Source organism: Microbacterium sp. NPDC087868, assembly GCF_044900755.1.
In the GTDB taxonomy this organism is placed as follows: Bacteria; Actinomycetota; Actinomycetes; order Actinomycetales; family Microbacteriaceae; genus Microbacterium; species Microbacterium galbinum.
Map to the genome: position 1 here is coordinate 56,529 of NZ_JBJDNO010000005.1, position 43,856 is coordinate 100,384.

Below are 43,856 nucleotides of genomic sequence, written 5' to 3' on the forward strand. Positions count from 1 at the left end.
TCGGCCGCATCATCAATATTTCTTCGATCCACGGGCTCCGGGCCAGCGCGTTCAAGAGCGCCTACGTTGCGGCCAAGCACGGGTTGGAGGGACTGTCGAAGGTCACTGCATTGGAAGGTGCCGACTACGGGATCACCAGCAACTGCATCAACCCGGGCTATGTGCGTACCCCGTTGGTGGAGCGGCAGATTGCCGATCAAGCGAATTCGCATGGCATTGACGAGTCGGATGTCATCCAGAAGATCATGCTTGCCGAATCGGCCATCAAGCGCCTGGTTGAGCCAGAGGAAGTCGCTTCGCTGGCGGCCTGGCTCAGTGCGGATGCCGCGGGCATGGTGACCGGAGCGTCCTACACCATGGATGGCGGCTGGAGCGCGAAATAGGTGCGGCGTGCCCGCATGGCTGCCATGCCTAGGCCGGCGGGAACAGCAGGGTTCCGCCGATCGACACGGCGATGATCAGCAAGGTGGACAGCAGCCCCAGCAGCAATGAACGTCCGCCGGTTTTTACGATGCTGCGCAGGTGGACCCCGAGCCCCAAGGCGAACATGGCCGCGGCAAGCAGGAGCGTCTGCACGCTGGCCGCAACTGAAAGCCACGCCTCGGGCACCAGCCCGGTGGTGCGCAGCAGCATTGCCGCCAGGAACCCGAGCACGAACAGCGGCACCAATGGCGGGTTCTTGCCGCCTTGAACCGACTGGCGCCGCCGCATGAAGACGCCGACGCCGGCAATGATCGGAGCCAGCAGGACCACCCGGGCCAGCTTGACGGTCACCGCCACGGCCAAGGCGCCAGCACCTACCGAACCGCCGGCCGCGACGACTTGTGCGACCTCATGGGTGGACGCACCGATAAGCATGCCGATGCTGCGTTCATCCAGCCCGAGCAGCATGCCCACCGCCGGCATGAGCGGAATCATCAATGTCCCGAAGAGCACTACCAGCCCGATCGCGGTGGCGACCTGATCCTGCTTGGCCTTGACGACGTTCTCCGCACCTGCGACCGCGGCGGCACCGCAGATGGAGAAGCCGGTGGCGATGAGCAGGCGCTGCGGCAGATCCATGCCGAGCTTCTTGCCGATCCACAAGGTGGCCAAGAACGTGATGCCAACCGAGAGGGCCACCACCAGCAGTACCCCGGGGCCCAAGCCGAGGATGGTGCCCAGCGAGAGCTGCAAGCCCAGCAGCACAATGCCCAGGCGCAGCAGCTTCTTGCCGGCAACTGCCGTGCCGGGGGCAAAAGCCTGCGGGACCGGGGCAAGATTGCGCCACAGCGCACCGAGCAGGATAGCCAGCAGCAGGGCGCTCAGGCCATGGATGTAGCGGCTGGCGAACATGCACAAGATGCCGGCGGCAAGGCAGAGGAGCAGTCCCGGAAGAGCCGGAGCGAAACGCGAAGCAGGTTTTCGATGTCCGGACTGGTCACGTTTGGAGGTGGCAGATTCTTCGACGGGACTTGTGGAGTCGTGCATGAAAATAATTGTTCTCCGGCTTGGCGAATTGCGGTATACCACTTCTTGCTATCGCGGACATATGATCATGATATGGAAAGCAGCTCGTCATCTCTCGAAGACATTGCCCGCTGGATTCAACCCTCCTCATTGGAGTTGCTGGTCGGCATAGCCGATCACGGGAGCCTGAGCGCCGGTGCCCGTGCGGCCGGGATGGCGCAGCCAAATGCCACCCGCGCATTGAAAACGTTGGAGCGCCGGCTGGGATACCAGCTTGTGGCACGCAAGACCACCGGATCGCGCTTGACCGCAGAGGGAGTGCTGACCGTCCAATGGGCTCGTGAAGTCCTGGACAGCCTGGAAACCTTCGCCGCTGGCGCGCGCTCGCTGGCTGAAACCGGAGAGGGAGAGCTGGAATTCGGAGCCAGCATGACGGTGGCTGAATTCTTGGCGCCAAATTGGATCGGACTACTGCATCGTGCCCTGCCACGAGTCATCCCTCGAATGAAGATCATGAATTCCCAAGATGTTATTCGTGCAGTGCAGCAGGAGGAATTGGGACTAGGATTCGTGGAAACCCCGCACATTCCTCTGGGCCTGAAAAGCCGGCAGGTACTTCACGATGAAATGCTCGTGGTCACGTCGCCTTCACATGCTTGGGCACAACGGAAGGAACCGCTGAGCCTGCACGAATTGCAAAGCACGGCGCTGATAGAACGCGAGGAAGGCTCCGGCACCCGGGCATTCTTGGATTACATTGCCCATGCCGAACGCCCGAATCCGGTCGCTGTCTTCAACTCGAACGCAACGATTTGCCAGTGCGTGGCGCGCGGAATGGGGCCCGCTGTGCTCAGCCATTTGGCGGTAGAGAGCCAGTTGGAGCAGGGGCTGCTCGTCGAGATCCCGTTTGATGGGCCGGCGCTGTTGCGCGAGCTGCGGGCGATATGGCCTGCGCACCGTGTCTTGAAAGCGACCGAGCAGAAGCTGCTTGAGATTTCCGTGGAATCACGGATTGCGCAGGGCTAGCCGGAGATCCAGGCCCCGGCTTGGAACTGTGCGGACTTGGCCAGGAGGCGGACAGCAAGCTTCCCATCAAGGATGCAAGGGCGGCCATTTGTACCGGGCCGTGAGCTCCCGGTACAAGCCTCCGGACTTAGAGTTTGAAGATCTCGTTGCTGAGCAGGCCCGACAGTCGCTGGACGCCTTCGTCGATGGTCTTCTCGTCAACGGAGCAGAAAGCCAATCGCAGCTTGTTGTCGGCTTGGCCGCTCGGGCTGAATGCCGCGCCTGGGATGAAGATGACCCCGGCCTTCACGCCCTGCTGCAGCAACGCGTAGGTGTCAATGCCTTCAGGCAAGGTCAACCAAACGAAGAAGCCGCCTTCGGGACGAGTATGGGTGACGCCTGCCGGCAGGTACTTGGCCAATGCTTCGAGCATCGCGTCGCGGCGGGAACGGTACAGGTCGTTGTACTTGGTGATCTGCCCCTTCCAATCATGCTCGTTGAGGTAGGCGCTGATGATCATCTGGTTCAAGGTCGGTGGGCACAGGGCTACCGCCTCGCCGGCCAGGTAGAAGCGGCGGAAAAGGTGGGTCGGGACCGCTGCCCAGCCGATGCGCAGGCCGGGCGCGAAGATCTTGGAGAAGGAACCCATGTAGATGACGTTTTCCGGGTCCAGGCTCCGCAGGGTAGGCGCAGGGGTTCCCTCGTAGCGCAGCATTCCGTACGGGTTGTCTTCCAGGATCAGGATGCCGGCTCCGCGGCAGATGTCCACGATTTCCTGGCGGCGTTCGGCCGCCAGAGTGATCCCTGATGGGTTGTTGAAGTTCGGGATGGTGTAGAGGAATTTGATGCGCTCGCCGGCGGCGCGCAATTCGGCGATGCGCGCACGCAAGGCGTCAGGAATCAAGCCATTCGCATCGGTGCCCACGGGGCGGGCGGACACCTGGTAGGCCTCGAAGGTATTCAGGGCCCCGACATAGGTCGGATCTTCGCAGAGCACAGTGTCTCCGGGATTGCAGAAGACCTTGCAGGCCATGTCCTGTGCTGACTGGGAGCCGTTGGTGACCACGACATCTTCGACCCCCACGTTCGTGATGCCTTCAGCTGCCATGACATCGATAATTTGTGCACGCAGTTCAGGAGTGCCAAGTCCGGAGCCGTATTGCAATGCTTCGGGACCCTGCTCGACGATGATGCGCCGGGCCATTTCACCGACCTTTTCCAGCGGGAGCAGCTGCAGGTAGGGGTTGCCTCCGGCCAGGGATACCAGGGAAGGGTCCAAGGAGAGCTCGAATACGTCGCGCACCGCGGACTGCTTGATTCCGGCCGCGCGCTCGGATAGCAAGGATTCGTGCGAAGTGGTCAGCGATTCTGATGCGGTGGTCATGGTTCTCCTCGGCAAGGCTCCCGGGGCGGGGGAGCGGGGTTCCTGCGCTGGGTGCGGCACAAGAATTGTTTTCAAATAGAATACTTTGGTATTCCAGCAGGAAATTCAAGGCTTGGCAAGACCTGCGCTTTCAGCAACGTGGTTCTCTGCTCCAGCGCGAGGCGTTGCGTTCCTCGATACTCAGCTGGCCCAGTGCCGCATTGACGCGGCTATGAAGTGTCTCGGCTAGAATTCGGGGCTTGCTGCCGGGCAGCCAGCACTGCCCGGCCAGGAGGACCAGCAAATCGACGCAGTCCGCCGAGGCCCGGAATTTTCCGGACCGGAACTGGGCAATGGCAGCATCGATGATCATCAGGGACGAATCCAGCGCACTGTCGGCAGCTTGCGTGCTGCGTTGCCCGCTGGAAACCTGGCGCTCCCGCACCACCAGGTTGCGAACCTCGGCGATCTTCCTGGGAATAGAAACCACTGCTCGGTACGCCCGGTTCTGGACGCCCATGAGTTGCAACGGACGCAGGGCAACCACAAGCAAGCCGATAACGACGAACGTCGACAGGCCGGCAAGGCCAAGCTTCGCCAGCAAGATTCCCGCAGTGATGGCTATCCCGGCGATCCCGAGGATCATTGCGAAAAGTGCAAGGCCGCCGAAACGTGGCTTCTTCGGTTCCGGGCCATGAGCCCGGATGCTGATAATCCGGTCGAGCTTCGCGCGGATTTCGGCCACGTTGGGAACACCCAAACTGCCTTGGGAGATCCGCTGGGCGTTTCGCCATAACTGGATGCGCCGGCGGCTGCGCAGGACCTGGAAGATCTGCCAACCGGCCAGCAAGGGAAGGGCGAGGGCGAAAAAGAGCAGCGCTGCGGTACCCAAGGTAATGTCCCCGGCTTGGTACATGCCGTAAGCGCCCAGCCATGCGAACAGGGAATAGCCCGGGACCCGGATGAGCAGGCGATCCCACCAAACGACCTCCTGCGGGGCGCTGGCGGATTCGCTGACTGGTTGGCTCATTTCTCGGTTTCGGTGCGGGAATCCAGCCACTGCTGGATGGCGCTTGGGCGAATGCGGCGATGGGTGCCGCGGTATTCCACTGGAATGATCCCGGCGTCGGCCAGCTTGCGCAGGTAGCTGTTGGAGATTCCGGCCATTTGGGCTGCTTGGGAAGTATTAAGGAGCAGCTCGGGTGTGCCGATGCTGACGGACTCGCCATCTGCAAACCGTGAAAGCACCTCGATCAGCGCCTGGTGCGCTTCTTTGGGCAACTTCAACGCGGTGCCGTTGACGAACACGGTCGTGTCATCCGACTCGTCCAGCGCGCGGCGCAGCCGCGCGGTGGTCTTCTCGTCTAACGCCTCGAACGTGCGGACCCTGCCCAGTGCTGAAGTTGGTGATGCCATGCTTTCATTTTGCCTGAGACCTGCCGATCTTGGCGAGACGCGCGGCTAGGGTCCCGAGCCGACGGTTCTGAAACCTGTGTTGCTGCTAGCAGAATCGGCAGTATTGCTGCTTCGCGCCGAAACCCGGTACCGGTTGCAGTACGAGTCATGGCATAAGTGCGAGCCTCCGCGCATGACCCTGCCTTGACCGATGGTCGGCCCCTGGGGATTGCCCACCGGGCTGTTGCGGTAGTACTTGGGCAGGAACCAGTCTTGGCACCACTCCCAGACGTTGCCTGCCATATCGAACAGGCCCACCGGGTTTGGCGGATAGGTGCCCACCGGGGAAGTGCCCAAATAGCCGTCTTCCAAGGTGTTTGATTCGGGGAAACTGCCCTGCCAGATATTGCACTGGTGCACCGCCCCTGGAGCCAGCTCATTTCCCCAGGCATAGCGTTGCCCGGGGACCAGGCCACGAGCGGCGTACTCCCACTGCGCTTCCGTTGGCAGGGAACGCCTGCTCCATTTGCAATAGGCCTGTGCATCGTTCCAAGAAACCTGCACGACCGGGTGCTCGGGGATATCCTGCCAATTCGACTGGGAGCCGGCGGGGTTGCGCCAGCTGGCACCGCGGACACCGAGCCACCATGGCGCACCTCCGGCTGGGCCGAGCACGTCTTGGCTGGGTGCTGCAAGATAGGCGTGGAAAACCGCGGAGTAGCCCAGCCGCTCGGATTCGCTGCGGTAGCCGGTGGCGTCCGCGAAACGGGCGAATTCGGCGTTGGTGACAAGAGTGGAATCCATGGTAAATGCATCGACCTCGACCCGATGCACGGGCAGTTCGCCATCGGCCGCGTAGCCTTCGTCGAAATGGTCGCCCATCATGAACTCGCCGCCGGGAAGGCTGATAAGGCCAGTGGATCGGGGCGCCGTATCCGTTCCGGATTCCTCGGCAGTGGGCCCTGGGTGGTTTCCGGGCTGCGATCCAGTCCGCTGCGGAGCGCAGCAGGCGCTCATGCTATCTGCTCTGGGTTGGCAGGGATCAGCATGTGCTTGATGCTCGTGCAAAGCTGGTCGATGAGCCGGGCGGAACGTTCCAGATCAGGATCTGAGAGGTGCTGGAGGTTGATCCCGTCGATGCTGGCGATCAGCATCCGCGCTACGGTGTCCAGATCCGTCTTGACCTTGAGTTGGGAACGCTCGGCCGCGTCCCGGAAAACGGCGCTGGTCGAGCAGACCCAAGCGTCGTACATCGACCGGTTGATCCTGTTCGATTTCTCGATCTCTTCTGGATCGGCCAGCCGGGTAGCTCGCAGCAACAGTTCGAAGGTGGTGACCTGCTCGTGCGGGGCGTTGAGCATGCGCCGCCAAACGCGGCGGATGTGCAAGTCCACGGCTTCGGCTAAGCCGACATTCTCCGGGATTGGATCGAGCTCGCGTGCATAGTCCCGGCTCAAGTGGTTGTATACCTCGTCCAGCAGCTCATCCTTGCTGCGGAAGCAGTAGTGCAAGGCCGCCAATGGGGCGCCAGCTTCAGTGGCAATGCGCCGGGTAGTGGCAGCAGCAATTCCTTCAGAAGCGATCACGCGTGCGGCCGCCTCGATGAACTGCCTGCTGCGGTCTTCTACTGATATGCGCGCCATGATTCCCGTCCCGAAAACTACTCTCCATTTGGACTCTAGCCGATAGGCCTAAGCCCTTCGTGGAAGTCAAATAAATTAATTTGCTGCCAAAGCTGGTCAAATGACTAAGTCATACGACATACTACTTGAAGTTGTTGCGCAAGTCACATGCTGGCGCAGTCTTCAAAGGAGAGGGAATCATGGTCGATAACGTTGCCCAGCTGATAGTCCATTCGGGAGTTGTCCCGGATATCGGGCTGTCGGCACAATGCGATGCAGTCGAACGTGTCGGGCGTCCCACGGCCGTGGCCGTTCGCGACGGGCGGATTATCGCCGTGGGCGACGATCAGCTGCTCCAGCTGGCTGGCCCGGAAACTATGGTGATCGATGCGCAGGGCGGAGCCATCCTTCCAGGACTGAACGACGGCCACCTGCATTTCTCGGCCAGCGCGATGATCCGCCACGCACACCTTTCGGTGGCCGGTGCCGCGGACTGGGACGAGGTGGCCGACCTCCTGGAGAATGCCGAACCCGACGCCAGCGGGTGGATCAGGGCCGCGCACTGGGATGAAGCCAGCCTGGGCTCCGACGGAGCGAGTGCCGTCCTCGCGGCCAACAAGCGCTGGCCGGTCGTCGCTTTCGACAAGACCGGGCACCAGGTGATGGTCAATGCCGTGGCTCTTGGGATTCTAGGGCTCCAACGCATCTCAGCACCTGTTCCCGGCGGCGTTATCGGACGGCTGCCCGATGGGTCGCCTAGTGGGCTCTTTGGTGATGCCGCCATGCAACTGGTCAATAACGGGTTGCCGGAATTCGCAGAAGAGCAATTGCGCGAGGCCTTTGCCAAGCACCAGCAGGAGCTGCACGCCTGCGGGATCACTTCGCTCACCGAGCCGGGCCTCGGGCCGGGCGGCAAGACATTGATGGCCGCCAGCTGCAGCACCCAGTCCCTGGAGATTCTGGCGAGCATGGCCCGGGACGGGCAACTGAGCTTGCGCATCAATGCCTTGCTGCTGTTCACCGGCACCGGTGGCGAATCGTTGCAGGCGGTGCGCCGGGGGTTGGCCAGCAAATTGACGACTGCCACCGACGGCATCGACCCGCTGCGCCTGCGCATTGCCGGGGTCAAGGTCTTCGCCGACGGCATCCCGCGCTCGGGTACATCCTGGTTCCACGACGAATACCAGCTGCCTTGCGGGCACGGGCACGGCGCTCTGGTCCTGCAGGGCGAAGACGACGAGCAGAAAGTGGCCGAATTCCGCCAGATCATTGCCGAGATCGATGCGGCTGGTCTGCAAGCGGGTGTGCACGTCACTGGCGATGCTGCCACAGAAGCGCTTATCGAGGCGGTGGAGCATCTCGGCGACGCAGGTCAGGTCCGGGATCGCAGGCACTACATCATTCACGGAGCCTTCCGCGAGCCGGAGCTGCTCCAACGGGTGCAGCGCGCGGGGATGGGGTACAGCACCAATCCCAAGATCCGCGCAGATGCGGGGGCATTGCAACTTGCCTTGCTCGGCCCGGAGCGCTTCGCCCAGCAGCAGCCGCTGGCAACCGCGGCCGAGCTGGGCGTCGCAGCCTCGCTGGCTTCGGATGCACCGGTTACCGATCCGGATTGGCGCAACAGTGTCATCGCGGCCGTTACCCGGGATACGAGTGCAGGTGCTGGCACAGGAGAAGCTGAGCGGATCAATTTGGCCCAGGCGCTGGCTATGATGACCCAGACTCCCTCATGGCAGGACCATGCAGAGAACGACAAGGGGCGCATTGCGGTCGGCCAGCTCGCCGACCTGTGCATCCTGCGAGACCCCTTGTCCGAGGATGTGCGCCAACTACATCAGAATCCCACGACCCACACCATCGTCAATGGCGACATAGTGCATCGGCTCGACTCGCCCAACTGAGAAATATCCGGAGAAAATGACATGAAAAAACGAACTCTGGCAGCAGCCGCCCTGCTCGCCATCACTACCTCCCTGGCTGCCTGCTCCGCTGATAGCGGCAGCGGCAACAACAACGAGAAGCTCACTATCGGCATCATCGGCATTAGTTCCGATGCAGCTATCCAGACCGCGATTGACGAGGGCTACTTCAAAGAAGAAGGCTTGGAAGTAGAAACCACGGTCGTCGCCAATCCGCCTGCCGGAATCGCGGCGGCTCAATCCGGGCAACTGGATGTGGCCTACACTCCGTCCATCCCGCTGCTCAATGCTTTGTCGCAGGGCATCAAGCTGTCGGTCATCGCCGCAGCGGATGGCTACGCTGAAGGCGCCGTTGATTCCATGGAGTCCGATTCGGTGGATGACACCGGGCTGTACATCCAGCCGGACAGCGGCATTTCCCGGGCCCGGGATCTGGCTGGCAAGAAGATCGCCGTGCCGGCGCGCAAGGCTCAGATCGAGGTTACCGTAGCCGACATGGTGGAAAAGGACGGGGGAAACCCAGAGAGCATTAATTGGATGGTGCTGGACCCGGCCAGTTCCCTGCAGTCCCTGCAGCAAGGCCGCGTTGACGCAGCCGGGCTGGTAGCTCCTTTTACCAACAACGCAAAGTCCGAGGGCATGGAGCTGCTAGGTAGCCCGGGAGTCGAGTTCTTCGAAGATGGCGCGGTAGGCCTCTGGGTAGCCGGAGCCGGGCAGGTCAGCGGCGATGGTGAACGCATGGCCGCATTCCAGCGGGCCATCTACAAGGCGAATGCCTACGCCAACGAGAACATGGAAGAAATGAAGTCCAAGGCGGCCGAGATCACCGGCATCGATCTGGAAACCATTAAGAACGGTGCCGATTCCTACTGGCCAACCGAGGTGGACATCGCCGACTTGCAACGCGTCGACGCGAAGCTGGCAAAGCTCGGCTACCTGAAACAGGAGGTGGGTCTCGATGAATCGCTTATCTTCGAATCAGAGTAGCCCGCGCACCGCGGTCTGGCAGCTGGACTACGAATCGGCGCCAATCAAGCTCGGATTGGGGGTGCTCGGCGCGCTGCTTTTACTGGGCCTTTGGCAACTGGCTGCACTACGCGGGACCTTCGGCAGTGGCCTGCCCAGCGTCGGTGCCACAGCCAGCGAGCTGGCCCGCTTGATCGGTGATCCCGAATTTTGGGCAGACACGGCAACAACTATCTGGCTTGCCGCATTAGGCATGGTGATCGCGTTGGCCGCCGGGATCCTGCTCGGGTTGCTGCTGGGCACCGTCGACTGGTTGCGCCATGCCTCCCGAGCAATGACCGAATTCCTCAAGCCCATCCCGCCGATTGTCGTGCTGCCGCTGTGCGTGATGATTTGGGGGCCGACCAGCACCATGGCCCTGGTGCTGGTGATGATTGGCACCGTCTTGGCCACCACTATCCAGGTTGTCGCCGGAGTCAACGACACTGACCCGGTAGCCATGAATACCGCGCGTTCCTTCGGAATGGGCCGCGCCGAGCGGTTGCTGCGGATCACCTTGCCTTCGGCTGCTCCCTATATCGGCACCTCGGTGCGCATCGGAGCTCCGGCAGCGCTGATTATTGTCGTGGTCGCCGGCCTGCTGGGTGGTGCCCCGGGACTTGGCAGTGCCATCTACCAGTCCCAAGCCGCAGGGGACTTCCCTCGGACCTATGCCCTGGTGCTGGTGCTCGGGGTGCTCGGTCTGCTGGCCCAGAACCTGTCCGGCGCGATCGAGCGGCGGGTGCTGCATTGGCACCCCGCGTTCCGGAAGGAAGCGAAATGAATCGCCACCTGTTCAATATCATCTTGTCCATCGCGACGCCGCTGCTGCTGATCCTGGCCTGGTTCAAGCTCTCCAGCCAGTCGACCAGCCCGTTCTTCCCGCCGCTTGGCGAGATTCTGGCCCACTTTGCTGATTTATGGCTCTTCGAGCATTTCGCCAGCGACATCGTCCCGAGCCTGCGCAATTTGGTGCTCGGCTTCCTGTTGGCCGCAGTGCTGGGCGTGGTGCTCGGCTTCGTGCTTGCCACGGTGCCGTTGCTGCGCGCCCTGTTCGAACCCTCGCTGCACCTGTTGCGCGGAATCCCGCCGGTAGCGCTGGTGCCGATCCTGATTACGCTGGTAGGTTTCACCGATCAGATGCGCATTTCGTCGATTGTGATCGCAGCGGTATTCCCGACGCTGATCGCCACGATGGACGGGATCAAGGCAGTGGATTCATCGCTGAAGGATGTATGCACCGTCTACCAGCTGGACCGCAAGGACCGATTGTTCTCCGTCTATCTGCCCTCGGCCGGACCGCAGATCGCCGCAGGCATGCAAGTGAGTTTGCTGGTGGCCTTCATCGTCATGATCGCCTCGGAAATGATGGGCACCGCCCAGGGCATCGGAGCGATGACCCTGCTGGCGCAGCAGACCTTCATGGCCGCCGACATGTGGGCTGGGATCCTGCTGCTCGGGCTAGTCGGCTTCCTGGGCAACATCCTGTTCGACCTCGTCAAGAACCGGGCATTGGCCTGGTATATCGGTTCCAAGAAAATGGAGAAAGTATCGTGAACTCCACCATCCACACCCCAGCGCAAACCGAATCCGCTGAAGCGGCCGTCGCCCGGCTTGAAGTCCAAGGACTGGCAAAGACCTACGGCTCCGGTCCGAAGGCCGTTGAAGTCATCGAGGACCTGACTTTTTCGGTCAATGCCGGTGAAGTCGTTTGCATCGTCGGCCCCTCTGGTGTCGGCAAAACGACCCTGCTCAAATGCTTGGCCGGCCTGCAACCCTCCAGTGGCGGGACTATGAAGATCGACGGGCGCCAGGTTTCCGGCCCGCCACCTGAAATGGCCTTGGTGTTCCAGGATTATTCCCGATCCCTGATGCCTTGGCTGACCGTGGAGAAAAACCTGCAGCTGCCCCTGCGCCACCTGCATCTGCCGGCCGCGGAAATGCGCTCCAGGACCAAGGAGGCGCTGGACGAGGTGGGCCTGTCCCACGCGGCCAAACGATATCCCTGGCAGCTGTCCGGCGGCATGCAGCAGCGCGTAGCCATCGCCCGCGCCCTGGCCTATCGCCCGGAAATCCTGATCATGGACGAGCCTTTCGCCTCGGTGGACGCGCAGACCCGCTTCGAGCTCGAGGACCTGTGCCTGAAAATCCGCGACGAGCTGGGCATGACGATTCTGCTGGTCACACACGATATCGACGAAGCGGTGTACCTCTCCGATCGGATTGTCGCCATCGGGAACAAACCGGCCCGCGTCCTGGAGATTCTGCCGGTTGAACTGCCACAACCCCGTGACCAGATCGGCACCCGGGCCTTGCCGGCCTTCTCCGGCTTGCGCACCGAAGTGCTCTCGCTTATCCGGAAGTCCGCAGCATGAGCCCGGAGCGGGCTGCGCGCCCGAACATCCTGGTGTTCATCGCCGATCAGCTGCGAGCCGACCATCTGGGCGCCTACGGTAACAGTGAAGTGCGCACGCCGAACTTGGATCGTCTGGCGCAGAGCTCCACGGTGTACGAGAACGCGCACGTGGCGAACCCTACCTGCATGCCCAACCGCGCCAGTTTGCTCACCGGACGCTGGCCCAGTGCTCATGGCACGCAGTACAACGGGATCCCAGTGGACCCCGAAGCATCCACTTTCGTACGCCAGCTGGCCCGTTGCGGCTACCGCACGTCGGCCGTGGGCAAGCTGCACCACCAGAGCATGGGCTGGGATTTCGAACCGGAGCAACTTGACCAGATCAAAGCCAGCGCACCCAAGCTGATGGACACGGGCGTCGCGGATGCCTATTCGCGCCGGCGCGAAGCAGGCTGGGACCAATGGGAGAACCGCGCGCGCCATGCAGCTGGCTTCCTGCCCCTGCCCGATGACTATTACGGCTACCAGGATGTCGATCTGGTCATCGGGCACGGAGACGCGCCGGGCGGGCACTGGGAGCACTGGGCCCGCGAACGCGGTGTCGACCCTGACCAGCTGGGGGGACCTGTGGCTGGCAGCAAGGTCTTGGAAAGCTGGGAGCAGGTGTACGCGTCTTCGATTCCCGCTGAGGTGCACCCTACCCGATATATCGGGGACAAGGCCGCCGGCAGGATCCGTCAGGCAGCGGAGCAGGAGGATCCCTTCTTCATGTTCGTATCCTTCCCGGACCCGCACCATCCATTTGCCCCGCCGCATGAATACGCGCACCGTTACGATCCTGCGAGCCTTTCATTGCCGGTGGGCTTCGACCAGGACCACTCGCGCTCGCCGGCGCATATCCGAAAAATGCTCGAGCGCCGTGGCGAGCCCAACGCTGACCCGACTATGTCTTTTGCGGTGACCGAGGAGCAGTACCGTCTGGCGGCCGCGGCGCAATACGGCCTGATCGAATTCATGGACGAGCAGGTCGGACGAGTGCTGGATACCCTGGAAGAAACCGGCCAAGCTGCAAACACCATCGTGGTCTTCACCTCGGATCATGGTGACCTTTTCGGTGATCATGGGTTGATGCTCAAGCATTTCGTCCACTACCGCGCAGTAACTCGCGTGCCTTTGCTGATCCACATGCCTCGACAGGCCACGGAACGGCGTAGCAATCAACTCGTATCCAGTGCCGATTTGGCGCCGACCTTCATGGACCTCGCGCAAGTCCCGGGTTTCAGGGGCATCCAGGGCCAGAGCTTGGTGGAAGAAGGCCAGTTGGGGCTGGGGAAGGAGAATAGAGCCTTGCTGATTGAGGAAGACCAGCCATTTTCACTGGATGGACTTCGCGCTCCTGTGCGCATCCGTTCGGTGGTCACCGCAGAGGGAAGACTAACGAAGTATTTCGGCACCAGCGATTACGAGCTTTATGACCACCGCTGCGATTATGACGAATTAGAAAATCTCGCCGGGTTACAGCAGGGCCAGCAGCTGCTCCAGACTCTGGAAGCCGCGCTCGGCGAACAACTAGTGAATCTAGCTTCAGATCAGGTCAGGCCTGAATTCGCGGCGTAAATAGAAGTGTTCTAAGGGCGGCGGGGTCTGTCGGCGATTGCTGCATGCTCCGCCGTTCATGTTCCATGTCCGGGATAAGCGGTCTTGTCACACGGTGAGCGGTTCCCGTATGGTGGAAAACGTAGGTCTAAAGAAAGTACTGACCAGCCATCTTCCGGCACACCATGACGGATCCTTCAGCCTCACCCGGCGGAGCCCCTCTGGGAATTGTGTACATGGAAGCCTGACGCCCTCCTTAATTGCCTGTGGGTCACGCTCCATTGCGGTCGGATGAATGGTCATGCGCGTTCCTACGCTCTGCCACCAATTTCGTGGGTACTGCGTTTTCGTCAATCAGAACTTTCTTGAAAGAAGAGCTATTCAATGTCTGTTGAATCCACTAAAGACCTGTCCACCATCACCGACGAAGAGATTTTCGACGCCCATCTTGGCGGCAAGCTTTCCGTCTCATCGCAAATGCCGCTGAACACCAAGCGCGACCTGTCCATCGCCTACACTCCGGGTGTAGCCAAGGTATCCCAGGCCATCGCAGACGATCCAGCCAAGCACGCCACCCACACCTGGGCCTCCCGCCTGGTTGCTGTGGTTTCGGACGGCACCGCTGTGCTGGGCCTGGGCAACATCGGCGCCGCTGCCTCGCTTCCGGTCATGGAAGGCAAAAGCGCCCTGTTCAAGGAATTCGGCGGTCTGGATTCGATCCCGCTGGTATTGGACACCACCGACGTCGATGAAATCGTCGAAACCGTCATTCGCCTGCGCCCGAGCTTCGGCGCCGTGAACCTGGAAGACATCTCCGCCCCGCGCTGCTTCGAAATCGAAAAGCGCCTGATCGAGGCGCTGGATATCCCGGTTATGCACGATGACCAGCACGGCACCGCGGTGGTAGTGCTGGCAGCTCTGATCGGCGCTGCCCGCCAGACCAAGCGCGACATCAGCTCGTTGAAGGTCGTCATCTCCGGCGCTGGTTCGGCTGGCGTCGCCGTCACCAATCTGCTGCTTTCGGCCGGCGTGGATGACGTCATCGTGCTCGACTCGCGTGGCACCATCCACCGCGATCGAGACGACCTTAATCCGGTCAAGGCCGACCTGGCCAGCCGCACCAACCGTGAAGATGTCATGGGTGGCCTGGCCGAGGCACTGGACGGCGCGGATGTCGTAGTAGGACTTTCCTCGTCGACCTTCGAAGAAGCTGCCGTGGCGAAGATGAACAAGGACGCCATCATCTTCGCGCTGTCCAACCCGACCCCGGAAATCATGCCGGATGCTGCCGCGAAGTATGCGGCCGTGGTGGCCACTGGCCGCAGCGACTTCCCGAACCAGATCAATAACGTGCTGGCCTTCCCTGGCATCTTCCGCGGCGCCCTGGACTCGGGCGCCAAGAAGATCACCGAGGGCATGAAAGTCGCGGCGGCCCATGCCATTGCCAACCTGGTTGGCGATGATCTGGCAGCGGATTACATCATTCCTTCGGCAACTGATGACCGCGTGATGCCTGCTGTTGCCGCGGCTGTGGCTGCGGAAGCAGAAAAAGCCAAGTAGAAGAAGCTGGCGAAAAAGCACTGCCTGCAACGACTCGTTGCGGGCAGTGCTTTTTTCATGCGCCGGCCTATTCTGAGGCCGTTGTCTCGGGATATCCACAATCGTAGAAAGTTCCTGCCGGGGCGATGAATTCGCGCCATACTTGCTGGCATCAGATCAACCAAGGAGGAATGCGATGAGTAATCCTGAAGGCGTCCATCTCAGTGTCCCCAGCTCGTTGCCCGAAATGCAGCTACTTGGCGTTGTTGCGCTGCGCGAAATATCAGAGAGGGGGTATGCCGTAGTGCTCAGCACTATGGCAAGGCAGCAACAGGTCCTGGGGTACACACTGGGATTGGCGAAACGAGGGCATCCTGAAATCGTCAGTATCGGTGGAGACGAAGATGATGTTTTTGGGCTTCTCACGCATCTGGCATCACAAGTCGTCGAGCATGGACAAGTCTTTTCCGAAGGTACCCACAACACATCGCTATTTAGCGAGCTCATTTTCTCGGAGCCAGAGGCGGAACTGAACACTCTTCCCCTCACCAGTCTGATCCTTGGCGACATCCCGATAAGAACTCTGCATTGCACGGAACCCAGGGACTTCGCCGTGATCCAGCAACAGTCGGCTCACTAGGAACTGCGCCGCATCGTCAAAAGATGAGCAGGCAGAGGAAAGGAACTTGACCATGTGCGATATGTGCAATGGCATGACACGCAAGCAACTGGAAGCCCTGATCGACCAGCGGATCCGCGACTACGGACATGAAGTGATTTTTGTTGAGTCGGACCGGATCAGCCCATCGCTTGCCTACACCGTTGGCCTGAGTCGCATCGGGCACCCAGAATTCCTTGTTCGAGGGCTGGACATGGATGACAGCATTCAGATGCTCAACGGATTTTCTGCGTCCGTGCTGGAATGGAATGAGGTTTTCGCCCACGGGCACACCGGCCGCTGGAAGGACGGAACACTGTTGTACTTCTCCAAGATCAGTACCGGAATCCGCAAGCAGGTGCCATTGGCTTATCAGAGGTACGGAGAAAGCCTGGGGTTGCTAGAAGTCTTACTCGTCGGCCGGGATATCCCTTACGAATATGTAGTTGCCCGGCACAATTAGGCCTTGGCATCCTTTGCCAAGGGCCTAGCTTCGCCGATGGATTGCAGCGGCCTCGTTCTCCGCGCGGACTTTTGCCCGATGTGCTGCGCGCAGGGCCTGATGGCCATCGGATTTGCGCACCTTCAGGTAGAACATTCCAACTACAAGGAACCACAGGGGCGTAGCCAGCAACGCAGCACGCGTATCGGCCTGCGTGGTCAATGCCCACAGGACGAATACGAAGAAGGCTAGGACTATGTACGGGGCTCCCATGCCGCCGGGGACCTTGAACTTGGAGGCATCATGCAGCTGCGGGCGGCGCTTGCGGAAGGCCAAGTAGCTGATAAGGATCATTGACCAGACGAACATGAAGCACAGGGCAGACACCGTTGTGACCAACGTGAAGGCCTGGGCTACGGAGTCACCCGCGTACAACAGCACGACGGCAGCAAGAAGGAAAATGCAGGAGAACAGCAACGCGTTGCGTGGCACCTGCGTGGCAGAAAGCTTGCTGAACTTCCGCGGAGCGTCTCCATCTTGCGACAGGGCGTACAGCATGCGCGATGTCGAATAGATTCCGGAATTTGCACTTGAAGCGGCGGCCGTCAGCACGACGAAGTTGACCAGACCTGCAGCTGCGGCCAAGCCAGCCATCGAGAACATGCCAACGAATGGCGATGCATCAGCGGAGAACTTGTACCAGGGGGTGACGGCCATCAGGACGGTCAAGGCACCGACGTAGAACAGGATCACGCGCAGCGGAATGGAATTGATGGCCTTCGGGAGATTCTTTTCAGGATCCTTGGTTTCAGCCGCAGCCGTACCTACCAATTCAATGCCGACGAAGGCGAAAACGGCGATCTGGAAGCCTGCGACGAAGCCCATGAAACCAGTGGGGAACATGCCGCCGTGCGCCCACAGGTGGACGAAGGAAGCGGTGTCTCCCTCGGAAGAACTGAACCCGGTGGCAATCATTGCCAGGCCGCAAACGATCAACGCCAGGATTGCAACGATTTTCACCAAGGAGAACCAGAACTCGGTTTCGCCAAAAGCCTTGACCGTGGGCAGGTTCAGCCCGACCAATAGCAGGATGCAGCAAAGCGCGGGGAGCCACAACGGGATCTCGGACCACCAGTAGGCGATATACTGGGCAATCGCGACTACGTCCGCAATGCCGGTGACAACCCAGCAGAACCAATAGGTCCAGCCGGTGAAGAAGGCAGCCCAAGGTCCCAAGAGATCGCCGGCAAAATCTGCGAAGGTCTTGTAGTTCAAGTTGCTGAGCAGGATCTCGCCCATGGCACGCATGACGAAAAAGAGCATGAAACCGATGATCATGTATACGAAGATGACGGACGGTCCAGCAGCGGAAATGGTCTTGCCGGAGCCCATGAACAAACCGGTGCCGACTGCTCCGGAGATCGCCATGAGTTGGATGTGCCTGCTGGACAGGCCGCGCTCAAGTTGCGTTCCGTCGGAAACGGTTTTCACTTGCGTGGAATCGTTCGCCACGGCTGCACCTTTCATGAGCAGATCCCTTCGGTTTTTCGAAGGAGACGGCCTGCTCGGAAGAAGAACTAGACCGCTGGAAGAGGTTATCGCAGATATATTGACCAGCTATATTTGGCCGTCACCGTGGACTGCGAGCAAGCTTAACAGTTGTGAAATTGGTTATACGCCACTGGATTCGGGCAGGCAGCCCGCTGCTTCGCGCAGTAGCCAGATGGGCAGAACCTGCACTTGAATGGGGCATTTGGATGCTGCTGGACCGCAGGCTGGCGGCATCTACCCGAAAATAAAGCCGCGGGAAATTGTGCGAAGGAAATCCTCCGGTTCCGGCAAATGGAATTAGCGGGAGGCGGTTGATCTGGAGAATCAGTACCACCGAAGATCAATACCCGTATGTCCCACCTGCAATCGGACTTCGGAAATGGCGGAACGCGGGAGCCGGGAAGCACCACGGGCAACACTGCATCCATGTTCAGCTCTACCGCGCAGAAGATGACCCGGCCCATCTTGGCAATGCGTAACAGGACTGCTCCAGCGCTGCATTCCGCGCCTTTTGGTTCACTTGAAGCAAATACTGTACATGGCCAGTGGAAGCTTGGAGGGCCAAGTGAGTAGTGTAGGACGTATGGCATTCCGAAATCGTCGAGCTGCGGCTCTTCCTGCAAAATTGTCCCGTTCCTGGCTCTTGGTCAATGCGGCCAAGGAGGAAACTTTCGCTCCTTCGCTGGCTTGTGAAGCGGACTCGGTGATTTTTGATATGGAAGCTGCCGTTCCTGACGACCAGAAGATCCAGGCTCGCGATAACGTAGTGCGCGCACTGTCCAATGGCATGACTGCGTGGGTGCGCGTCAACGGCATTGACACTGATTTCTGGGCCGATGACCTTGCCGCGCTGTCGGGAACTCCCGGCCTGCGTGGAATCATGCTGGCCATGACCGAGCAGCCTGAACAGGTTACCTACAGCGCGATGAGGCTGCGCGCGGGCACTCCGGTCCTGGCCTTGATCGAAACCGCTTTGGGTATCGAGAACGCCACGCAGATCGCTTCGGCCCCGGGTACCTTCCGCCTGGCGTTCGGCATCAACGACTTCCGCAAGGACACGGGCGTCTCCGACGACCCGATGGCACTGGCCTACGCACGCGGCCGGCTCGTGATCGCTTCGCGTGTAGGCAAGCTGCCTGGCGCTATCGACGGACCTCCACCGGCAGGTGCCGATGCCGCCAAGGTGACCGAAGAAACCCGCATCACCGCCTCCATGGGCATGACCGGCAAGCTGTCGTTGTCCACCGATCACGTAGATGGCATTAACGCCGCGTTGGCACCCAGCGAAGACGAGCTGTCTTGGGCCATGGAACTGCTCGAAGCGCACGCCGCCGGCGCTTCGGTGGGCGATGGCTCATACCTGCCGCGTCTGGCCCGTGCCCAGAAGATCGCCGACCTGGCCGACTCCTACGGCCTGTGGAACGCCTAAGCCTTTAGCTGTCTTCCAACAGCAAAGAACCCGTTCAGCATCTGGAATCAATCAGATGCTGAACGGGTTCTTTTAGCTTGCGGTGCCTATGCCTCGTGGGCACCGCGGTTGCGAGAGGAACCGACGACGTCGCCAGCCTTCCATTCAGCCCAACCCGGACGATCATTCATGAAGTCCTCGATCTGCGCCTTGTTGGCTTCCAGCTTCGGGTCATGCTTGAGGTACCAGTGGGTTTCGCGAGCCACCATGCCCGAGAGGATCAGTAGGCCGATCAGGTTCGGCAGCGCCATCAGGCCGTTCATCATGTCCGAGAAGTTCCAAACGGCGGTCAGCTCGGTGGTGCAGCCTACGTAGACTACCAGCGAGAAGACGATGCGGAATGGCATCACGAGCTTGCGGCCGAAGAGGCGCTCGATGTTGCGCTCGCCGTAGTAGCTCCAGCCCAAGATAGTGGAGAAGGCGAACATGACCAGTCCGATGGTCACGATCCAGTGGCCCCATTCACCAGGCAGGCCGTGGGTGAATGCCTGGCCGGTCATCAGCGCAGCGGAGATCTGCTCGCCGGTGGATTCATCGATCACCTTCCAGGTGCCGGTGGTGATGATGACCAGGCCGGTGCAGGTAACAACGATGATGGTGTCGATGAAGGTCTGGGTCATGGAGACCAGGCCCTGGCGAACCGGGTGGGTGGTCTGTGCCGACGCGGCAGCGATAGCAGCCGAACCCATGCCAGATTCGTTGGAGAAGATGCCGCGGGCAACACCGTACTGGACAGCGATGATGATGGCCGAGCCGACGAAGCCGCCAACAGCGGAAGTGCCGGTGAAGGCGTCGGTGAAGATCTCGCCGAAAGCTGCAGGAATGCCGCCGACGTTAGCGATCAGGATGTAGATCGATGCGGCCACGTAGAAGACGATCATGACCGGAACGAATCCAGCGGTGACACGGCCGATGGACTTGATGCCGCCGACCAGGACAGCGATCGACAGCACGGTCAGCACGACACCGGTAACCCATGGGGTGACGTGGAACGAATTCTCCAAGTTCAGGGCGATGGAGTTGCCCTGGGTCATGTTGCCGATGCCGAAGCAGGCCAGGGTGGCGGCGATGGCGAAGAACAGGGCCAGGAACTTGCCCAGCGGACCCTTAATGCCGCGTTCCAGGTAGTACTGCGGACCGCCGGACTTTTCGCCTGCGGCGTCGGTGCCGCGGTAACGCACGCCGAGATAGGCCTCGGTGTACTTCGATGCCATGCCCAGCAGGCCGGTGACCCACATCCAGAACAGGGCACCTGGGCCGCCGATGCCGATGGCGGTTGCGACACCGACGATGTTACCGGTTCCGACAGTGGCCGCCAGCGCTGTGGTCAGTGCCTGGAATTGCGAGATGTCGCCTTCTGCCTCGGCATCCTTGCGCTTGAGCAGGCCCAGGCGCAATGCGGCAGCGAGCTTGAAGAATTGCAGGCCACCCAAGCGGATGGTCAGGTACAGGCCAGTACCCAAAAGTAGCGGGATGAGGACAAACGGTCCCCAAATGACGGAGGAGATGTCCCCGAAGAGATCGCCCAAAGCGTCCATGGACTCAATATCCTTATGTGCGAGTGACTGATGATGAAGAGTTTCAGGCGAGAAGCCGATCCCCTTATGTGAGTGCCATCATATGGCAAGGGGAGAACTGTGTCACAAAGCGCGCTGGACGATGCCATGTCCGGTTTGTTAACTTTATTTCACGATCAGGCCCGGGGCTCGGGCTGGCTGCAGCATTGCCGGCATCCACCGAAGTGGACGCCGGCAATCTCCGGGCTTCAGCCTTGCCGCGCTTTCATACGCGGATTTTGCTTGTTGATCACGAAGACGCGACCTCGTCGTCTGACCACCTGGGAGCCGGGCGCCTTCTTCAATGCGCGGATGGAATTCCTAACTTTCATGCCATTCACCTCCTTCATGAAGTGCGGAGCTGAACAGGTCCTTGAGTTCTTCTTCGGTGACCTGGCATTGCTCGAAGACCGTCTCGATCTGCGAAGCTTCGTGTTCGGATCCGTAGAGCAGCAATTCCGAGACGGCGATATTCGAATTCCACGCGCCGGTGTTTTCCATCCAGATGCGCGGACCGGCTCCGCCGATGGCGACGCGCTCGCTGAGGGCACTAGCCACCCAGAGGATTCCGCGGATGCAGGTGCAGGATTCAGCCAGGGACGGCAGGGCTTTGCGGAAGCGCTCGGGATGAAGCGGACGTTCGGCATGCAGGCGGATCGGCGCAGTGCGGGCATTGGTTGCTGTTCGCGGCAGGTGCCCGGCCCTGGTGCGTTGGCGCGCTGCTCCGGGGTGGAAGGAGCCGAGTCCTTCTTCGTGCACGCAGATATGCGCATGCGGTGCCATCTGCCGAGCTAATTCTAGGCCGGCTTCATAGTCGGCGCCGCCAGCGCGTCGTGGACCGGTGGCGCTTTCGAGCAGCTGGGTTTCCAGGCCTTCGACCGGAATGAGGGTATCTGCCTGCATCAATTCGGTGAAGAAGAACTCTCCCGACGTCCTCGCATCGCGTTCCATGGCGTTGAATCCCGATTCCCAGAGGGTGTGCCGGTCCCACATCTGGTTTTCCAATTCGGCGGGATCCAGGGACAAGACGATGCTGCTGATCCGGATTTCCAGTGGTTCGAGCTTTGTCCCGAGCATGTCCAGCACTGTTCCGCTATGCCATGTGGCGGGCAACGCCAGGATCATTGTGGCCTCGGAATCTTCGGGGGCCAGGCGTTGGATCGTCGGCAGGATCTCGAACTTCGTGGCACAGCCGATGCAGGGGTGCCCAAGAACGGTTTCGGCATGTTCTGCGGCTGCAGATCCGGAGACGTGGCGCACCAGCCGATTGCCGTCGACGAAGTCATAGCGCAAGATGACGGCGTCAGGATGGTGGTGTCCCAGGTGGCTGAGGCCGGAGTCGCGGCTGGAAGTATCAAGTGCGGAGAGAACGATGAGATTCACGCGTTCAAGCTTATATGAGAATGAGTCTCAATAGCAAAATTGGGAACGGGGCTTAACGTCTCGGGGGCCCGCCCGCCAATGCGGACAGGCCCCCGGAAGCGACAAGGAATATCAGTTCTGCGGCGCGTTGAAAACTACCGCAGAGGTACCCAGGCCTTCGATCGAAGTTTCAAGTGAATCGCCGTGCTTGAGCCACGGGTGACGCCCATTCTCGTCGCGGCGGCCTAACGCAACACCAGAGGGCGTACCCGTCAGGATGACGTCGCCTGGCTGCAATTCATTGAATGTCGAGAGGTAGGAAACCAAGGCGTCAGCCGAGAAAATCAGATCATCGATCTGTTCGTCCTGCACCACGGTGCCATTGACCGTGCTGGTAATGCGGGCGGCGGGATCCAGCTCATCCGGGGTCACGAGCCACGGGCCCAGGGGAGTGGAACGATCCCAGATCTTGCCCTGCAGCCACTCTTGGGTGCGGCCCTGGTAGCCGCGCATCGACACATCGCTGGCCACGGCGTAGCCGGCAATATGCGCGGCAGCATCCTCCTGGCTGATGCGGCGACCCGGCTTGCCGATAATGATAGCCAGCTCTGCTTCGTAGTCCACCCGGTGGTCTTCCACTGGAATTTCGATGGTGTCCTTGGCACCGCATAGGGTGGAAGCGAACTTCGCGAACACCGTCGGATACTTCGGCAGGTCTTCGCCGACCTCGGCCGCATGCGTCTTGTAGTTCAACCCGATGCAGTAGATTTTCTCCGGCTTGGGGATCAGCGGAGCGTAGTCGGCTTCGCCCTCGGCGATGGAATCACCCACCAAAGCGCGAGCAACTACTTCTTGCTGAGTTGCGTCATCAAGACGCAGGAAACGCTGCACTGAATCGAGGTTGTCCAAGTAGTAGGCGCGGCCATCTTCAATGACAGCAGCGGTGGTATGGCCTGGTTCGCTGGCGAGGCGGAGCGTTGCAAGTTTCATGAATCTATCTCACTACACTTTTCGCTGAAAGTGCACCATATTTCGTGATCGGCAATTGATAGCAATTGGCCTTAAATACGGCCGAGCCAGAGCTTTGATCTGGAAAACGTGGCTTGGCCATGCTCCGCTGACCCGGATAAACTCATGGCAAGCTACGGTCCCAGAGACCAGTCTTGAAATAACGATCTAGATACGAAACTAAAGTGAAGCAGGTTTTAATGTGGGTGACTTTTTTGGCGAGCGATCTCGCCATATCCTCTTCGCCTCGTGGCAGCACTTCTCGCTAGTCGCGCAGTGCTTGATCCTGGCGACAATTATTGCTGTGCTGATTGCCGTATTGGTATACCGCAACAAGCCCCTATCAGGCTTGGCTAACGGCATTAGCGCCATCGGCCTGACTATTCCGTCCTTTGCCCTGATCGGTTTGCTTATTGTCCCCGTGGGCTTCGGGGTTACTCCGGCAGTCATCGTGGTGACGTTCTTCGCCGCCCTGCCAATTCTGCGCAACGCGATCGTTGGGCTGAACAACATCGAACCAACCATTATCGAGTCAGCGCGCGGCATCGGCATGAGCCGGCTGAAGACTCTGATATCAGTAGAAATTCCCATAGCTTGGCCGGTGATCCTGACTGGCGTACGAATTTCAGCCCAGATGGTGATGGGCGTCGCCGCAGTGGTCTCCTACGCCCTGGGTCCTGGCCTCGGCGGGTTCATCTTCCAAGGACTCTCGCGTCTGGGCGGCGCGAACTCCCTGGAATCCGTGATCACGGGCGTAGTTGGCGTCGTGATCCTGGCGCTCATCCTTGATTTGATTTTGCTCGGCATTGGCCGACTGACTACCCCGCGAGGTATCCGTGTCTGAACATAAGATCCCTGAAAATGCCGTGGCCCAGAATGTCACCGGCGCTTCGATCATGCTTGAAGAAGTAACCAAGACCTACCCGGGACAAAAGAAATCGGCCGTAGGCGGCCTGACCCTGGAGATCCCTGCCGGGTCCATCGTGATGTTCGTGGGGCCATCGGGCTGCGGCAAGACGACCACCCTGAAGATGATTAATCGCCTGATCGAGCCGACCAGCGGCAAGATCGTCATTGACGGCGAAGATGTCACCGGCATGAACGGTGATGAACTGCGCCGCCGCATTGGCTATGTGATCCAGGCTGGCGGCCTGTTCCCGCATATGACCGTGGCGACCAATATCGCCATGGTTCCAAAGATGCTGGGTTGGCCCAAGGAGAAGATCGCTGCCCGCGTCGACGAGCTGCTGGAACTCGTCTCGCTGGATCCGGAACTTTACCGGGCCCGTTTCCCCAAGGAGCTCTCCGGAGGCCAGCAGCAGCGTGTGGGCGTCGCCCGTGCATTGGCAGCGGATCCACCGGTCTTGCTGATGGATGAGCCATTCGGTGCAGTTGACCCCATTACCCGCCAGCGTCTGCAGGATGAGCTGCTGAACATCCAGTCTGAAGTCCAGAAGACGATCGTGTGCGTGACCCACGACTTCGACGAAGCGGTGAAGCTCGGCGACTGGATTGCGATCTTCAACGAAGGCGCGCAGCTGGAGCAGTACGACTCCCCAGAAAGGATCCTGGCCAATCCGGCCAGCGAGTTCGTGGAGAATTTCATCGGTTCGGGTGCCGGCTTGAAGCAGCTGACCCTGACGCGGGTGAACGAAGTGGAACTGGGAGAAGCCATCACCACCACACCGGGCAAGAATGCTTCGGAGGTGCTCTCGCAACTGCAGGGCGCCGGACGCAAATACGCGGTAGTGCTTGATTCGCGGGGACGTCCGCTGCGCCGCATGGACCGCCGGCAACTGTCGCGTGCCCAGATCATCGAGGGTACCTACGATGAATCCATGCCGGTCGTCGGTGAGCAGGCCACCTTGAACGACGCATTGGACACCATGCTGGTGGCCAGTTCCGAGTCGGCCCTGGTAACGGGACGCCGTGATGTGCTCACGGGTGTCATCACGGTGCAGACCGTCATGGAGGCGATCGCGGCCGCGAACAACACCACGGATGCTAATCACGAGGCGCCGGTTGGCCTGAACTCGGGTGCCATCAACGTCGTGAATATCGACAGTGCGGCCACCGGGCAGGATGGTGAATCGGCATGAGATCCGAAACCCGCAGCTTGATTTGGCAGATCGCCGGAATCGCAGCTGCTTTCGCCATCTTGGTGGGTTGGCTGGTGACAGCCGACCTGACCGAGACCGAACAGCAAACGCTGGATCCGGCAACGATTTGGGGCTACACCCTCGACCACCTGAAGATCACGGTCATCTCGGCGCTCATCGTTCTGCTGATCGCGATTCCGCTCGGCGTGCTGCTCACTCGCCCCGGACTGCGCAAGGCAGCCCCGGCGGTGCGCGCCATTGCCAACTTCGGCCAAGCCGCACCCGCCATTGGCGTCATCGTGCTCTTGGCCTTCTGGTTGGGGTTCGGCCCGAAAACTGCCATTGTCTCACTGGTGATCTATGCGATTCTTCCGGTGCTCTCCAACACCATTGTTGGCCTGCAGCAGGTTGATGAACGCCTGGTGGAGGCCGGGCGGGGAATCGGCATGAGCCAGATGTCCGTGCTGTTGAAGGTCGAGCTGCCGTTGGCCGTCCCGGTGATGCTATCGGGCATCCGCACAGCCCTGGTGCTGCTGGTAGGCACCGCGACGTTGGCAACCTTTATCAACGGCGGCGGGCTGGGCATCTTGATCACTACGGGAGTGAACCTGAACCTGAATGTGGTGCTGATTGCCGGCTCGTTGCTAGTGGCCTTGCTGGCTTTGACGATTGATTGGCTTGGCCGCGTCGTCGAACAGGTGGCACGACCGAGAGGACTTTCGTGAACCGCAAACTGAATTTAGCTGTCCTATCCATGGCCGCGCTGATCGGAATGACTGGGTGCGGACTTAGCCCATCGACCGGGACGGTGCCCAACGCCGGCCCCGCCGAGATCAAGCCGCTGGTCGAAAACGCTGAAGACACCACCGTGACCGTCACGTCCAAGTCCTTTACCGAGCAGCTGCTGCTGGGGAAGATCACCGTGATCGCGCTCAAGGCTGCCGGCTATGACGTCACCGACCTGACCAATGTTCCTGGCTCCCAGCCGGCACGTCAGTTGCTGCTTTCCGGCGACGCGAGCGTGCTCTGGGAGTACACCGGTACCGCGTGGCTGACCTACTTGGGCCACGAATCACCTGTTGTGGGTGAAGAAGAGCAGTGGCAGTCGGTGCACGATGAGGATGTTGCCAATGGAATTATCTGGGGAAATCCGGCACCGTTGAACAACACCTACGCATTGGCGATGAACGAAGAAACGACCAAGCGGCTGGGTATCACCAAGCTTTCCGAACTGCAGACGCTGGACCCCGAAGATCTGACGTTCTGCGTCGACCCGGAATTCAATTCCCGTCGAGACGGTCTGACTCCAATGCTGGAACACTACGATATCGACCGTGGTTCAGAAGTGGCTGAGGACAATATCGGTCTGTACGACGTGGGTGCCATTTACCAGGCAACCGCTAATGGCGCGTGCAACTTCGGTGAAGTCTTCACCACTGACGGGCGCATCAAGGCGCTTAACTTGACCGTGCTGGAAGATGACCGGAAGTATTTCCCAAGCTACAACGCCGCCCCGGCTTTCAACGGAGAATTCCTTGAAAAGCACCCGGAAATCCAGCAGATCATGGACAAGATCGCTCCGTTGCTGACTGATCAGGTCTTGATGGACCTGAATTACCAGGTGGACGTGGTTGGCCGTGAACCGGCAGATGTTGCCTTCGAATGGATGGTTGGCCAAGGCTTGGTCTCCAATCCCTAACCGAGGCAACGAAAACTGCATGGATTAAGCAATGGATCCCCGGCATCGCGATGCCGGGGATCCATTTCAATGTCGCCGAGGATTCACTGGGGATTGGTTTCTCTCGGATGGATTTGCTTGCAGGATGGAAATAGGTGGAGGCCATCTACCTATTGCTGATTCCGGGTACCTAGCTCGCCGTCGACTTCATCGGCGATTTCGGTCGTGGCAGCGGTAGTGATGGATTCTTCCTGCCAAATTTCCTCTAGCTCTGCGGATAACTCGGCTTCTTCTTGGGCATGATCGGGAACTGGGTCATTTGCGTTCATGGCCTCAGTCTAGCCATGTACACGTCGGAGTAAAGGGGTGCATGAAAAATTACTTCAGTGGAAACTTTCCTAGTCAGTATCAAAATAAGGGTCTCTTGAAGAGTCAGATGAAACTTTTTTAGGGAAAGTGGTTGACGCTTCAACTTCATTAGTGTCATACTGGTATCAGCAAAACAAATTGAGGCGTCAACTACTTGATGGCCCGACGAAAGGATTTAGACATGACTGCATCTGCACTGACCACCGGAACCTGGAACCTCGATGCATCGCACTCCGAGATTGGCTTCTCGGTTCGCCACGCAGGCATCTCCAAGGTTCGCGGCAGCTTCACTGAATTCGACGCAACCCTGACCACCGGCGCAACCCTGGCAGATTCCTCGGTCGAGGCAACCGTCCAGATCGCATCGGTCAACACCAAGGACGCTAACCGCGACGGCCACCTGAAGGGCGAGGACTTCTTCAACGCCGAGCAGTTCCCAACCATGACCTTCAAGTCCACTGCGGTCAAGGGCGAGGCTGGCGAGTTCATTCTCGTTGGCGATCTGACCATCCGCGGCGTGAGCAAGGAAGTTGAATTCGAAGCAGAGCTCGGCGGCGAAGCTGTAGACGCTTTCGGTGCAACCCGCGTTGGCTTCTTCGCATCCACGACCATCTCCCGCAAGGAATTCGGCATCACCTGGAACGCAGCACTGGAAGCCGGTGGCGTTCTGGTCAGCGACAAGGTCAAGATCGAAATCGACGCTTCGTTCGTACTGCCAACCGCAGAGTAAAAGTTTCCCGAAGTCCGTCATGGGGATGACGGGATAAGGGCCGATACCGGCAAAGCCTCCGGCTCACGAAAGTGAGCTGGAGGCTTTGTCGTTAAAGTCGAGGGAAAACGTGCCTAGGACCCGGTGAACGACGGGTCCACGGAAAATGCGATAGCACCGATGACAAGGAATGCGACATACACGATCCAGAGCACGCCCAAAATGGTGCCGATCCAACCGGTCACTTTGCCGACCGTGGATACCGTATTGAATTCCCTTTCGGCTTTATTGGCCTTGAAAATAGCAATCGGGCCAAGGATCACGCCTGCTACGAAGATTGACACAATGCCAAGAATCATCGAGGTCTGTGCCAGCTGGGTGCCTTGAAATTGGGATGCTGTCGGATAGCCGAAGTTACCCGGGGGATACTGGCCCGGTTCGCCATGTGCCTGTTGATTGTAGTAAGGCTGTTGCGGGACGCCGTTGAGATCGTAGGAACCAGGCTGCTGGTACTGCCGGTTCTGACCCTGATGCCCTGAAGAATAAGGGTTTCGTGGTTCTTCGCCTGGACTGGTCATGGCAACCTGCTTTCCGCTTGTGAGGCTCGTTCGCTTAATTCAAGATTCTCACATGCAACCGGCAATAACATCTAATCTCTAGAAGAACTCTTGCGCGGATCCCTTGCAGCTGCGCGAGACATCAGCTGGCAGGATGCATTCTGCGCCACAGCGCATGAGTGCCTGTCGCCAACGCCACGAGTAATAGGCTCAGTGCCAAGCCGATCCCGAAGATCTGTCCGTAGTGGCCATTCTGCGCTAAATCTGCAGTTAGGTAGGTCGCCGCAGATGCCCCGGCGAACAGGGCAAAAACGAATAGTGAAACGGTGGTGGCCCGCGCGTCAGGCGAGATATCGGTCGCCCACCCCTGCATTGATGAGTGCATGATCGCGTTCGCGGCACCCAGGAAGAACGCGGTGAGGGTGTAAGAGGCAGGGGAGGGAGCGAACGCCGAGGGGAGGAAAGCTGCGCAAAGCACCAGGCCGCCACCCCCAATAAGCCACGTTCGGCCAATGCGTGCCACCAATCGGCGCATCAAGCGTGCACCCAGAATGACTCCCAGGGCAAAAGCGCAACCTAGCGCTCCCGCCAAGCCAATAGCGACACCGGATTCTTGCAAGGCGGGAACGATATAGGTCAGCAATCCCATGAGCAGCCCGCCTTCGAGGAAGACGATGGCATAAAGGGCCAAATTCATGGGACGCAAAGCTGCACGGAATTGGAATCCGGAACGCGAATGTTCGGGCTCTGCCGCCTTCCGCAAGCTATACAGGGCCGCTACGCAACCCAGTGCAGGCAACAGGAACACCAGCCGCCAGTTCGCGTATGTTGCCAATGCTCCTGAAGCTAATGTCGCCAGGGTGGTGCCCAGCGAGGAATAGATCTGCAAATCAGATAAGCCCCGCGCGCGTTCTACCCCGGTACGCGTATCGCCCAGGAGCGTCATCAGCGTTGGATACAGCGCGCCGAACATAAACCCGGTGAGGGAGCGGGCAATGAGTAGCGGCAAATAGTCGGTGAACATGATGCTGGCGACCGCGCCGAGGCCAGCGCCGATGAGCGCCGCGCGCAATACCGCAAGACGCCCGAAACGATCGCTAAGCACGCCCCAGATCGGCTGGCCAATGGCATAGAACAAGGCATAGGAAGCTACCAGTTGGACAGCTTGGGCGAAACTGAGCGAGGTACCCAGCGAAAGTGCGACCAGCATGGGAGGGGTGCCATAGCGGTCGAAGAAGGAAAGGAAGCCGACGAAGCGCAAAGCCGAATCGGGAATGGTGCGTACCGAAATCCGAAGGTCCTGTTGTTTCTCCATCCCGGCCCTTCAAGTGAGAATCTTCCGCCTGCCTATCCATGTAATCATAATCTGCCCGCTGATGCTGTTTTGGATGACAGCTGCCACGGGCAGATGACGCATCGGCAGCTAGGCAGTTACTGGTGATTCAGTCATGAATTGAGCGAAGAATTCGCCCAACTCACCGGTCGCGTCCAGCGGCAGCGCCATGGACACGTCCAAGCCTGGACAGGATTGGCGGGCTGGGTGCGCCAGATATCTCCGGTGATGAAAATCCGAGGCAAGGGAAGCATAACGGATTGCCGTCACGATGGAGCCAGGGAAGTCATCGCGGGCTTGAGCGTTTCCATGCCACCGGTGCGCTTCCGCGAAATGTTCGAAGCTGGACTGCCGGCTTCGCTTTTTTGCCGCGCGCGATCGAATAGAGGCGGACCTGAAGGGTTTTATTGCCGGCGGCTAGGGCAAGAAGCCGACAGCACACTTAAATGCACTCGCGGCCGGTTCCCTGGAGGTTTAGGAGGGGGGAACCGGCCGCGAAAGCTTATTGCGCCAGCCTTACAGGCCGCGAACCATCAGGACGTCCAAGGTACGCGGGCCGTGCACGCCTTCAACGCGCTCCAGCTCGATATCACTGGTGGCCGACGGGCCGGAGATCCAGGTCTGCGGACGGGTGATGGCCAGTCGCGGCATGGCTTCTGGCAGCAGGCGCACGATCGAGGAGATCGGCACGATGCACACATGGTGGTCGGGTACCAGCGAAATCGCGCGGCGGCCCTGGTTTGGCTCGCCATCGAGGATGATGGTGCCGGACTCGGCGACCGAAACGGCCGACGAGGTGACCACGGCGCTGGTTTCATCCAGTTCGGCGATGCTCAGCCGTGCGCCCGGGGCATCGATGCGCTGCTCGACCTTCTCGCCCAGCCCTGAGAGCCAGTCGGTGTCCAAGCCATGCGGGTAGACAACGCTGGAGGCTCCCGCCAGCTTGGCCGCTACGTATTCCGGGATCTGCGCGGCGTCAATGACGTCCACCCCGGCCTTGTAATCCACCAAGCGGTCCACCAGCAGGTCGATGAGCTCAGCTTCACCCATATCCGAGGTCTTGCGGTATTCGCGGGGTACCTCTTGGGCGACGGGAGCATCGGCTAGTGCCGAGCGGATCCGTCCCAGGATTTCGTCTTTTGCGCTCACTTGGACTCCTTCTCGTCGCTCCACCAGTCGCGGAAGGACTTGTTTGGCGGGGCGGGAATGTCACGGCTGGCGGTCCACCCTGCGGCGATGCCCGGAAGCTTCTTGATCTTCTTTTCCTTGCCGGACATCAGCCGGCCCAGCGGCAAGGCCTTTTCGAGCAGGCCGAGGTTCTTGCCCTTGCCCAACGCCCAGGAGCCGCCCTTCATCAGCAGATCCATCTGGGTCGGGAGCTTGTGCTTGTCGCGGTTGGCATCCACGTCCTCGCCGCGCAGGTGCACGAGGATTTCCGGGATGTTGATCTTCACCGGGCAAGCGTCGTAGCAGGCGCCGCACAGCGAGGAAGCATATGGCAAGGAGCCGTTTTCCTCGACCTGGATGCCGGTCAGCAGCGGGGAGAGGATTGCGCCGATCGGGCCCGGGTAGGTCGAACCGTAGGCGTGGCCGCCGGTGCGCTCGTACACTGGGCACACGTTCATGCACGCCGAGCAGCGGATGCAGTTCAGCGCGGTGCGGCCGAAGCGGTCGGCCAGGGCGCGGGTGCGGCCGTTATCCAGCAGCACGATGTGCACGTTCTGCGGGCCATCGTCTTCGCTCACGCCGGTCCACAGCGAGGTGTAGGGATTCATGCGCTCGCCGGTGGAAGACCGCGGCAGCAGCTGCATGAAGACCTCGATGTCCTCCCAGTGGGGGAGGACCTTCTCGATGCCCATGACCGTGATCAGGGTTTCGGGCAGGGTCAGGCACATGCGGCCGTTGCCCTCGGATTCCACTACGCCCAGGGTGCCGGTATCAGCCAGCGCGAAGTTCGCGCCGGAGATCGCGACCTTGGCGGAAAGGAACTTCTTGCGCAGGTGCTTGCGGGCAGCTTCGGCCAGCTTGGCTGGCTCATCGGTCAGGTTCGGATCCACTACCGGCATTTCCTTGAGGAAGATGTCGCGCACCTCGGTGCGGTTCTTGTGGATCGCCGGAACCAGGATGTGGCTTGGCTTGTCGTTGCCCAGCTGGACGATCAGCTCGGCAAGGTCGGTTTCGAAGGCTTCGATGCCCTCGGTCTCCAGGTGCTCGTTCAGGCCGATTTCCTGGGTGGCCATGGACTTGACCTTGACGACCTCTTTCGAGCCGGTCGCCTTGACCAGCTCGGTAACGATCTTGTTGGCTTCGTCCGCGTCACGGGCCCAGTGGACAATGCCGCCCCGGGCGGTGAAGTTCTTCTCGAACTCTTCCAAACGCTCTTCGAGGTTGGCCATCGTCAGGTTCTTGATGGCGCTGCCGGCGTCGCGCAGCTCTTCCCAGTCCGGAAGCTCGCCGACGACGTTCAGCCGCTTGTCGCGAATGGTGTGGGTGGCGTGGCGCAGGTTCTTGCGCATCTGGGTGTTGCCCAGTTCGCGGTGCGCGGCCTTGGGGAATGGCTCGGTCTCGAACAGGTTGCCCTGCCCGCCGGCAGGCATGCCGAGGAATACCTGAGTCACAGTGACACCGTCTCTTCCATGGTGCTGGCCAGGATATCTGCCAGGTGCAGGGTCTTTGGCTTGGCTCCGGTGCGCGAAAGTCCGCCGCCGATGTGCATCAGGCAGGAGGCGTCGCCGCCCGCGCAGGCCGAGGCGCCGGTGGAGCAGATGTTCTTCATCTTGTCTTCGAGCATTGCCGTGGAGACATCGGAGTTCTTGATCGAGAAGGTACCGCCGAAGCCGCAGCACTGGTCAGCTTCCGGAAGCTCGTTGACGGTGATGCCGCCGACGGTCTTGAGCAGATCAAGTTGCCGATCGCCGAGTTGCAGCGAACGCATGCCGTGGCAGGAAGGGTGGTAGGTGATGGTCTGCGGGAAGTAGCTGCCCAGCTGCTCGGCGGCGTTGGTGATCCCCAGGACATCCACCAGCAGCTGGCTCAGTTCATAGGTGCGCTTGCCCACGGCAACTGCGCGTTCCTTGAGCTCCGGCTTGCCCAGGCGCTCTGCCAGGAAAGGGTGCTGGTGCTTGACCGAAGCAACGCAGGAGCCTGAGGGGGCCACCGCGACGTCATAGTCTTCGGTGTCGAAGGCATTGATGTGGTTTTCGACCACGGGCAGGGCTTCAGGCATATAACCGGAATTCATGTGCATTTGCCCACAGCAGGCTTGCGCCTTGGGGAAAATGACTTCATGGCCCAAGCGTTCCAGGATTTTCACTGTCGACTTGGCGGTTTCCGGATACATAGCATCCACAATGCACGTGGCAAAGAGAGCAATTCGCATAATAAATGACTCTTTCAGGGTGTGGTCAGACCATACTATGCCACGTACTTCGTAATAGTCAAGACTTGTTGTGATAGCTCTCACCTTGTACTCTAGGTGGTCGGACCACATATGGTCAGACCATCTCGAGTAAGGACGCCCACACCGTGTTTACACCCTCCACGGATCCGATCGCGGGGAGCATAGCTGTTTCAGCGCTCATCGCACTGATCCCGCTTGTAGCCTTCTTCGTACTTCTGGCGGTAGTCAAGGTCAAGGCCCACTGGGCCGGCCTCGGCTCGCTCGCTGTTGCCATCCTCGTGGCGATCTTCGGCTGGAACATGCCGGTTGGATTGGCATTGAACTCCGGACTGATGGGCATGGTCTTCGGTGCCTTCCCTATTGTCTGGATCGTTGTCATGGCGATCTTCCTCTACCAGGTCACCGTCAAGTCGGGCCGCTTCGAAGACCTGCGCCGCGTCTTCGACGTCATCGGCGGCGGCGACGTGCGCATTCAGGCCGTGCTGATTGCTTTCTGCTTCGGCGGCCTGCTTGAAGCGCTGGCAGGCTTCGGCGCACCGGTAGCGATTACCGCCACCATGCTGCTGGCATTGGGCCTGTCGCCGCTGCGCGCAGCCTGCGCCGTGCTGATCGCCAACACCGCCCCGGTGGCCTTCGGCGCCGTGGCGATCCCGATCACCACCGCCGGTGCCCTGACCGGCATCCCGGCTGCCGACATCGGCGCCATCGTTGGCCACCAGTCCCCGCTGCTGGCGCTGTTCGTCCCATCGATCCTGGTCCTGATCCTCGACGGCTGGCGCGGCATGCGCCAGACCCTGCCGGCAACGCTGACCATCGGCATTTCCTTCGGTGTCGCCCAGTGGCTGTGCTCGACCTACTTCTCCTATGAGCTGACCGATATCGTTGCTGCGCTGGTTGGCCTGGCCGCCGCAGTGATCCTGCTGCGCTTCTGGACTCCAAAGGGTGCCGACGAGGCACGCCAGCGCGTGCTGACTGCTGAAGCCGCCGCAATTCCATACGAGGCCAATGCCAAGCTGCACCCGGTCAACACCTGGATGGCTTTGTTCCCGTACCTGCTGGTTATCGTCATCTTCGGCGTGGCCAAGCTGTGGAAGCTGGGCGTGGACATTCCTGCATGGCTGGCAACCACGGACATCAAGTTCGGCTGGCCAGGACTGGACGGCAAGATCCTGAATGCTGATGGCGAAGCGGTATCTTCGACCATCTACAACTTCCAGTGGCTATCCTCCCCAGGCACCTTGCTGCTGATCACCGGCCTGATCGTGGCCCTGGTCTACGCGAAGAACGACGGCAACGGCAAGTACAAGATGACCTTCGCCGAGGGTGCTGCCGAAATCGGCAAGACCGTCTACAACATGCGCTACGCCGCGCTGACCATCCTGTCGGTCCTCGGCCTGGCTTACGTGATGAACCTTTCGGGCCAGACCATCACCATTGGCACCTGGCTGGCAGGCACCGGCGCATTCTTCGCCTTCCTGTCGCCAATCCTGGGCTGGATCGGCACCGCGGTGACCGGCTCGGACACCTCGGCCAACGCGCTGTTCGCCAAGCTGCAGCAGACCGCTGGCATCAATGCCGGCATCGATCCGAACCTGCTGGTTGCCGCCAACACCTCCGGCGGCGTGGTCGGCAAGCTGATCTCCCCGCAGAACCTGGCCATCGCCGCTACCTCGGTGAAGATGGAAGGCCAGGAGTCGGTGATCCTCAAGAAGGTTGCCGGTTGGTCCGTAGGCATGCTGCTGGTGCTGTGCTGCTTGGTTTACCTGCAGTCCACCCCGGTTCTGTCCTGGATGCTGCCTTAGCTTCAAACGGCTAAAATAGATCCGATGCCAGTAAACCCAGCTCCGCGTGCGTACCAGATTGTTCTCCAAGCAATTGAACAGGATCTGCGCAAGGAGAAGCTCTCCGTTGGAGACCAGCTTCCCGGCGAGCGTGCGCTCGCGGAGCAGCATGGGATCTCGCGGGCCTCGGTCCGCGATGCCATCCGCATCCTTGATGTGATGGGCATTATCAAGACTTCCACCGGCTCCGGGCCCAACTCCGGAGCGGTGATCATCTCCAACCCCTCGGCTGGCATTTCGCAGGCATTGCGCCTGCATCTGGCGGCCAAGGGGATCAACGTCCGCGAGATCGTCGAATCTCGCATCCTGCTGGAAACCTGGGCAGCGCAAATGACGCCGCGCGATCCAATCCATGCCCAGCAGGTCATTGACCGCACCGCGGTGCTGATCATGCGCATGGACGACGCGCAGCTCTCGCGCGAGGCCTTCCACCGTATTGATGCCGAGTTCCATGTGCTCCTGGCCTCCATGGCCGGCAACGCGGTAGTGGAATCGATGATGGAATCGCTGCGCAACTCGATCAGCGACTATGTTTCCGAATCGGTGCCCAGCGATGAGGCCTGGCAGCCGGTGGTGCGCATCCTGCGCCGCCAGCACAAGGCCATCCACCACGCGTTCGCGACGAACCAGCGCGAACGGGCGGCCCAGCTGCTCGAAGAGCACATCAACTGGTTCTACTCGCAGACCCGCTAGATCCGGCAGGATAGTTTTCAAATAAATAAGTCGGACTTTATGGCCCCTCGCACCTCTTATATCTGATATGTTTTTGGGGAAGCGACGGGGCTACTTTTTCGGATACAGCAGCCGGTACATACCGCTGGTGAGTTCCCGTCGATGAACCATCGACACTTCATGCGAGGGAACTCATGAGCCAACTTTTTGACCTGACCGGACGACTGGCCCTGGTGACCGGGTCCTCCCGCGGTATTGGCCGCGAACTTGCCCGTGCCCTGGCCGATGCCGGAGCCACCATCATCCTGCACGGCCGCGATGCGCAACGCTTGGCCGAAACTGTCGCCGAATTCGGCACCCGCTATGGCGCCGAAAGAATCCATAGCGTCTGCTTCGATGTCACCGATGATGCCGCCGTGCGCGAGAACATTGCCGCCATTGAAAAGACCATCGGCCCCATCCGCATATTGGTGAACAACGCCGGTATCCAACACCGCGTTCCGATGCTGGAATTGGAAGTATCCGACTGGCAGCGTGTGATTGACACGAACCTCACCAGCGCATTCCTGGTAGGCCGAGAGGTCGCACGCTCCATGGTGCAGCGTGGCGAAGGCAAGATCATCAACATCTGCTCGGTGCAAACCGACTTGGCCCGCCCCACCATCTCCGCCTATAGTGCGGCCAAGGGAGGCCTGCGCAATCTCACCCGCGCCATGACCGCCGAATGGGCTGGTTCGGGACTGCAAATCAACGGCATCGCACCGGGCTACATCCACACCGAGATGACGCAGAATCTGGTGGATGACGAGAAATTCAATTCCTGGATTCTGGGCCGCACCCCGGCTGCCCGTTGGGGAACTGTCGAGGATCTGGCCGGACCAGCAGTCTGGTTGGCCTCGGATGGATCGAACTACGTGAACGGGCAGACCATTTTCATCGACGGAGGCATGAGCGTTGTCGTCTAATTCCCTCGCCACCAGCACGTTGGCCGTCGTGGCCCATGCAGCCGATGATTTGCGTATTGAACAAATCGAGCTGGCAGCGCCGCGAGCAGATGAAGCACGCGTTGCCATCGCTTACGGCGGTATCTGCGGATCAGACTTGCATTACTGGAGCCACGGCGCCGCCGGGGAATCGATCCTCAAGGCTCCAATGGTTCTCGGGCATGAAATCGTCGGGACCGTCATGCAGGCCGCCGCTGACGGCAGCGGGCCGGCAGCCGGAACCAAAGTCGCCGTGCACCCGGCAACACCAGGCGAGACCGGGGAACCCTACCCGGCCGACCGCCCGAATCTTTCCCCGGGGTGCACCTATCTGGGCTCGGCCGCCCGCTACCCGCACACCGAGGGCGCATTCGCCCGCGAAGTGAACCTGCCATCACGCATGCTGCGTGAGCTGCCTGCTGGCTTAGCACTGCGTGATGCGGCACTGGCAGAACCGGCTGCGGTTGCTTGGCATGCGGTGTCGCGCGCCGGTGAAGTCGCCGGCAAGAAGGCGCTGGTTATTGGTGCTGGGCCGATCGGAGCTCTCGCTGTAGCAGTGCTCAAGCGTGCCGGAGCCAAAGAAATCATCGCAGTGGACATGCACGAGAAGCCGTTGGAAATCGCCGGGAAACTCGGTGCCACTTCAACTTTGCGCGCCGATGACCAGGAAGCTCTTGCCCAGGTGGGCGCGGACGTGGTGATCGAGGCCAGCGGCAACTTCCGCGGGTTGGCCTCCGCCGTGCGCGGTGCCGTGCGCGGCGGTCGAGTGGTCATGGTCGGGTTGCTGCCCTCAGGAGAACAACCCGCACTCATTTCGCTGGCTATTACCCGCGAGCTGGAACTGGTTGGTTCCTTCCGCTTCAACGACGAAATCGACCATGTGCTTGCTGCCCTGGCCGACGGTTCACTGCAGGTTTCCGAGGCGGTAACCCACGAGTTCCCGGTCGCCGATGCGCTTGAAGCCTTCGAAACGGCCAAGGATTCGGCTCGCTCCGGCAAAGTCCTGCTGAACTTCCTGGGGCAATAGTTGGCTTCAGCTAGAAGTGCACCGCGGCGGCCCCTGAAGTCGGGGGCCGCCGCGGTGCTTTTTAGTTCAGCGAACTCTAGTTGGTCTCTGCGATGCTTACCGCGGTTGTCACGGGCACCGGATTGGCGAAGAGGTCCAGCACCGGGCAGTGTGCATCCACTGCGCGGCGCAGTTCTTCATAGCGTTCAGCTGATTCCGGTCCGGCAATCCGGATGTCCAGATCCACCGACGAGAAGCCGGGGCGGATGGTCTGGTCGATGCCGAAGAGTCCGCGGACATCGAGGTGGCCATTGGCCTGGATCTTCACGTCGTCCACCTGGATGCCGAGGTTCTGCGCGTACAAGCGGTAGACCACAACCTGGCAGGAGATGAGCGCTCCGAGCGCGTATTCCACGGGGCTTGCGGCCAGGTCGCTGCCGCCCAGGGCAGCTGGCTCGTCGACCTGGAAGGTGTGCTTGCCGGAGACAATGTTGCTGGCTACCGAATCGAAGCCTTCGCCCTCGACGGTGAAAGTCAATTGGGCACTTTGCGGCGCAGCCGAAATTCGTTCGCCCCAGCCTTTGCCTGCTTCCTGCAGGCGCTGTGCACGGTCTTCGGATACGGTCGGGGCAGATGCTGCATTAGTCATGGGGAATTGATCCCCTTTCTGGCGCAAGGGGCGCCATCGCTTACGCATCTTGGCGTTCAAGATGCGTCGAATCTTCACCTGGGGCACCCCGCACAATGACGCAGGAGGGTTGCCGTCCACTCAGCCAGGGCTCAAAGAGTGGAACTCGTGATTCAGTGATTAATTTCTATCGGTTTCAGGGCCCGCGGGTAAAGGGCAGAAGTAACTTTTCGTCACCGGGCATCTTGCTTTCCGGCTCGCTAAGATGGAATCTAGCTCTCGGGCGCCCACTGCACGAACAATGAACGGCGAGTATGGAATTCCAGCTGACACTTTCTGCGGCCCAGACCTTGGTGACCGAATCCGAATACAACCTGGGCCAATTCCTGTGTGATTCCGGAAAAGTGCAGATCGCCAACCGGGTAATGCAACCGGGATCTACCCGCATCTCCGGTGTGGTGCTGCGTGAATCGGTGATGGCCCAATTGGAAATCACCGAGGGCAATATCAGCTTCACCAGCTTCTGCGGCAAGCATCCGGGGGTTCAGTCTTGTGAAGATGTCGCCGCCTTGCTCATTGAGGTCACCACCGAAGAAGACCAGGGCTTTTTCGTCTCCGACTCCGGGGTGGATCCCCACGCTTGGAAACGCAATAGCAAGCCGCAGTGGGAACGTACCCTTGACCGTCTGCTTCCAGTCATTTCCGATGAGCCGCTGGTTGCCGAAGAACCGCTGGGATTGATCCTGAAAGTGGTAAGCGAACCGCGTTATGGCGGCGAGGACGCGCTGACCTTGCAGGCACGCCCGGCCCGCCAGGGAACCAAGAGCCCCTGGATCCAAACCGGGATCAGCTGGCGCAATGTTGCTTTTGATGCGCGGTTCTCCAAGAAGCAGCGTCGTGCGGTCGTTGAACTGGACCGGTTGCGTGAACACGTTGAACAAGATACTTATCGCCATTCGTGGGATCCCAAGGAGTGGATCTCCTTGATGGATCTTCCAGGCCAGGACCTGCTGGATGCGTTCGAAGCCCTGCGTGAAGCTGGAGTGCAGATCGTCAACGGTGGTTCTACGGCCAAGGCCCCGGTGGAGTTCAGCGAGCAACCAGCCATGGCACACGTGGATGTGCGTCGCGGTGAACATGGCCTGAGCATGGAAGGGAAGCTGCGCGGGCCGAGCGAAGAGCACGTCTACCTCTTGCCCATAGGCACGCCGCCGACCTTGTTGGCTTACGCGTCCAGCCCCTTGCCGAAGGCCAGGGAAATCGGTTTGGCCCGGTTCGCTGAACCGGTCACGAAGGAACTGGCCACATTTATTGAATCCGGTGCGCAATCCATCCCGCAGGAAGGCGTTGAGCTTTTCGAGCGCCAGCACCTGGACCGATTGCGCCTGATGGCACCGTTGAAGAGCGAGGATGACAGCTACAGCATCCCTGTTCCAGCACGCCCCAGCCTCAAGCTGTCCCTGGAGAGCATCCGAACTCCGCTGACCGTGAGCTATTCCTGGGAGTACGCCTCCGCGGGCCCCCGCCAGTATGCCGTGGAAAAGGAAATTGCTGCTTCGGTGCAGGACAAGCTCGGCGCGCAGGCTTCCTTGGGGCAACTGACCTCTTCAGGAATCTTCCCGCCGAAGGACTTCAGCACCTCCGAATCCATCGATTTCTTGGTCTACGCATTGCCGCTATTGGCAGAGCATTCCGATGTGGTCGTTGAAGAGCAGAACAGGCTGCCGAAGTACCGGATCAGCCACGCGCCGGCCGCTGTCAGTGTCGAAGCCGGCGAAAGCACGGGGGACTGGTTCGACTTGTCTGTGGAAGTGCTCCTGGACGAGACCAAGGTCCCGTTCCCACTGCTGCTGGAGGCCTTGACCAAGCAAGATGAGTATCTCGTCCTCGATGACCTTACGGTGATCCCGATTGATGGTGCAGATTTCACGCAGCTGCGCCAGCTGATATCAGAGGCCGGGGAGCTGGGCACGGTGCAGGGCGATACGATCCGCATCCATAAGTTGAGCATCGACTGGTGGCAAGAACTGGTGGATCTGGGCATTATCGAAGCCCAGCACAACCAGTGGCTGCAGACCATGAAGGCGCTGCAAAGCGGTGAAGAAATGCAGCCGGTCCAACTAGCGGAAACGTTCAACGCTGAACTGCGCCCGTATCAGGGCCACGGCCTATCCTGGCTCAACTTCTTGCGTACCCATGATCTCGGTGGCGTCCTTGCCGACGATATGGGTCTGGGCAAGACCGTCCAGCTGCTGGCTTGCCTTGAACAAGCGCGCGTCGAGGATCCTGCCCAGAAATTCCTGGTGCTGGCTCCTACCTCGGTGGTGGGCAACTGGATCAATGAGGCGCAGCGATTTGCGCCGCAGATGAGAGTCACCGGCATCACTTCAACAGCTAGAAAGAGCGGCCAAAGCATGGCGTCGCAGATCGGTGACGCCCAATTGGTAGTTACCAGCTACACGATCTTCCGCCTGGCCTATGAGGATTTTGAAGCCGCCGGATTCAACGTCATGATCATGGACGAGGCCCAGCAACTGAAGAACCATGCCTCCAAAGGCTACAAGCAGGCCCGGCAGCTGCCAGTGCCGTGCAAATTCGTGGTCACTGGCACTCCCATGGAAAACAACCTGCTGGAACTGTGGGCGTTGGTCTCACTGGCTGCACCAGGCCTGCTGGGCGGTGCGAAGTCCTTTAAGGACAACTACCAGAAGCCCATTGCCGACGGAGACCAGGAGCGCCTGGAGCGCCTGAAGAGCCGACTGCGTCCGTTCGTGCTGCGCCGTACCAAGGAACAGGTCGTTCCAGAGCTGCCGGCGAAGACCGAACAGGTGCTGGAAGTCGAACTGGAGCCGGGGCACCGCAAAGCCTATGACCGCCGCTTCCAGCGCGTGCGGCAAGAAGTCCTGGGCCTGGTTGACGACGTTGATTCGAATCGCTTCCAGATTCTCCAGTCGCTGACCCTGCTGCGCCAGCTGGCCTTGGATCCGTCCCTGGTAGGCGAGGGCGATGCCCCGAGCGCGAAGCTGGAAATGCTGCGCGAACTCATGGGGGACGCGGTTTCTGAAGGGCATAGGATTCTGGTCTTCAGCCAATTCACCAGTTTCTTGGCCAAGGCACGCGACGTCGCTGAAGAGCTGGGCATCGAGCACGGATACCTTGACGGGTCCACCACTGGCCCTCGGCGCAAGGAACTGATTGACGGTTTCAGTGAAGGAGATTTCCCGGTCTTCTTCATCTCGCTGAAGTCCGGCGGCTTCGGCATTAATCTCACTTCCGCCGACTACTGCATCTTGCTGGACCCATGGTGGAACCCGCAGGCTGAAGCCCAGGCTATTGACCGGGCCCACCGCATTGGGCAAACTCGTCCGGTCTATGTGTACCGCTTGGTGGCAAAGGACACCATCGAATCCAAGGTGCTCGCGTTGCAGGCCAAGAAGACGCAGCTGTTCAATGATGTCCTGGGAGAGACTGCCCAAGCCGCGCAGAGTGCTGCGTTAAGCGCCGATGATTTCCTGGCGCTGATGGAGTGAGCCTAAAAAGCTGAAGCCTTGGAAACCAGAAGGTCTCCAAGGCTTCAGCTGATGATCGGGGACTAGAGAATCTGTTCAAAACTGTCGTTGAGGCGGTGCAGGAGATCTCCAAAATTCTTCAGTTCGGAGGCTTCCCATTCCTTGAGCTGGCGGCGCAGTTCCTCACGCAGCGTGTTACCGCTGGAGCGCCATTTTTCCTTGGCGTTTTCTGTTGCCGAGACCAGCTGGGCCCGGCCATCGGAAGGATCCTGGGTGCGGGTGACAAGTTCCAGAGACTCGAGGTGCTGCACGAGGCGGGAAATAGTCGCCTTGTCCAGACGCAGTTTTTCTGCGAGTGCTCCCTGTTGCTGGGCTTCATCGCGGATGACCACTGCAAGCAAGCGGTACCCCGGATCCTGCAGGTCCGGGTGGATGATCTTGGCGCGACGGATCAGCATCTGGCGGGCGCGCAATAAGATGGCGGTGAATTCTTCTTCGACCGTCTGCATCAGTTCTTCTTCTTGCATACAAACCATTCTAAAGATTAATGGTCGATAAGTCTGATATTGGAGACCGCAGCCGTTCGAAGCCGAAGTGTTGAACGTACTGCGAATCCCCAGCTGAGCGTAATTAATGGCTTGGAAAAGACTGGCCAGGCAACGCCTGATGCCTGCAAAGCCGTACAGTTCCACTTCTCCGGCGCAGCTTAGGAACGACTTGCCGATTGCATTCGTGATTAGAGAAGCAATAGATTTCCGCCGCCGCTCAGAAGCAGAGCAAGAAAGCCATGGCCTCCGTTGCCTCTGGCGTTGGACCCAACGTGGTGCGGCGAAGCTGTCCGCACTGTCCACGGGCCTCTTGGAGAGCATTTGGAGTTGGATATCGGGATTCATGAAAATAAAACTTGACGCTTCAACTAATGCTTGGTAGGTTTTAATCATGAATCAGCTATCCGATACCCCTCCCGTCTTGTTCCTTAGCCATGGCGCACCGCCACTGGCCGACGACCAGCGCTGGACCCAGGAGCTGGCTAGCTGGTCCGGCACTTTCGAGAAGCCGAAAGATATTCTGATGATCTCCGCGCACTGGGAAAATGCGCCGGTGACGCTGAGTGCTACCCAGCAGAAGAACGAATTGGTCTACGACTTCTGGGGCTTCGACCAGAAGTACTACGACGTTCGCTACGACGCGCCAATGGCGCCCGAGCTGGCCAATGAAGTCGAACGGCTGACCTCGGCCTATGGCCATCACGTGGAGCGCGACGAGACGCGTGGACTGGACCATGGCGCCTACGTGCCGCTGAAGGAAATGTTTCCGGATGCGGATGTACCGGTGGTGCAGATGTCCATGCCAACACTGGATCCTGCAGGACTCTTTGATCTGGGCAAGAGCTTGGCGCCCTTGCGCGAGCGGGGAACCTTGATCGTTGGCTCCGGATTCACCACCCACAACTTGCGCTGGTTCAACCCAGCCGGCGGGCCGGATTCGGCGCCGCCATCGGCCTCCAGCGAGTTCGACCATTGGGCCGAGGAGGCAATGGCCCGCGGGGATGTGGACTCCATCCTCGACTTCCTGCACAAGGCCCCGGCGGCCCGCGAAGCGCACCCGCGCTCGGAGCATTGGGCTCCGCTGTACGTTGCGCTGGGTGCGGCATACGCCTCGGGTGGAATTGATGCCAAGACGGCAATTGACGGTTTCTGGTACGGCCTGTCCAAGCGCTCCTGGACCTTGAGCTAGGCGATATCCCTATCTTTCCCGCAGCAAGCGCGGCACCG

The 43,856-nt window shown here is 60.2% G+C and carries 42 protein-coding genes and 1 riboswitch (1 of these 43 only partly in view); of the genes, 23 read left to right on the plus strand and 19 right to left on the minus strand.

The window, feature by feature from the left end; genetic code table 11:
• Window positions 1–383 carry the 3' portion of a 3-hydroxybutyrate dehydrogenase gene (locus tag ACI2JZ_RS16780; protein ID WP_404598626.1) on the plus strand. Its footprint begins 388 nt before the window's first position, so only the last 383 of its 771 coding nucleotides appear in the window; its start codon lies off the left edge, out of view; the stop codon is at window positions 381–383.
• A 28-nt stretch (window positions 384–411) separates the two neighbouring features.
• Here ACI2JZ_RS16780 and ACI2JZ_RS16785 read toward each other — a convergent pair whose 3' ends face one another.
• Window positions 412–1,470 carry a YeiH family protein gene (locus tag ACI2JZ_RS16785; RefSeq protein WP_404598628.1) on the minus strand — a complete coding sequence of 353 codons (1,059 nt, stop codon included), beginning with the start codon at window positions 1,468–1,470 and terminating at the stop codon, window positions 412–414.
• A gap of 72 nt (window positions 1,471–1,542) precedes the next feature.
• Here ACI2JZ_RS16785 and ACI2JZ_RS16790 point away from each other — a divergent pair, with 72 nt between their 5' ends.
• The gene (locus ACI2JZ_RS16790) at window positions 1,543–2,475 is read left to right on the plus strand and encodes a LysR family transcriptional regulator (protein ID WP_332594975.1); all 933 of its coding nucleotides are present in this window, start codon (window positions 1,543–1,545) and stop codon (window positions 2,473–2,475) included.
• A gap of 127 nt (window positions 2,476–2,602) precedes the next feature.
• Here ACI2JZ_RS16790 and ACI2JZ_RS16795 read toward each other — a convergent pair whose 3' ends face one another.
• The 5 genes from ACI2JZ_RS16795 to ACI2JZ_RS16815 form a co-directional block, all read right to left on the minus strand.
• Window positions 2,603–3,838, minus strand: a complete 1,236-nt coding sequence (locus ACI2JZ_RS16795; protein WP_404598629.1) for a PLP-dependent aminotransferase family protein — start codon at window positions 3,836–3,838, stop codon at window positions 2,603–2,605.
• 130 nt (window positions 3,839–3,968) lie between these two features.
• Window positions 3,969–4,847, minus strand: a complete 879-nt coding sequence (locus ACI2JZ_RS16800; protein WP_404598630.1) for a hypothetical protein — start codon at window positions 4,845–4,847, stop codon at window positions 3,969–3,971.
• A complete protein-coding gene (locus ACI2JZ_RS16805; protein ID WP_105656252.1) occupies window positions 4,844–5,233 on the minus strand; it encodes a helix-turn-helix domain-containing protein in 390 nt (129 codons plus the stop codon). The genes ACI2JZ_RS16800 and ACI2JZ_RS16805 overlap by 4 nt, the downstream gene beginning before the upstream one ends.
• A 45-nt stretch (window positions 5,234–5,278) precedes the next feature.
• Window positions 5,279–6,229: a formylglycine-generating enzyme family protein gene (locus ACI2JZ_RS16810; RefSeq protein WP_404598632.1), complete on the minus strand. Its 951-nt coding sequence runs from the start codon at window positions 6,227–6,229 to the stop codon at window positions 5,279–5,281.
• Entirely contained in the window at window positions 6,226–6,855 is a 630-nt protein-coding gene (locus ACI2JZ_RS16815; protein ID WP_404598634.1) for a TetR/AcrR family transcriptional regulator, read from the minus strand. The genes ACI2JZ_RS16810 and ACI2JZ_RS16815 overlap by 4 nt, the downstream gene beginning before the upstream one ends.
• A 179-nt stretch (window positions 6,856–7,034) precedes the next feature.
• On the opposite strand from ACI2JZ_RS16815, the gene ACI2JZ_RS16820 reads away from it, so the two are divergent.
• The 9 genes from ACI2JZ_RS16820 to ACI2JZ_RS16860 all read left to right on the plus strand — a co-directional run bounded on the left by ACI2JZ_RS16820 (window position 7,035) and on the right by ACI2JZ_RS16860 (window position 16,373).
• On the plus strand, window positions 7,035–8,738 hold the full coding sequence (locus ACI2JZ_RS16820; RefSeq protein ID WP_404598636.1) for an amidohydrolase: 1,704 nt from the start codon (window positions 7,035–7,037) through the stop codon (window positions 8,736–8,738).
• Window positions 8,739–8,759: 21 nt separating this feature from the next.
• The gene (locus ACI2JZ_RS16825) at window positions 8,760–9,743 is read left to right on the plus strand and encodes an ABC transporter substrate-binding protein (protein WP_404598637.1); all 984 of its coding nucleotides are present in this window, start codon (window positions 8,760–8,762) and stop codon (window positions 9,741–9,743) included.
• A complete protein-coding gene (locus ACI2JZ_RS16830) occupies window positions 9,715–10,545 on the plus strand; it encodes an ABC transporter permease (RefSeq protein ID WP_404598639.1) in 831 nt (276 codons plus the stop codon). The genes ACI2JZ_RS16825 and ACI2JZ_RS16830 overlap by 29 nt, the downstream gene beginning before the upstream one ends.
• The gene (locus ACI2JZ_RS16835; protein ID WP_404598640.1) at window positions 10,542–11,318 is read left to right on the plus strand and encodes an ABC transporter permease; all 777 of its coding nucleotides are present in this window, start codon (window positions 10,542–10,544) and stop codon (window positions 11,316–11,318) included. The genes ACI2JZ_RS16830 and ACI2JZ_RS16835 overlap by 4 nt, the downstream gene beginning before the upstream one ends.
• Window positions 11,315–12,136, plus strand: a complete 822-nt coding sequence (locus ACI2JZ_RS16840) for an ABC transporter ATP-binding protein (RefSeq protein ID WP_332499324.1) — start codon at window positions 11,315–11,317, stop codon at window positions 12,134–12,136. Before ACI2JZ_RS16835 ends, ACI2JZ_RS16840 begins: the two co-directional genes overlap by 4 nt.
• Entirely contained in the window at window positions 12,133–13,734 is a 1,602-nt protein-coding gene (locus tag ACI2JZ_RS16845; protein WP_404598641.1) for a sulfatase, read from the plus strand. The genes ACI2JZ_RS16840 and ACI2JZ_RS16845 overlap by 4 nt, the downstream gene beginning before the upstream one ends.
• Before the next feature lie 363 nt (window positions 13,735–14,097).
• On the plus strand, window positions 14,098–15,273 hold the full coding sequence (locus tag ACI2JZ_RS16850) for an NADP-dependent malic enzyme (protein WP_332727036.1): 1,176 nt from the start codon (window positions 14,098–14,100) through the stop codon (window positions 15,271–15,273).
• A gap of 175 nt (window positions 15,274–15,448) precedes the next feature.
• Entirely contained in the window at window positions 15,449–15,892 is a 444-nt protein-coding gene (locus ACI2JZ_RS16855) for a DUF4262 domain-containing protein (RefSeq protein WP_404598644.1), read from the plus strand.
• A gap of 52 nt (window positions 15,893–15,944) precedes the next feature.
• Window positions 15,945–16,373, plus strand: a complete 429-nt coding sequence (locus ACI2JZ_RS16860; protein ID WP_105656255.1) for a DUF4262 domain-containing protein — start codon at window positions 15,945–15,947, stop codon at window positions 16,371–16,373.
• 24 nt (window positions 16,374–16,397) lie between these two features.
• Here the strand turns inward: ACI2JZ_RS16860 and ACI2JZ_RS16865 are convergent, their stop codons facing one another.
• A complete protein-coding gene (locus ACI2JZ_RS16865; RefSeq protein ID WP_404598646.1) occupies window positions 16,398–17,879 on the minus strand; it encodes an amino acid permease in 1,482 nt (493 codons plus the stop codon).
• A 607-nt stretch (window positions 17,880–18,486) separates the two neighbouring features.
• On the opposite strand from ACI2JZ_RS16865, the gene ACI2JZ_RS16870 reads away from it, so the two are divergent.
• Complete coding sequence (locus tag ACI2JZ_RS16870; RefSeq protein ID WP_105656257.1) at window positions 18,487–19,332, plus strand: CoA ester lyase; 846 nt, start codon at window positions 18,487–18,489, stop codon at window positions 19,330–19,332.
• An 86-nt stretch (window positions 19,333–19,418) separates the two neighbouring features.
• On the opposite strand, the gene ACI2JZ_RS16875 is transcribed toward ACI2JZ_RS16870, so the two are convergent.
• The 4 genes from ACI2JZ_RS16875 to ACI2JZ_RS16890 form a co-directional block, all read right to left on the minus strand.
• Entirely contained in the window at window positions 19,419–20,909 is a 1,491-nt protein-coding gene (locus tag ACI2JZ_RS16875) for a sodium:alanine symporter family protein (protein WP_105656258.1), read from the minus strand.
• Between the two features lie 227 nt (window positions 20,910–21,136).
• Entirely contained in the window at window positions 21,137–21,259 is a 123-nt protein-coding gene (ykgO, locus tag ACI2JZ_RS16880) for a type B 50S ribosomal protein L36 (RefSeq protein WP_081461171.1), read from the minus strand.
• Window positions 21,249–22,310: a GTP-binding protein gene (locus ACI2JZ_RS16885; protein ID WP_404598648.1), complete on the minus strand. Its 1,062-nt coding sequence runs from the start codon at window positions 22,308–22,310 to the stop codon at window positions 21,249–21,251. Before ACI2JZ_RS16885 ends, ykgO begins: the two co-directional genes overlap by 11 nt.
• A gap of 111 nt (window positions 22,311–22,421) precedes the next feature.
• Window positions 22,422–23,279 carry a fumarylacetoacetate hydrolase family protein gene (locus tag ACI2JZ_RS16890; protein WP_105656260.1) on the minus strand — a complete coding sequence of 286 codons (858 nt, stop codon included), beginning with the start codon at window positions 23,277–23,279 and terminating at the stop codon, window positions 22,422–22,424.
• Window positions 23,280–23,499: 220 nt separating this feature from the next.
• Here ACI2JZ_RS16890 and ACI2JZ_RS16895 point away from each other — a divergent pair, with 220 nt between their 5' ends.
• Genes ACI2JZ_RS16895 through ACI2JZ_RS16910 form a run of 4 tightly spaced genes read left to right on the plus strand, consistent with a single transcriptional unit; the run spans window position 23,500 to window position 27,095 of the window.
• Window positions 23,500–24,141: an ABC transporter permease gene (locus ACI2JZ_RS16895; RefSeq protein WP_105656261.1), complete on the plus strand. Its 642-nt coding sequence runs from the start codon at window positions 23,500–23,502 to the stop codon at window positions 24,139–24,141.
• The gene (locus tag ACI2JZ_RS16900) at window positions 24,134–25,396 is read left to right on the plus strand and encodes a betaine/proline/choline family ABC transporter ATP-binding protein (RefSeq protein WP_332728116.1); all 1,263 of its coding nucleotides are present in this window, start codon (window positions 24,134–24,136) and stop codon (window positions 25,394–25,396) included. Before ACI2JZ_RS16895 ends, ACI2JZ_RS16900 begins: the two co-directional genes overlap by 8 nt.
• On the plus strand, window positions 25,393–26,121 hold the full coding sequence (locus tag ACI2JZ_RS16905; RefSeq protein WP_105661999.1) for an ABC transporter permease: 729 nt from the start codon (window positions 25,393–25,395) through the stop codon (window positions 26,119–26,121). Before ACI2JZ_RS16900 ends, ACI2JZ_RS16905 begins: the two co-directional genes overlap by 4 nt.
• Window positions 26,118–27,095: a glycine betaine ABC transporter substrate-binding protein gene (locus tag ACI2JZ_RS16910; protein ID WP_219844107.1), complete on the plus strand. Its 978-nt coding sequence runs from the start codon at window positions 26,118–26,120 to the stop codon at window positions 27,093–27,095. Before ACI2JZ_RS16905 ends, ACI2JZ_RS16910 begins: the two co-directional genes overlap by 4 nt.
• 149 nt (window positions 27,096–27,244) lie before the next feature.
• On the opposite strand, the gene ACI2JZ_RS16915 is transcribed toward ACI2JZ_RS16910, so the two are convergent.
• Window positions 27,245–27,403: a hypothetical protein gene (locus tag ACI2JZ_RS16915; protein ID WP_166650780.1), complete on the minus strand. Its 159-nt coding sequence runs from the start codon at window positions 27,401–27,403 to the stop codon at window positions 27,245–27,247.
• A gap of 221 nt (window positions 27,404–27,624) precedes the next feature.
• Here ACI2JZ_RS16915 and ACI2JZ_RS16920 point away from each other — a divergent pair, with 221 nt between their 5' ends.
• The gene (locus ACI2JZ_RS16920) at window positions 27,625–28,173 is read left to right on the plus strand and encodes a YceI family protein (protein WP_105656264.1); all 549 of its coding nucleotides are present in this window, start codon (window positions 27,625–27,627) and stop codon (window positions 28,171–28,173) included.
• 113 nt (window positions 28,174–28,286) lie between these two features.
• On the opposite strand, the gene ACI2JZ_RS16925 is transcribed toward ACI2JZ_RS16920, so the two are convergent.
• The 5 genes from ACI2JZ_RS16925 to ACI2JZ_RS16945 all read right to left on the minus strand — a co-directional run bounded on the left by ACI2JZ_RS16925 (window position 28,287) and on the right by ACI2JZ_RS16945 (window position 33,421).
• The gene (locus ACI2JZ_RS16925) at window positions 28,287–28,730 is read right to left on the minus strand and encodes a DUF4190 domain-containing protein (protein WP_332489141.1); all 444 of its coding nucleotides are present in this window, start codon (window positions 28,728–28,730) and stop codon (window positions 28,287–28,289) included.
• A 121-nt stretch (window positions 28,731–28,851) separates the two neighbouring features.
• Window positions 28,852–30,024 carry an MFS transporter gene (locus ACI2JZ_RS16930; protein WP_404598653.1) on the minus strand — a complete coding sequence of 391 codons (1,173 nt, stop codon included), beginning with the start codon at window positions 30,022–30,024 and terminating at the stop codon, window positions 28,852–28,854.
• Window positions 30,025–30,558: 534 nt separating this feature from the next.
• On the minus strand, window positions 30,559–31,191 hold the full coding sequence (locus tag ACI2JZ_RS16935; RefSeq protein WP_332594596.1) for an LUD domain-containing protein: 633 nt from the start codon (window positions 31,189–31,191) through the stop codon (window positions 30,559–30,561).
• Complete coding sequence (locus tag ACI2JZ_RS16940; RefSeq protein WP_105656386.1) at window positions 31,188–32,639, minus strand: LutB/LldF family L-lactate oxidation iron-sulfur protein; 1,452 nt, start codon at window positions 32,637–32,639, stop codon at window positions 31,188–31,190. Before ACI2JZ_RS16940 ends, ACI2JZ_RS16935 begins: the two co-directional genes overlap by 4 nt.
• Window positions 32,640–32,656: 17 nt before the next feature.
• Window positions 32,657–33,421 carry a (Fe-S)-binding protein gene (locus tag ACI2JZ_RS16945; RefSeq protein WP_404598655.1) on the minus strand — a complete coding sequence of 255 codons (765 nt, stop codon included), beginning with the start codon at window positions 33,419–33,421 and terminating at the stop codon, window positions 32,657–32,659.
• A 146-nt stretch (window positions 33,422–33,567) separates the two neighbouring features.
• Between ACI2JZ_RS16945 and ACI2JZ_RS16950 the strand changes: the two genes are divergently transcribed.
• The 4 genes from ACI2JZ_RS16950 to ACI2JZ_RS16965 all read left to right on the plus strand — a co-directional run bounded on the left by ACI2JZ_RS16950 (window position 33,568) and on the right by ACI2JZ_RS16965 (window position 37,965).
• Window positions 33,568–35,244, plus strand: coding sequence for an L-lactate permease (locus tag ACI2JZ_RS16950; RefSeq protein WP_105656269.1), 1,677 nt, complete (start codon window positions 33,568–33,570; stop codon window positions 35,242–35,244).
• Between the two features lie 24 nt (window positions 35,245–35,268).
• Window positions 35,269–35,976 (plus strand): FCD domain-containing protein, encoded by a 708-nt coding sequence (locus tag ACI2JZ_RS16955; RefSeq protein WP_332504203.1) that lies wholly within the window; start codon window positions 35,269–35,271, stop codon window positions 35,974–35,976.
• A 173-nt stretch (window positions 35,977–36,149) separates the two neighbouring features.
• A complete protein-coding gene (locus ACI2JZ_RS16960) occupies window positions 36,150–36,920 on the plus strand; it encodes an SDR family oxidoreductase (RefSeq protein WP_105656271.1) in 771 nt (256 codons plus the stop codon).
• Window positions 36,910–37,965, plus strand: coding sequence for an L-idonate 5-dehydrogenase (locus tag ACI2JZ_RS16965; protein ID WP_105656272.1), 1,056 nt, complete (start codon window positions 36,910–36,912; stop codon window positions 37,963–37,965). The genes ACI2JZ_RS16960 and ACI2JZ_RS16965 overlap by 11 nt, the downstream gene beginning before the upstream one ends.
• A 76-nt stretch (window positions 37,966–38,041) precedes the next feature.
• Here the strand turns inward: ACI2JZ_RS16965 and ACI2JZ_RS16970 are convergent, their stop codons facing one another.
• Window positions 38,042–38,593, minus strand: coding sequence for an OsmC family protein (locus ACI2JZ_RS16970; RefSeq protein ID WP_133834033.1), 552 nt, complete (start codon window positions 38,591–38,593; stop codon window positions 38,042–38,044).
• 31 nt (window positions 38,594–38,624) lie between these two features.
• A riboswitch (SAM riboswitch) is annotated at window positions 38,625–38,746 on the minus strand.
• Between the two features lie 140 nt (window positions 38,747–38,886).
• Here ACI2JZ_RS16970 and ACI2JZ_RS16975 point away from each other — a divergent pair.
• Entirely contained in the window at window positions 38,887–42,102 is a 3,216-nt protein-coding gene (locus ACI2JZ_RS16975) for a DEAD/DEAH box helicase (protein ID WP_404598658.1), read from the plus strand.
• 62 nt (window positions 42,103–42,164) lie between these two features.
• Here ACI2JZ_RS16975 and ACI2JZ_RS16980 read toward each other — a convergent pair whose 3' ends face one another.
• Window positions 42,165–42,608, minus strand: a complete 444-nt coding sequence (locus tag ACI2JZ_RS16980; protein ID WP_181148765.1) for a MarR family winged helix-turn-helix transcriptional regulator — start codon at window positions 42,606–42,608, stop codon at window positions 42,165–42,167.
• A 412-nt stretch (window positions 42,609–43,020) separates the two neighbouring features.
• On the opposite strand from ACI2JZ_RS16980, the gene ACI2JZ_RS16985 reads away from it, so the two are divergent.
• Window positions 43,021–43,818, plus strand: coding sequence for a dioxygenase (locus ACI2JZ_RS16985; protein WP_105656276.1), 798 nt, complete (start codon window positions 43,021–43,023; stop codon window positions 43,816–43,818).
• Window positions 43,819–43,856 lie beyond the last annotated feature (38 nt).

Excerpts from the sequence above, each read along its gene's own strand:
- ACI2JZ_RS16845 (WP_404598641.1), top strand. The coding sequence starts at position 12,133 with ATGAGCCCGGAGCGGGCTGCGCGCCCGAACATCCTGGTGTTCATCGCC.
- ACI2JZ_RS16915 (WP_166650780.1), bottom strand. The coding sequence starts at position 27,403 with ATGAACGCAAATGACCCAGTTCCCGATCATGCCCAAGAAGAAGCCGAG.
- ACI2JZ_RS16975 (WP_404598658.1), top strand. The coding sequence starts at position 38,887 with ATGGAATTCCAGCTGACACTTTCTGCGGCCCAGACCTTGGTGACCGAA.
- ACI2JZ_RS16905 (WP_105661999.1), top strand. The coding sequence starts at position 25,393 with ATGAGATCCGAAACCCGCAGCTTGATTTGGCAGATCGCCGGAATCGCA.
- ACI2JZ_RS16825 (WP_404598637.1), top strand. The coding sequence starts at position 8,760 with ATGAAAAAACGAACTCTGGCAGCAGCCGCCCTGCTCGCCATCACTACC.
- ACI2JZ_RS16800 (WP_404598630.1), bottom strand. The coding sequence starts at position 4,847 with ATGAGCCAACCAGTCAGCGAATCCGCCAGCGCCCCGCAGGAGGTCGTT.
- ACI2JZ_RS16795 (WP_404598629.1), bottom strand. The coding sequence starts at position 3,838 with ATGACCACCGCATCAGAATCGCTGACCACTTCGCACGAATCCTTGCTA.
- ACI2JZ_RS16960 (WP_105656271.1), top strand. The coding sequence starts at position 36,150 with ATGAGCCAACTTTTTGACCTGACCGGACGACTGGCCCTGGTGACCGGG.
- ACI2JZ_RS16810 (WP_404598632.1), bottom strand. The coding sequence starts at position 6,229 with ATGAGCGCCTGCTGCGCTCCGCAGCGGACTGGATCGCAGCCCGGAAAC.
- ACI2JZ_RS16920 (WP_105656264.1), top strand. The coding sequence starts at position 27,625 with ATGACTGCATCTGCACTGACCACCGGAACCTGGAACCTCGATGCATCG.
- ACI2JZ_RS16985 (WP_105656276.1), top strand. The coding sequence starts at position 43,021 with ATGAATCAGCTATCCGATACCCCTCCCGTCTTGTTCCTTAGCCATGGC.
- ACI2JZ_RS16870 (WP_105656257.1), top strand. The coding sequence starts at position 18,487 with ATGGCATTCCGAAATCGTCGAGCTGCGGCTCTTCCTGCAAAATTGTCC.
- ACI2JZ_RS16875 (WP_105656258.1), bottom strand. The coding sequence starts at position 20,909 with ATGGACGCTTTGGGCGATCTCTTCGGGGACATCTCCTCCGTCATTTGG.
- ACI2JZ_RS16850 (WP_332727036.1), top strand. The coding sequence starts at position 14,098 with ATGTCTGTTGAATCCACTAAAGACCTGTCCACCATCACCGACGAAGAG.
- ACI2JZ_RS16980 (WP_181148765.1), bottom strand. The coding sequence starts at position 42,608 with ATGCAAGAAGAAGAACTGATGCAGACGGTCGAAGAAGAATTCACCGCC.
- ACI2JZ_RS16805 (WP_105656252.1), bottom strand. The coding sequence starts at position 5,233 with ATGGCATCACCAACTTCAGCACTGGGCAGGGTCCGCACGTTCGAGGCG.
- ACI2JZ_RS16955 (WP_332504203.1), top strand. The coding sequence starts at position 35,269 with ATGCCAGTAAACCCAGCTCCGCGTGCGTACCAGATTGTTCTCCAAGCA.
- ykgO (WP_081461171.1), bottom strand. The coding sequence starts at position 21,259 with ATGAAAGTTAGGAATTCCATCCGCGCATTGAAGAAGGCGCCCGGCTCC.
- ACI2JZ_RS16865 (WP_404598646.1), bottom strand. The coding sequence starts at position 17,879 with ATGAAAGGTGCAGCCGTGGCGAACGATTCCACGCAAGTGAAAACCGTT.
- ACI2JZ_RS16970 (WP_133834033.1), bottom strand. The coding sequence starts at position 38,593 with ATGACTAATGCAGCATCTGCCCCGACCGTATCCGAAGACCGTGCACAG.
- ACI2JZ_RS16785 (WP_404598628.1), bottom strand. The coding sequence starts at position 1,470 with ATGCACGACTCCACAAGTCCCGTCGAAGAATCTGCCACCTCCAAACGT.
- ACI2JZ_RS16830 (WP_404598639.1), top strand. The coding sequence starts at position 9,715 with ATGAATCGCTTATCTTCGAATCAGAGTAGCCCGCGCACCGCGGTCTGG.
- ACI2JZ_RS16940 (WP_105656386.1), bottom strand. The coding sequence starts at position 32,639 with ATGCCTGCCGGCGGGCAGGGCAACCTGTTCGAGACCGAGCCATTCCCC.
- ACI2JZ_RS16860 (WP_105656255.1), top strand. The coding sequence starts at position 15,945 with ATGTGCGATATGTGCAATGGCATGACACGCAAGCAACTGGAAGCCCTG.
- ACI2JZ_RS16790 (WP_332594975.1), top strand. The coding sequence starts at position 1,543 with ATGGAAAGCAGCTCGTCATCTCTCGAAGACATTGCCCGCTGGATTCAA.
- ACI2JZ_RS16835 (WP_404598640.1), top strand. The coding sequence starts at position 10,542 with ATGAATCGCCACCTGTTCAATATCATCTTGTCCATCGCGACGCCGCTG.
- ACI2JZ_RS16930 (WP_404598653.1), bottom strand. The coding sequence starts at position 30,024 with ATGGAGAAACAACAGGACCTTCGGATTTCGGTACGCACCATTCCCGAT.
- ACI2JZ_RS16945 (WP_404598655.1), bottom strand. The coding sequence starts at position 33,421 with ATGCGAATTGCTCTCTTTGCCACGTGCATTGTGGATGCTATGTATCCG.
- ACI2JZ_RS16925 (WP_332489141.1), bottom strand. The coding sequence starts at position 28,730 with ATGACCAGTCCAGGCGAAGAACCACGAAACCCTTATTCTTCAGGGCAT.
- ACI2JZ_RS16890 (WP_105656260.1), bottom strand. The coding sequence starts at position 23,279 with ATGAAACTTGCAACGCTCCGCCTCGCCAGCGAACCAGGCCATACCACC.
- ACI2JZ_RS16820 (WP_404598636.1), top strand. The coding sequence starts at position 7,035 with ATGGTCGATAACGTTGCCCAGCTGATAGTCCATTCGGGAGTTGTCCCG.
- ACI2JZ_RS16855 (WP_404598644.1), top strand. The coding sequence starts at position 15,449 with ATGAGTAATCCTGAAGGCGTCCATCTCAGTGTCCCCAGCTCGTTGCCC.
- ACI2JZ_RS16815 (WP_404598634.1), bottom strand. The coding sequence starts at position 6,855 with ATGGCGCGCATATCAGTAGAAGACCGCAGCAGGCAGTTCATCGAGGCG.